This is a genomic window from Pseudomonas sp. H3_C08, assembly GCF_054669455.1.
In genome coordinates, this window is sequence record NZ_CP162803.1 from 4,202,501 (window position 1) to 4,259,423 (window position 56,923).

Here is a 56,923-nt window from a genome sequence, read left to right on the forward strand (position 1 = left end):
CCACAGCATATGCAGCAAACCCAGGCCAAGAATCACATAGACCAGACGATGCAGCTTCTTCCAGCGCGAACCCAAACGACGCTGACTGTAGCGATTTGACGTCACCGCCAGCGCCAACAATCCGAGAAAACCCAAAGCCCCCACTATTATGTAGGGCCGCTTACGCAACTCGACAGTCAGCTGCGACCAATCGAAACCCAGAATAAACGCCATATAACTACACAGATGCAAAACCACATAGGCAAAACACCAGAGCCCCAGCTGTCGGCGCACTGCAATCCACCCAGCCCAACCGGTGAGCTTCTGCATAGGTGTCATGCTCAGAGTGATCAACAACAACACCAACGTCCCCAAGCCCAGCCGATCCACCAGCACTTTGCCAGGATCGGGCCCGAGTAAATCCCCGAGAGCCTGATACAACCACAGCATCGGCCAGACTGCCGCCGCAATGAAAACGCCTATACGCCAGTACGGGAATCGCATCAGTAATTCTTCCGCAGATCGAGCCCTGCGTATAAAGAAGCGACTTCATCCGAGTAGCCGTTGAACATCTGCGTATCCCGCACATTTGGCTTGAACAGACTGTTTGGCAATCGCCGCTCCCGCGCCTGGGTCCAGCGTGGGTGATCAACCGTCGGGTTCACATTCGCATAGAAGCCGTATTCATCTGCCGCGATACTCTGCCAGGTCGTCTTCGGCTGCTCGCTGACCAGGCTGATACGGACGATGGATTTAACGCTCTTGAAGCCGTACTTCCATGGCACCACCAAGCGCAGAGGCGCACCGTTCTGATTCGGTAACTCGCGGCCATACATACCCACCGCCAGAATCGCCAGTGGATTCATCGCCTCATCCAACCGCAAGCCTTCTACATAAGGCCAATCGATCAGGGCAAACCCTGAACGCTGGCCAGGCATGCTCTTGGGATCCTGCAAGGTTTCAAAACGGATGTATTTGGCCTTGGACGTTGGTTCAACCTGCTTGAGCAGCGCCGAGATTGGAAAACCGATCCACGGAATGACCATCGACCACGCCTCGACACAGCGCAAACGATAGATACGCTCCTCCAACTGGTAAGGCTTCATGAAGTCTTCCAGCGCATAGCGCCCTGGCTTACCCACCTCCCCGTCGACCACCACACTCCATGGTTCGGTTTTCAGCGAGCCCGCATTCGCCGCCGGGTCGCCCTTGTCGGTACCAAACTCATAGAAGTTGTTGTAGTGAGTGGCGTCTTTATAAGGCGTGACCGACTCATCCTTGACGTTGACCGCCCCCCATTTAGTAGAAGGCAGCTTCTCGGTGAACCATGCAGGTGACTTGCCCGGCTCGACGTCGGCATACCGCGCCGCATCGTCGGCATTGGCCCAGCGCGGCAGGCTACTGACGGCGATACCGGCAGCAGTCGCCCCCAGCAATTGGCGGCGAGAGAGATAAATGGACTCAGGCGTGACATCCGACTCGTAGCAGTCGGACGCTTTGGGGACTTTGATCAACATGGCAACTCCGCAGCTTTGGAGGACAGATGCACCCATAGACTGCGGAGTATGCGGGAAATTACATCACTCGGCTTTTTTGTGCCGACGAAGATGCAACAGGTACTGAACCGGGCCGGAAGCCGCGTAAGCGAGGAACACCAGCAACAGAATGCGCGGCGGATCACTGAAGACCACGGCGAACACCAGCACCACCGCAAGGATCGCCACGAACGGTACGCGCCCTTTCAGATCCAGCTCTTTAAAGCTGTTGTACTTGATGTTGCTGACCATCAGCATGCCGGCAGCCGCCACCATCAACGCGACCAGGAACGACATCTTCGAACCCTGGATCCCGTAATCACTGAATGCCCAGACAATCCCCGCCACCACACCGGCCGCTGCCGGGCTGGCCAGACCAATGAAATAACGTTTATCCGCCGTGCCAACCTGCGTATTGAAACGCGCCAGACGCAACGCCGCGCCTGCTACATAGATGAAGGCAACCATCCAGCCGACCTTGCCCATGTCGCCCAATGCCCAACCGAATGCCAGCAACGCCGGTGCAACACCGAACGCGACCATATCCGACAGCGAGTCGTACTCGGCGCCAAAGGCACTTTGCGTATTGGTCATGCGCGCGACACGACCGTCGAGGCCGTCGAGCACCATGGCGACGAAAATCGCGATCGCGGCGAACGCAAAATACTTGCTCGCGTTCGCCGAATCACCGGCACTCAACGCAGCCTGGGCGCTCATCGAGTTGATGATGGAGTAAAACCCTGCGAACAGGTTCGCAGTGGTGAACAGGTTCGGCAGCAGATAGATACCACGATGCCGGACTTTACGACCTTCTGCGTCGTGCCCTTCTTCGATGTGCTCATCGATGGGCAACAGGCTTTCGGCGTCAGAAGCCTTGTTCGGCTCTTCGGGACGTTCGCTCATGGACATTACCTTGCAACGGTTTGAAGAAAATTCGACAGGTGCTTGAGGACGACAGTTCGGCCACAAACGCTGCAGCTTTATACCAGAACCACCGCCTCAAACGAAAAAACGCGGCCGAGGCCGCGTTTTTTCATACAAGGGACAACGACTTAGTTTTTGGCTTTGTCGACGATCTTGTTGGCACCGATCCACGGCATCATGGAGCGCAGTTGCTCGCCGATGACTTCGATACCGTGAGCGGCGTTGTTACGACGCTTGGCGGTCATCGAAGGGTAGCCGGTTGCGCCTTCGCTGATGAACATTTTGGCGTATTCGCCGTCCTGAATACGTTTCAGGGCGTTGCGCATGGCCTGACGGGATTCGGCGTTGATCACTTCAGGACCGGTCACGTACTCGCCGTACTCAGCGTTGTTGGAGATCGAGTAGTTCATGTTGGCGATACCGCCTTCGTACATGAGGTCAACGATCAGCTTCAGTTCGTGCAGGCACTCGAAGTAGGCCATTTCCGGCGCGTAGCCAGCTTCAACCAGGGTTTCGAAACCGGCTTTTACCAGTTCAACGGTACCGCCGCACAGAACGGCTTGTTCGCCGAACAGGTCGGTTTCGGTCTCGTCCTTGAAGGTGGTTTCGATGATGCCGGTACGACCGCCACCAACGCCAGCGGCGTAGGACAGCGCAACGTTTTTGGCGTTGCCCGAGGCGTCCTGGTAGATAGCGATCAGGTCAGGGATACCGCCGCCCTTGACGAACTCGGAACGTACGGTGTGACCCGGAGCTTTCGGCGCGATCATGATCACGTCGAGGTCGGCACGCGGAACAACCTGGTTGTAGTGGATCGCGAAGCCGTGGGAGAAGGCCAGGGTGGCGCCTTTCTTGATGTTCGGCTCGATTTCATTCTTGTACAGCGAGGACTGGAACTCGTCCGGGGTCAGGATCATGACCAGGTCGGCCGCAGCAACAGCGGAAGCAACGTCGGTCACTTTCAGGCCGTGAGCTTCAGCTTTGGCAACAGTGGCCGAACCTTTACGCAGACCAACGGTAACGTCGACACCGGAGTCTTTCAGGTTGCATGCTTGGGCGTGGCCCTGGGAACCGTAACCGATGATGGCAACTTTCTTGCCCTGGATGATCGACAGGTCGCAGTCTTTATCGTAGAAAACTTTCATGAATTTCCCCTTTATATCCAGGCCGTTCAGGCCATTCGCTAATTTGGTTTAGATGCTGAGTACTTTGTCGCCGCGGGCAATGCCGGTCACGCCGCTACGGACGGTTTCCAGAATCGATGCGGTGCCGATGGACTGAATGAAGCTGTCGAGCTTGTCGCTGGTACCGGTCAATTGAACGGTATACACGCTGGCGCTGACGTCGACGATCTGTCCACGGTAAATATCGGTGGTGCGTTTGATCTCGGCGCGCTGGGCGCCAGTGGCCTTGACCTTGACCAGCATCAGTTCGCGCTCGATGTGAGCGCTTTCCGAGAGGTCCACCAGCTTGACCACTTCGATCAGCTTGTTCAGGTTTTTGGTGATCTGCTCGATGACTTCATCGTGACCCACAGTGGTCAGCGTCAGACGCGACAGGGTCGGGTCTTCGGTCGGGGCCACAGTCAGGCTTTCGATGTTGTAGTTGCGCTGCGAGAACAGGCCGACTACGCGAGACAAAGCGCCGGGTTCGTTTTCCAGAAGCAAGGAAATAATGTGCCGCATGATTAAGTACGCTCCGTCTTGCTCAGCCACATATCGCGCATCGAGCCGTCTTTGATCTGCATCGGGTAGACGTGCTCGCTGGTGTCGACCGAAATATCGATCACGACCAGGCGATCCTTCATGGCGAACGCTTCTGCCATCTTCGACTTCAAATCTTTCGATTCAGTGATGCGTACGCCAACGTGGCCGTAGGCTTCAGCCAGCTTGACGAAGTCAGGCAGCGATTCCATGTAGGAGTGCGAGTGACGGCTGCCGTAGCTCATGTCCTGCCACTGACGAACCATCCCCAGAACACCGTTGTTCAGGATGACGATTTTGACTGGCAAGCCATATTGCAGGCAGGTCGACAGTTCCTGGATGTTCATCTGGATACTGCCTTCACCGGTGACGCAGGCAACGTCGTCATCCGGGAAGCTCAACTTGATGCCCATGGCCGCCGGAAAACCGAAGCCCATGGTGCCCAGACCACCGGAGTTGATCCAGCGATTTGGCTTGTTGAACGTGTAGTACTGCGCCGCGAACATCTGGTGCTGGCCCACGTCGGAAGTGATAAAGGCATCGCCCTTGGTCACTTCGCAGAGGGTTTCGATCACGGTCTGCGGCTTGATCAGGCTGCCGTCGCCCTTTTCGTAAGGGAACAGGCCGCGATCACCGCGCCATTCATCCACCTGCTTCCACCAACTGGCCACGGACTCCTTGTTCGGGGTCTCGCCGATTTCCTTGAGGATCGCGACCATTTCGGTCAGGACGCTCTCCACCGGACCCACGATTGGCACGTCGGCCTTGATGGTCTTGGAAATCGAAGCCGGGTCGATGTCGATGTGAATGATCTTGGCGTTCGGGCAGAACTTCGCCGCGCCATTGATCACGCGATCGTCGAAACGCGCGCCGACCGCCAGGATCACGTCAGCATGGTGCATCGCCAGGTTGGCGGTGTAACTGCCGTGCATGCCGAGCATGCCGATGAACTGACGATCAGTCCCCGGGAAACCACCCAGGCCCATCAACGTGTTGGTCACGGGCAGGTTGAGCATTTTCGCCAGTTCGGTCAGCGGTGCGGAACCGTTGCCGAGAATTACGCCGCCACCGGAGTACATGACCGGACGCTTGGCCGCCAGAAGCATTTCTGCTGCCTTGCGGATTTGCCCGGAGTGACCACGAACGGCCGGGCTGTAGGAACGCAGCTTGGCTTTCTTCGGGAAGATGTATTCGAACTTCTCGGCCGGGTTGGTCATGTCTTTCGGGATATCGACCACGACCGGGCCCGGACGACCGGATTGCGCCAGGTAGAACGCCTTCTTCATGACTTCCGGGATTTCCGAGGCGTGCTTGATCATGAAGCTGTGCTTCACGATCGGCCGGGAGATACCGATCATGTCGGTTTCCTGGAACGCGTCGGTGCCGACCATGGTGCTTGGCACCTGACCGGAAATGATCACCATTGGAATCGAGTCCATATAGGCGGTCGCGATACCGGTGATGGCGTTTGTGGCGCCAGGACCGGACGTCACCAATACCACGCCGGCTTTACCGGTGGCACGGGCATAACCGTCAGCCATATGGGTTGCCGCTTGTTCGTGACGAACCAGGATGTGAGTCACTTCCGGTTCTTTGAACAGGGCATCGTAAACATGCAGGAGAGCACCACCCGGGTACCCGTAGATATATTTGACGCCTTCGTCACGCAAAAAGCGGACGAGCATCTCACCGCCAGATAAAAGCTCCACGTTGTTCACCTCTAAAACGCCAGAATACCGTCCACAAAAAAGGGGCGGGTCTTAATAGGTTTACTTCTCGGCAGAGCATGAGCGACGGTGGTCGCCGACTACGTCAGCACTGACTGAGCAAGTATTGGGATCGTCCCAAGTGTTGCGGGCCTTTCCCACCCAGCGCGAGGTAACGCGTTGCGGGTGTAACAGGTCGGCGCGGATGTGCGCCTCATGATCTACCGAGTGGGTCTGCTTCTGGCAGTCCCTCTACAGCGGACTTTGGATTCTTCTGTTTCGCCCTCTCCAAGTCAAGTCGTCTGTGTGGTTAATTGTGGGTAAGCACATGAGAACGCAAGAAAAAACCTGAAAACCGCTACTCTGTTAGTGTCAATTGCGCAATTTTGCCAAGGAATCAGCATGCGAACGCTCCTCCTTACTCTGCTGATCGGCCTCAGCCCATGGTGCATGGCCGCTCAAATCTACAAATGGGTCGATGCCCAGGGGGTCACGCACTTCGATGCGCAGCCGCCACCGGGTCAGCCATCGACGACAATGCAGACGCCCTCCTCGCCTCCGACCACACCGGCGGCAATGCCGGGCAGCGGTGTACTCGGTGACCAGAAGACTATCGACAACAAAGTGAAGAAACAGGTGGCCGACCAACAGGCGCAGCTCAAGCAGTTTTGCGAGCAGGCACGCACGAACCTTGCGCAATTGCAGAACAATCCGCGTTTGAGGGAAGAGGTGGAGGGACAGATGCGACGGCTGGATGATGCGCAGCGTCAGGAACGCATTGTCGAGGCTCAGAAACAGATAGCCGAGAATTGCCAATAGCCATCTGCAGGACTGTAGGAGCTGTCGAGTGAAACGAGGCTGCGATCTTTTGACTTTAAAGATCAATAGATCGCAGCCTTCGGCAGTTCCTACACAGAATCGGTATTAGCGCGAGGCAGTGATCAAAAGGTCAAACTCTTTGAGCAACACCTGAAGCTGACGATCCTTGCCCTGCAAGTTGCGCTGGGCGAAGACCATTTCAGCCATTTCCTGGATGCCCGAGGCGTTCGGCAACGGCAGATCCTGCTCAAGGATATATTTCATCTTCGGCAGGAAGATCCATTGCAGCCATTGCTCGAAGTCGAGCGTATCGACCGAAAACGGCTCGACACTGCTCAACGCTTCCACCGACGGCTGAACCTCGTCCCACCAGCCTTGAGTGCGCAGTTCACGCTCGATCAGCAACAGCTGATCGGCGATTTTCGGGAAACGAGCATCCATTACAGCGAAACCTTGGCCTTCTGACGGGCCTGAGCGGCACCGGCGGAATCGCCTTGTTTCTCACGGGACTGAGCGATGATTTCCCACAGGTTGGCTTGCAGGTCCGGACGACCGTTGGCCATGGTCAGCGCGCGACGAGCGAATTGCTCCGCTTGTGGCGCATCACCTTGGGCCATGCGCACCTGCGCCAAGCGATAAAGCACTTGCGGCTCACGCGGGGCAACACGCTGAGCACGCTCCAGGCTGGAGGACGCACCGTTGAGGTCACCGCCGGCCTGTTGCTGTTGAGCTGTCGTCAGCAAGGCGAGTACCGGGCCGTCCAGTTGCTCATCCGCCGACAGGCCACCGCCGCTGCTAGCCGAGGGAATACCGCTCGGTGTCGACGGCATGCTGTAGCTGCCCGTGTTGACCGGCGCAGAATCAATCGCTGAAGGGTTGTACGGGCCTGCCGTGATACCACCGGACGCAGGGCCCGGCACAATCGGCGAAGAGCTGATCGGCGCGGACGTTGTCGCGCCGCCACCCGGCACCATCACCACCACGCCGGTATCGCCTTGCGGGATCGCTTGAGTCTGCGCTTGCGCAGGACGCTTTACGGTGGTTTGACGAAAGCCGCCATTGGCCGAAATACGTTCGCTGTTGGACACCGCAGTACCGGAGTCAACAACCGGAATCGAACCACGCTGTACGGTAGAGCAGCCGCTGAGCAAAGCCACGGCGGTCACCGCTGGAATCAACCACTTGTTCACTTGAAACCCTCTTTGCTTAATTCATCCAGCCCTTGACCCAATCCATCACCGACTCGCCGGAGGCAGGCGTTTCGCCCGCACACGCGGCGCCGGGTGGCGGTTCGCTGCCGCGAATATACGGCATCTGCACCGCCCCCGGACAGTTGGCATCGGAGCCCTGCCCGGTACGCGAATCGACCCAAGCCTGTACGACATTGTCCGGCTGCGGCATGTCCAGCGGTAGCGGATCGGCCTTGCGCATGAAACTGGTCCAGACCTGCAACGCACCGGTGGCCCCGGTGAACGGCGTCTTGCCGTTGTCATCGCGCCCCAGCCAGACCACTGCCAGCAGATCCTGACTGAAACCGGCGAACCAGCTATCACGGGAGTCGTTACTGGTACCGGTCTTGCCCGCCAGCGTCAGAGTCTTGGGCAGCACGTTATAAACCGAGCTGCCGGTACCTTCACGCATCACGCGCTGCATGGCGTTCTGGATCAGATAGATGGACGCCGGATCGAAACGCTGCTCGATCTGGAAAGGATAACGCTTGAGCGGTTCGCCCTCGGCGGTCAGCACACTGCGAATACCGCGCATCGGCGTATTGAAACCACCGTTGGCCAGCGTCTGGTACATGGTCGCGACTTCGATCGGGGTCATGCCACCGGCACCGAGCAACATCGACGGGAATGCCGGAAATTCGCGCGTCACACCCAGACGACCCAAGGTCTTGAGCACATTCGGCACACCAACTTCCAGACCTAGACGCGAAGTCGAAAGGTTGTAGGAATGCGCGAGCCCCTGATAAAGGAACACGGTGCCGTGGGAGCGACGGTCGTAGTTCTGCGGTTTCCACACCTGACCGTTCGCGCCTTTGACCGACAACGGGTCGTCCGACAGCCAACTGGTCAGGGTGTACTGGCTCGGCTTTTCCAGCGCAGTCAGATAAACCGCAGGCTTGATCAACGAGCCGATCGGTCGCACGGCATCCAGTGCGCGGTTGAACCCGGCATAACTGGCCTGACGGCTGCCGATCATCGCCTGGACTTCACCGGTTTCCGGATTGGTCACGACCATCGCCGCTTCCACGTCATCAGAGCCTTTGCGCCCGGACAGACGTTTAAAGGTGTCGTTGACCGACGCCTCGGCTTTCATCTGCAGGATCGGGTCGAAGCTGGTGAAGATGCGCAGGCCTTCTTCGGTCAAGTCTTCGTCGCGATAGTCTTCACGCAACTGACGTTTGACCAGATCGATGAAGCCCGGGAACGAACTGTCGGCCAGTTTGCCACGAGTGGTCACGCCCAACGGCATGCTCTTCGCTGCGGCCACTTGCTCGGCCGTCGCCACGCCTTGCTGCTCAAGCACGTCGAGCACCAGGTTGCGCCGCTCCAGCGCACGCTCCGGGTTGCGACGCGGGTTGTAGTAAGACGGGCCTTTGACCATGCCGACCAGCAACGCCACCTGATGCAGTTTCAGCTCGGACAACGGCTGACCGAAGAAGAACTGACTGGCCAGACCGAAACCGTGGACCGCACGTTGACCGTCCTGGCCGACAAAGACTTCGTTGAGGTAGGCCTCAAGGATTTCCTTTTTGTCGTAATGCAGCTCCAGCAGCATCGCCATCATCGCTTCGGTGAGTTTGCGGGTCAGGCTGCGTTCGTTGGTCAGGTAGAAGTTTTTCACCAACTGCTGGGTCAGCGTACTGCCGCCCTGCGTCATCTTGCCGCCCGAGGTGTTGACCCAGATAGCGCGGGCAATCGACTTCGGCGACACGCCCCAGTGGCTGTAGTAATCGCGGTCTTCGACAGCGACCAGAGTTTCAAGCAGGTACGGCGGCACCTGATCGAGTTTGATCAGAATGCGGTCTTCGAGATTTTTCGGATAAATACCACCGATCATCAGCGGTTCGAGGCGCACCACAGACAATTTCGATCCGTTGGTCGCTGACAGCTCAGCCACATAATCGCCAGAGAAACGCACGCGCACCGGCTGCGGCTTTTCCAGACCTTCATAGAACTGGAAGCCACGGGTATTCAGATCGACGGTGTTGCCGCTAACGGCTGCCGCGCCGGGACCATTGCTCACGGCTTCGCGGCGATAACCGAGGGCATCGAGTTCGGTAAGGAAGTCGTCCTTGCTGAGCTTTTGTCCGACGAACAGCTCGAGCGGCCGCGCGTAAACCTTGGCCGGGATGGTCCAGCGCTTGCCGGAGAACTTCTCCTGCACCACGGCATCGAGGTAAACGGCGAAGCCAGCCAGCACGACAAGGCCGACCAGACTGAGTTTAATGGCCCAGCTCAACCATGGGCTAAGGCCCTTGGAGGGTGGTTTTTTCTTGGTACGGGGGGATCGAGTTCGAGTCATGGCGGCGGATTATACGCACTTTATTCATCCTCAACAGGAGCGCTCCGAGGTTTGCGTCGGGCTGGCGAGCGGCCATAATGGCGGCCTCGAATTTCCCCCAGTCTCTGAAGGATCGCCCGTGAGCCAGTCTCTGATCGCTGCCCTGCAAAACCCGGCCCTCTACCCGCACCCTGTCGAAGGGTTTCAGGTCATCGAAACCCATATCTCGTGGGTGATCCTCACCGGTCCCTTCGCTTATAAAGTGAAGAAGCCGGTTAATTTCGGCTTCCTCGACTTCACTGGCCTCGAATCGCGCGCGCATTTCTGTGCGGAAGAGCTGCGTTTGAACCAGCGCCTGACCGATGATTTGTATCTGGAAGTGTTGCCAGTCACCGGCAGCCTTGAAGCACCGCAACTGGGCGGCGACGGTCCGGCCATCGAATACGTACTGAAAATGCGTCAATTCCCGCAGAGCGGTTTGCTCAGCACCTTGCAAGCCAACGGTGAGCTGACCACTCAGCACATCGACGAGATGGCCGAGCAGATCGCCCGCTTCCACCTCACCGCGCCAAAGGTCCCGGCCGAACACGACGCCGGCACCCCGGACAGCGTGATGGCGCCGGTCTCGCAAAACTTCGAACAGATCCTGCCGTTTCTCAGCGACAAAAACGATCTGCTGCAACTCGAGGCACTGAAAGCCTGGGCCGAAAGCAGCTTCGAACGTCTCAAGCCACTGTTCGCTCAGCGCAAGACCGAGGGTTTCACCCGTGAATGCCACGGCGATATCCACTTGGGCAACGCCACGGTCATCGACGGCAAAGTGGTGATCTTCGACTGCATCGAGTTCAACGAACCGTTCCGCTTCACTGACGTCTGGGCCGACACCGGTTTCCTCGCGATGGACCTGGAAGACCGTGGTCTGAAATCCCTGGCGCGCCGCTTCATCAGCCAGTATCTGGAGCTGACTGGCGACTATCAGGGCCTGGAAGTGCTGAACTTCTATAAAGCCTACCGTGCACTGGTGCGTGCCAAGGTTGCCCTGTTCAGCATGCCGGCTGACGCGACCCCGGTGCAGCGCGCCACCACCCTGCGCCAGTACCGCAACTACGCCAACCTGGCGGAAAGCTACAGCACCATTCCATCGCGCTTCATGGCAATCACCCACGGTGTTTCCGCTGTCGGCAAGAGCCACGTGGCCATGCGTCTGGTCGAAGCGCTGGGTGCCATCCGTCTGCGTTCGGACGTAGAACGCAAGCGTCTGTTCGGTGAGCAAACTGTTGCTAATGATGTGCAGGCTGGCATTTACAGTGCCGACGCCAGCGCCGCCACTTACGCGCGTCTGCATGAAATCGCTGAAGTGATCCTGCACGCCGGTTTCCCGGTGGTGATCGACGCGACTTACCTGAAGCGCGAACAACGCGACAACGCGGCAAAAATTGCCGAAGCCACCGGCACGCCATTCCTGATCCTCGATTGCAACGCGCCACAAGCGGTGATCGAGAGCTGGCTGGCGATCCGTCAGGCCGACCAAAAGGATCCGTCCGACGCCACCCTGGCGGTGATCGAAGCGCAGCAGGCCAATCGCGAAGCGCTGACGCCGGAAGAAATCCTGCGCAGCAAACGCGTACAGACCAATGAATCCGGCACGCTGGACACCGTGGTCGCGCAGATTCGTCAACGCCTGCCAGGCCTGTAAAAAACTATTTCGGCCGTGAAGCCCACGCTTGCTTCACGGCCGCCAAATAGTGGCACTATACTGGCGTCATAAAACCAACGGTGATATGACATGAGCCAGCCGAAACTTCTCGACACCCCGCTATATGCCTTGCTGCACAAAGACGACATCACAGGTTTCAACAAAGAGCGCCCACAAGATGGCCCGATCGACATGGTCGGCGGCGATTTCCGTGGTCTTGATTTGCGCGAACTGAATGCCGATGGCGTGGATTTCAGGGACGCGTATTTCCGTTCTGCCGATCTGCGAGGCATCGATTTCCGCAATGCGTCGCTGGAAGGCGCGAGCCTGGCTCACGCGCAGATTTCCGGGGCTTACTTCCCGCCGGAACTGAGCGCTGACGAGATTCTGATGTCGATGAATTTCGGTACGCGCCTGCGCTATCGCACCCGCTGAAAGTCGCCTTCCCTCTGACACGACGCCCACCCTGTAGGCGTGAGCCTGCTCGCGATAGCGGTCTAACATTCAACACATGTGTGCCTGCCAGTCCGCTATCGCGAGCAGGCTCACGCCTACATTGATATGTGTTTTTTCCCCTTCTTTCTGCGTTCGCAGGCCTTTCAAGCGCCCTTTCTTAGAAGCGTTTGCGTTGAATCCGACCAAACAATCACGCTTTTCCTACTGATGGCTACACTCCTGAGAAGCTCGCCCACGCACCATTCGGCCGTCGCAAGGAGGCTTGATGAATGATGAACTGCAACACCTGAAGAATCTTGGCAAGACGTCGGCGCAATGGCTGCATGCCGTGGGCATCCACAGCGCCTCGGACTTGCGTCGCCTGGGCGCGGTGGACGCCTACCGGGCCGTGCGTACCCGCGGGTTTCGCGCATCGAAGGTGTTGTTGTATGCGATCGAAGGCGCGCTGATGGATGTGCACTGGAACGACATCCCCGCCGAACGCAAGGACGCCCTCAACAAGCAACTCGAAGCCATTTCCTCGCGCCACAAGAACTGAACGGGCATTGACCGTCATGTATTTACTGGGGGAACAATCGGCCTGCGCCGATGCCTTGATCAATCGTTTACAGACCTTGCCCGCACTGTGGCTGCGCGATTTGGCGCCTTGCGGTCCAATGCTGGAACTGGAGGCGGCGGATGATTTGCTGACGCAGTTACCCGCCGATCAGCTATTCATGCTGAATGAAGGGATGATCAACGGCTGTATCGGCGCCCGTCCGCTGTTTTATTGGCAGGACGGCGATTTGATCGGCCTTCAGCAAGGTGAGGACTGGGCTGATTGCCGTTTGTGCAGTGACGGGGCGTTGCGCTTGACGCCCTATTGGCGCCGTGAGGTTTTCCAGCATGTGTATGCCGACGCTCATCGGACAGACCAGTTTCTAGAGTATCTGCTGGGGCAGATGGCGATCCTCGCCCATGCCGTCGCGGAACTGAAACCGCGCGAGTTTCGCAGCACCAATGGCTTCAAACGGGTCGAGGCGGGTGAAATCCTCATCAGCCAGGGGGACGCGGCTGATCACGTGTTCGTGATCATCGACGGGCATGCCGAAGCGTTTGTCGACGGGCATAAGGTGGGAGATGTGGCCAAAGACGAGATTTTCGGTGCCATGGCCGTGTTTACCGGCGAGCCACGCAATGCCACGGTGATCGCACGAGAACCGAGCACGGTGATGCTGATTCCCGGTGATCATTTTTTGAGCATGACCCGCACCAATCCAAAGATCGCCCACAGCCTGATCGAGAGCATGGCACGGCGGATCGGCCAGTTGAATCGGCAGATCACGCAAATGACACCGACTGAAGGTCAACGCTAAAAGTCTTTGTTTGCGGGGCGTACCGACCATTTTCCAGACGATTTCAAAGAAACGGAAAAACAGTTGTTGACTCGGTAATGAGAATCGCTATGATTATCACAACTGGTCGCGAGATCAGTCGATATTCTGAAAAGCCCTTGGTTCGGACTCTCAGATTATCTCCTCATCAGGCTAATCACGGTTATTTGACCCGGTTTTTACCGGGTCTTTTTTTGCCTGTGGAAAAGTCATTTGCCGAACTGTTTACGCATCTGCTCGCAGTAATCCTGTTTTGGCGTGGCCGGCGTGTACCAAACGTAGTCGGCCATCGCGGCGGTCACTTCGGCGCCCTGCTCTGCCAGCATCAACACGGTGGGTGCCTGGGCGGCGCCCAGATCCACAACATGCAACGGCACGCCGACGTCCTTGCGCGCATGCCACGCACCGGCCAGCAGGACTGAAGGTGAAGGAGCCGCCAGCAGACGCTCGGCCATACGCCGATCACGTTGTTGCTGAACGGCGAGCATCGCCGGCATCTGTGATTCGGGCAGCAGGCCACAGTGGGAATCGCTGATCTGCTCCAGCAAAACGGCTTTCACGGATTCCGTATTGCTGCGCGTCCCCTTTAACACCGGCGGATCACGATAGAAGGCGCGGATTTCAGCGCTATCCAGATTCGCCGCCAGCAGTGGATACGGCTGAGTCAGCGCGAAGCGGACAATCGGCCCATAGAAACTCCAGTCCCAGCCGTCCTCCCAGGCCAATGCACCCGGCAGTTCAGCGGGCGGCGTTTTCGCCTGACGCACTTGATCAACGCGAGGCTGCTGATCCGGCGTGAGCATTTCCAATAGCAGACTGCCCTGCGACCGCTGTTCACCGAGCGAGCGCAACAGCCACAATTGCGCGGCGTGATGATCGGCGTTGTCATGCTGCTCACCAATGATCAGCCGCTCAGGCTCGGCAAGACCCGTCAGCAACTGCTGTGCCGTCAGCACCTGACCGTTGCGCAGGTCGCGAATCTCGCCATTGATCGGCGGTGGCGCCGCAACATGCTGACACCCCGCAAGTAACATCACCGCCAACAACCACAACCCACGCATGCCATCACCTCAAGGATCCTGTCAGCGGGCGATGATCAGCGGATGCCCGCGCTCCGGGTGCGGCTGCACCAACACTTCGAGACCGAATACAGCCTGGAGCGTGTCCGGTCGCAAAACCTGCTGCGGTGTATCCAGCGCCACCGGACACCCACCTTCCAGCAGCAGAATGCGATCACAATAACGCGCCGCCAGATTCAGATCATGCAGGATCACCAACACCGCCGCGCCACGATCGGCAAACTCGCGTACGGCCTGCAGTGTCGTGTGTTGATGCAGCGGATCGAGCATTGACGTTGGTTCATCCAGCAGCAGCGTCTGTCCGGCCTGCCCCGGCCAAAGCTGCGCGAGCACCCGCGCCAGATGCACACGCTGACGCTCGCCCCCGGACAACGCCAGATAACTGCGACCGCTCAAGTGCCCGGCATCCGCTGCCGTCAATGCCTGTGCGATGATTTCGGCATCCCGCACCCGCCCGCTTTGCCAAGGCAAGCGGCCCATGCCGACCACTTCCTCAACGCGAAAAGCAAAATCCAGGGTCGACACCTGAGGCAACACCGCCAGTCGTTGCGCGCGTTGCGGGCCAGCCCAGTGACTCAACGCTTGCCCGTCGAGTGAAACCCCGCCCGCGCTCGCTGCCAGCTCACCGCACAAGGCACCGAGTAACGTACTTTTGCCAGCACCGTTCGGCCCAAGCACACCGAGCACTTGACCCGGTTCGAGCTGCAACGAGACATCGCTGAGCACAGCCTTGCGACCCCGAAGGATGTGCAGATTCTGCGCACGCAACATCAGGCACGCCCTCGCAGCAGCAAATAGAGGAAGAACGGCGCACCGATAAACGCGGTGACGATGCCGATCGGCAACTCTGTCGGTGCCAGCGCCAGCCGCGCGACCAGATCAGCCAACAGCAACAGGCTCGCCCCCGCCAGCACGGAGGCCGGCAGCAACACTTTGTGATCTGGCCCCGCCAGCAAGCGCACCAGATGCGGCACCACCAGCCCGACAAAACCGATCATCCCGGCGGCCGCCACTGCTGCGCCAACCCCGAGCGCCGTGCAAAACACCAATTCACGCTTGAGCCGCTCGACATCAATGCCCAAATGACCAGCCTCGGATTCCCCGAGCAGCAAGGCATTCAGCGCTTTGGCGCGACGCGGCAACCACAACGCCACGCCGGCGCTGATGATCAGCAATGGCCACAACCGCGCGTAACTGGCGCCGTTGAGACTGCCCAGGTTCCAGAACGTCAGCGTACGCAAGGTCGCGTCATCCGCCAGATAAGTGAACAGCCCCACCGCCGAACCGGCCAGCGCCGTCAGTGCGATGCCCGCCAGCAACATGGTAGCGACGTTGGTCTGGCCATTACGGCGACCCAGTCGATACACCAGCGCCGTCACGCCGAGGCCGCCGAGAAACGCGCAGACCGACAGCAGATACGGCCCGATCCATTCCGGCAGGCCGCCAAAAAAAGCACCGCCGACAATCGCGATCGCTGCGCCCAATGCCGCTCCGCTGGAAACACCGACCAGTCCCGGATCGGCCAGCGGGTTACGAAACAAGCCCTGCATCGCCACGCCAGACAACGCCAGCACACCGCCCACTGCAAGTCCCAGCAGCGTTCGCGGCAGACGAATCTGCCCAAGGATCAGTTCAGCCTGCTCCAGTCCGTCCGGTGCCAACGGCACACCAAGCATGCGTAACGCGGCACGCAACGTGTCGAACAGCGGCAGACTGACGGGCCCGAGTGCCAACGATAGCCAGATCGCCAATAAACACAGGAGCGTCAGGCCAATGAACAAGCCACGGGGTTTTACCAGTGTGGTCATTGGCCGCTCTTGGCCGGGTAGAAACCGTCAGTCAGGGTTTTCAGCGCCGCTGGCAAACGCGGCCCGAGCCCACCGACCAGCAGGGTCGGATCCAGCTCCAGCACACGCCCGGTCTTCGCGGCGCGACTTGAATTGAGAATAGGGTTTTCCTTGAACAGCGCCGCTTTCGCCGCCTCACCGGTCAATGCACGGTCGGCGAACACCAGCACTTCAGGATCGAGACTGGCGAGGGATTCCACGGAAAACGGCTTGTAACCCGTGTGCGTCGCCAGGTTATGTCCGCCCGCCTGTTGCAGCAACCAGTCGGCGGCGGTGTCCTTGCCAGCAATCAATGGCTTGCCACCGGCATGTCCAAGCAACAGCAACACACCCGGTGCTTTTTGTTTGGTCTGCACTTCAGTAACCCGAGCCTTCTGCGCATCGAGTTGCTGTTGATAACTTTGCAGCAGTTGCGCGGCCTGAGCCTGTGCACCGAGCAATTGGCCCAAATGAGTAACGTTTTTCTCCAGCGTTGGCAGATCTGGCTGAGCCGAAAACAACGCCACCTGAACCTTGGCCGCTTTTACCTGCGACAGTACCGGTGGCGGGCCCATTTCTTCAGTGCCGATGAGAATGTCCGGACGCAGGCTGAGAATGCCTTCAGCGGAAAGGCTGCGCTGATAACCAATGCTTGGCAGCGCCTTCAACGACTCCGGATGCTGGCTGGTGGTATCGACGCCAACCAGTTTCGACTCGCCGCCCAATGCCGTTACCCACTCCGACAGCGCACCGCCGGCGCTGACCCAACGTTGCGGCAAATCGGCCGCTGCAGCCTGGTGGCTGACCAAAAGTCCGACACACAGCACGGCAACGCGGGTACTCAGGCGCATACACAGCTTCCTTGAATAAGGTTTTTTCCCGGGCATCCGGATGGCAGGCCAAGTATCCTCGACATCTGCCAGACGCCTGCGGGTGAAGGCCGCCATTTGATAATTGTTTGCATTTAAACGTCAAGCTCGGACATATCCAGACACGAGCGGACACTAGAGGATAGTCATGAAGCTTCTCTGCGCAGGCGCCGATCTGGCCGAAGCGAAAAGTCGTGGATTCGAGATCGACGGAAAAAAGCTGTTTGCCGTGCGTCGCAATGGTCAGGCCTATGTCTACCTCAATCGCTGCCCGCACCGGGGCGTGGGCCTGGAATGGCAACCCGACCGGTTTCTCGACCCGAGCAACAGCCTGATCCAGTGCGCCACCCACGGCGCACTGTTTCTGATCGAGGACGGTGAATGCGTCGCCGGGCCTTGCGCCGGGCAAGCACTCACCGCCATTTCTTGCCGGGAAGATGCGCAAGGGCTGTGGATCGATGTTTAACCGTTAAGCAGCACGTCGAGACGCCGGTCGATGACCATCTCTTCATGGTCCAGCCGCACGCCATACGCCAGCACCTCAACGCCACAAGCCACCGCTTCGAGAAGCGCATCGGCGTAGGCCGAATCGATTTCCTTCGCCGGCCGCACCGCGTCAATCCCGGTCAGATTGACGCAATACAACTGCACCGCCCGAATGCCGTCCCGCGCCAGATGCGCCAATTCACGCAAATGCTTGGCGCCGCGCTGGGTCACCGCATCGGGAAACGCCGCCACGGCGGTGCCGTCGAAACCGAGGGTGACGCTTTTCACTTCAACATAAGCCGGGCCGCTCGGGTATTCGAGGCGGAAGTCGATTCGGCTCTTTTCCTGCCCGTATGCGACTTCACGTTTCAATGCGGTAAAGCCGTTCAACTCGCTGATGACGCCGGCCTGCAGCGCCTCCTCGACCAAACCGTTGGCCCGTGCGGTATTCACGCAAAACAACCGACCCTGCGGGGTTTCACCAATTTCCCAAGTGCCCGGTAATTTACGTTTCGGGTCATTTGAGCGGCTGAACCAGACCTGCCCGCCTTCGACCTGACAGTTGAGCATCGAACCAGTGTTCGGGCAGTGAATGGTCAGCAACTCGCCGTCAACGGTTTCGATATCGGCGAGAAAACGCTTGTAACGACGGATCAGTCGCGCCTCTTCCAGAGCAGGATAAAAGCGCATCAGCCTTGCCAGCTCTTCAAACCACGGGCAATACGCTCCACCGCTTCCTGTAAGCGAGGGAGGTTTTGCGTGTAGGCAAAACGCACATGGTGGCTGGCCTGATAGCGACCGAAATCCAGACCCGGGGTGAACGCTACATGTTCGGTTTCGAGAAAATGTCGGCAGAACGCGAAGGCATCGCCGCCGAACTGGCTGATATCGGCATAAAGATAGAAAGCGCCTTCCGGCTCCACGGCGATGTTGAAACCCAACTCGCGCAACGCTGGCAGGAGGAAATCACGGCGGCGACCAAATTCGGTTCGGCGCTCTTCCAGAATGGCGATGGTGTCCGGTTCGAAACAGGCCAACGCCGCATATTGGGCCATGCTCGGCGCGCTGATGTAGAGGTTCTGCGCCAGTTTTTCCAGCTCGCTGACGGCAGCATCCGGCGCCACCAGCCAGCCGAGACGCCAGCCGGTCATGCCGAAATATTTGGAGAAACTGTTCAACACAAAAGCGCTGTCATCGACTTCCAGTACGCTCGCCGCATCGGTGCCGTAAGTCAGACCGTGATAGATCTCGTCCACCACCAGATGCCCGTGTTTCGCCTTGATGGCTGTGGATAACCCGGCCAGCTCATCGCGGGTCAGGATCGTCCCGGTCGGGTTGGCCGGCGAAGCGACCAATGCACCGACGCTGTCCTGATCCCAATGCCGCGCCACCAGATCCGGGGTCAGTTGATAGCGCACGTCCGGGCCAACTGGCACCAGCTGCGCTGCGCCTTCGACCAGTCGCAGGAAGTGCCGGTTGCACGGGTAGCCCGGGTCCGCCAGCAGCCAGTGTTTACCTGGATCGACCAGCAAAGCGCTGGCCAGCAACAGCGCACCGGAACCGCCCGGCGTGATCAGAATCCGCCGCGGATCGATGTTCAGGCCATAGCGCAATTGGTAAAAACCGGAAATCGCCTCGCGCAATTCAGGAATGCCGCGCGCAGCGGTGTAACGGGTCTTGCCCGCCGTTAAAGCGGCCTGCCCGGCACGGATGATCGGCTCGGCAGTAGTAAAGTCCGGCTCGCCGATTTCCAGGTGGATCACGTCGTGGCCTTCAGCCTGTAATTCATTGGCCCGCGCCAGCAGCGCCATCACATGGAACGGTTCGATCGCACGACTGCGCGCACTGTAGGGCTGAGCCATTGGTTTTCCTTCGGCAGGGAAAAAGAGACGATTCTACCCATCTGCCGGAACGAGCGAGAACCCGCAGCGGTCACAGCCTCAAGAACGCTGGACTGTAACGATATGAGCGTACGCTCCAGGATTGACTAAAATCAGTGATTGAACAGGTCTTCAGCACCACCAGACACGGCTTGCCAAACATTTGCAAGCGCCACCCGCCGGGGCCTCGACATCCGGGAGTAGCGCAGGCCGAATTGATCTGGTAAGTTCGCCCGCTTGCAGCCGCAGGGCCGGCAGGTGTCGGTGATGGAGCAATCCTGCGCAATGGATTACAAGAGTAGAGGCGGTCCATTTCATGCCCACCCAAGCAAAGCAACAGCAGCAAACGGCGATCAGTGGCTTCGAACCTTACGTTCAGGCCAAAGACGAAGAGTACATGGGCAAACCCATGCGCGCGCACTTCACCAAGATCCTGACCAAGTGGAAACTGGACTTGATGCAGGAAGTCGACCGAACTGTTGATCACATGAAGGACGAAGCGGCCAACTTTCCCGACCCGGCCGACCGTGCCAGTCAGGAAGAAGAGTTCGCCCTTGAACTGCGTGCCCGTGATCGCGAGCGCAAGCTGATCAAGAAGATCGACAAGACACTGCAACTGATCGAAGACGGCGAATACGGCTGGTGCGATTCGTGCGGTATCGAGATCGGCGTCAAGCGCCTTGAAGCCCGTCCTACCGCCGACATGTGCGTCGACTGCAAGAACCTGGCTGAGATCAAGGAAAAGCAGGTCGGCAAGTAATCTCGACCTGAACGAAAAACGGAGCGTGCGAACGCTCCGTTTTTGTTTCTGCCTTTTGCCTTTTGTAGGAGTGAGCCTGCTCGCGATAGCGGTGGGTCGGTCGATATCGGTGTTGAATGTCACACCGCTATCGCGAGCAGGCTCACTCCCACAGGTTGACCTGCGTATAGCCTGAAAAGTAGCTTCGTCTCCATGACTGCCAAAACATCCCCCGCCTACATCGGCCGCTTCGCCCCAACCCCCAGTGGCCACTTGCACTTCGGTTCGCTGGTTGCCGCCCTCGCCTCTTACCTCGACGCTCGCTCGGTCAGCGGTCGCTGGCTGGTGCGCATGGAAGATCTCGACCCGCCCCGCGAAGAACCCGGCGCACAAGCGGCGATTCTCAAGGCGCTGGAAAGCTACGGCTTCGAATGGGACGGCGACATGGTGCGCCAGAGCGATCGCCACGACGCCTACGCGGACGTACTCAACAGCCTGTTCAATCACGGCCTCGCTTACGCCTGCACGTGCTCGCGCAAACAGCTCGAAGCGTATAACGGGATTTATCCGGGCCTGTGCCGCAATGCTGGCCACGATCAGCAAGACGCCGCTATCCGCCTGCGCGTACCCGAACTGGAATACCACTTTATCGACCGCGTGCAAGGCGAATACCGCCAGCATCTGGGTCGCGACGTCGGCGATTTCGTGATCCGCCGCCGTGACGGTCTCTACGCCTATCAACTGGCGGTGGTGCTGGATGATGCCTGGCAAGGTATCACCGACATCGTGCGTGGTGCCGACCTGCTCGACTCGACGCCGCGCCAACTCTATCTGCAAGAGTTGCTGGGGTTGCGCCAGCCACGCTATCTGCACCTGCCGCTGATTACCCAACCGGACGGCAACAAACTCGGCAAGTCCTATCGCTCGCCGCCGCTGCAAGCCGATCAAGCCACACCATTGTTGCTGCGCGCCCTGCGTGCTCTGGGGCAAAACCCTGGCGCCGAACTGGCCCACGCCTCACCGCAAGAATTACTCAAGTGGGGCAGCGCACACTGGGATGCCACGAAGATCCCGCGCACACTGACCCTGCCCGAAGCGCAACTGCTATGACGACACTTGCAGTCGTGCGCCCATCCGTTACCATCGCCGCACGTTTTCGGGCACGCGCATAAAAAAGAGAGGCCGGGATGTACATCTATCGCTTGGTCCTGCTTTTAGTCGTGGGGATCTACCTGTTTTCCCCCGCCATCATGGATTGGTGGATCGACGCTACGGGCGCCTGGTATCGCCCCTATCTGCTCTGGCTGATCCTGATTGTCGTGACCTTCATCCTGCAGAGCCAAAAAGATGCCGATGAGCTTTAGCCTGACCCAGATGATCCTGATCAGCGCCGCGTACCTGGCGGTGCTGTTCGGCGTCGCCTGGATCAGCGAACGGGGCATGATCCCGCGGGCGATCATTCGCCACCCGCTGACCTACACCTTGTCGCTGGGGGTTTACGCCAGTGCGTGGGCGTTCTACGGCACGGTCGGCCTCGCCTATCAGTACGGCTACGGCTTTCTGTCCAGTTACCTCGGCGTGTCCGGCGCATTTCTGCTAGCGCCGGTGTTGCTCTATCCGATCCTGAAAATCACCCGCACCTATCAACTGTCGTCGCTGGCGGATCTGTTCGCGTTTCGCTTTCGCAGCACCTGGGCCGGCGCGCTGACCACGATTTTCATGTTGATCGGTGTGCTGCCGCTGCTGGCGTTGCAGATTCAGGCGGTGGCCGACTCCATCGGCATTCTGACCGGCGAGCCGATCCAGAGTCGCGTCGCGCTGGCGTTCTGTGCGCTGATCATCCTGTTCACGATTTTCTTCGGTTCCCGGCATATCGCCACCCGTGAGAAGCACGAAGGACTGGTGTTTGCGATTGCCTTCGAGTCGGTGATCAAACTGATCGCTCTCGGCGGCGTCGGCCTGTATGCGCTGTACGGCGTGTTCGATGGCCCGCAACAGCTTGAGATTTGGCTGCTGCAAAACCAGACTGCCCTCGCCGCGCTGCACACGCCGTTGCAGGAAGGCCCGTGGCGCACGTTGTTGCTGGTGTTCTTTGCCTCGGCGATCGTGATGCCGCACATGTATCACATGACTTTTACCGAAAACCTCAACCCGCGCTCGCTGGTCAGTGCAAGCTGGGGCCTGCCGCTGTTCCTGCTGCTGATGAGCCTGGCGGTGCCGCTGATTCTCTGGGCCGGCCTCAAACTCGGTGCCACAACCAACCCGGAATACTTCACCCTCGGCATCGGCATCGCCGCCAACAGCAAACCGCTGGCGTTGCTCGCCTATGTCGGCGGTTTATCGGCGGCCAGCGGGCTGATCATCGTCACCACGCTGGCGCTGTCGGGCATGGCGCTGAACCACTTGGTTTTGCCGCTCTACCAGCCGCCGGCCGAAGGCAACATCTACCGCTGGCTGAAGTGGACCCGCCGCGCGCTGATCGTCGCGATCATCATGGCCGGTTTCGGTTTCTACCTGATGCTTGGCGCCGAGCAGGATCTGGCCAACCTCGGCATCGTCGCGTTTGTCGCGACCCTGCAATTCCTGCCCGGGGTGTTGTCGGTGTTGTACTGGCCGACCGCCAACCGTCGCGGCTTTATCGCCGGTCTGCTGGCGGGCATTCTGGTCTGGGTAGTGACCATGCTGCTGCCGCTGGTCGGCAATCTGCAGGGTTTCTACATCCCGCTGCTGAACATGATTTACGTGCTCGACGACACCAGTTGGCACATGGCTGCAATCGCCTCGCTGGCTGCAAACGTCTTGATGTTCACGCTGATCTCGCTGTTCACCAACGCCAGCCCGGAAGAAGCCAGCGCCGCCGAAGCCTGTGCGGTAGACAACGTCCGTCGTCCGCAGCGCCGTGAACTGCATGCGGCCTCGCCACAGGAATTCGCCACACAACTGGCCAAACCGCTGGGCGCCAAGGCTGCGCAGAAAGAAGTCGAGCAAGCGTTGCGTGACCTCTATCTACCATTTGACGAACGCCGTCCTTATGCACTGCGCCGTTTGCGTGACCGTATCGAGGCCAACCTTTCCGGTCTGATGGGCCCGAGCGTGGCGCAGGACATGGTGGAAACCTTCCTGCCCTACAAGGCGGGTGGCGAAAACTATGTGACCGAAGACATCCACTTCATCGAAAGCCGCCTCGAGGATTACCACTCGCGCCTCACAGGTCTGGCCGCCGAACTCGACGCCCTGCGCCGTTACCACCGCCAAACCTTGCAGGAACTGCCGATGGGCGTCTGCTCGCTGGCCAAGGATCAAGAGATCCTGATGTGGAACAAGGCCATGGAAGAGCTCACCGGAATCGCCGCCCAACGCGTGGTCGGTTCGCGCCTGAGTACCATCGGCGAGCCATGGAAAGGCCTGCTGCAAGGTTTCATCGATCTGCCGGACGAGCATTTGCACAAACAGCACCTGGCCCTCGATGGCCAAACACGCTGGTTGAACCTGCACAAAGCGGCAATCGACGAACCGTTGGCACCGGGTAACAGCGGCCTGGTGCTACTGGTCGAAGATTTGACCGAAACGCAGATGCTCGAAGACAAACTGGTGCACTCCGAGCGTCTGGCCAGCATTGGTCGTCTCGCGGCGGGTGTGGCTCACGAAATCGGCAACCCGATCACCGGCATTGCTTGTCTTGCGCAAAACCTGCGCGAAGAGCGTGAAGACGACGGCGAACTGACGGAAATCAGCGGGCAGATTCTCGAACAGACCAAACGTGTGTCGCGCATCGTCCAGTCGTTGATGAGTTTCGCCCACGCTGGCAGCCATCAGCACAGTGACGAGCCCGTTTGTCTGGCAGAGGTCGCTCAAGATGCAATCGGCCTGCTGGCCCTGAACCGACGCAATTTCGAGGTGCAGTTCTACAACCTCTGCGATCCTGATCATTGGGTCGAGGGCGATCCGCAGCGACTTGCCCAAGTACTGATCAATCTGCTCTCCAACGCCCGCGACGCCTCACCGCCGCACAGTGCGGTACGGGTCAAGAGCGAAGCCGGCGAACACACGGTCGATCTGATCGTCGAAGACGAAGGCAGCGGTATTCCGAAGAACATCATGGATAGATTGTTCGAACCCTTCTTCACCACCAAGGATCCTGGCGAAGGCACCGGTCTGGGCCTTGCACTGGTCTATTCCATCGTTGAAGAGCATTATGGACAAATCACCATCGACAGCCCGGCTGATGTACAGAGCCAACGCGGCACCCGTATCCGGGTGACCTTACCGCGTCATGTCGAAGCGACGTCCGCTGTGAACTGAGACCGTCGAGAGTATCGAATCAATGCCGCACATTTTGATCGTCGAAGACGAAACAATTATCCGCTCCGCCTTGCGCCGCCTGCTGGAACGCAACCAGTACCAGGTCAGCGAAGCCGGTTCAGTGCAGGAAGCACAAGAACGCTTCACCATTCCTACGTTCGATCTGATCGTCAGCGATCTGCGTTTGCCGGGCGCGCCGGGCACTGAGCTGATCAAGCTCGGCCAGGGCACCCCGGTGCTGATCATGACCAGTTACGCCAGTCTGCGCTCGGCGGTCGACTCGATGAAGATGGGCGCGGTGGACTACATCGCCAAGCCTTTCGACCACGATGAAATGCTTCAGGCTGTCGCGCGGATCCTGCGTGATCGCCAATCGGCACCGGCTGCTGGCGAAGCAGTTGCCAGTAAACCGGCCAATGGCAGCGGCAAATCTGCCGTCGACAACAGCAATGGCGAGATTGGCATCATCGGCTCCTGCCCACCGATGCAGGACTTGTACAGCAAGATCCGTAAAGTCGCGCCGACCGATTCCAATGTATTGATCCAGGGCGAGTCCGGCACCGGTAAAGAACTGGTGGCCCGCGCACTGCACAACCTGTCGAAACGCGCCAAGGCGCCGATGATCTCGGTGAACTGCGCAGCCATTCCGGAAAGCCTGATCGAGTCCGAACTGTTCGGCCACGAGAAAGGCGCATTCACCGGCGCCAGCGCCGGGCGTGCCGGTCTGGTCGAAGCGGCGGACGGCGGCACCTTGTTCCTCGACGAAATCGGCGAACTGCCGCTGGAAGCTCAGGCTCGCCTGCTGCGTGTGTTGCAGGAAGGCGAAATTCGCCGTGTTGGCTCGGTGCAGTCGCAGAAGGTCGATGTACGCCTGATCGCGGCCACTCACCGGGACCTGAAGAGCCTGGCGAAAATCGGCCAGTTCCGTGAAGACCTTTATTACCGTCTGCACGTGATCGCGTTAAAACTGCCGGCCCTGCGCGAGCGCGGCGCCGACGTCAACGAGATCGCCACGGCTTTCCTCGCTCGCCAAAGTGCGCGCATCAACCGTACCGACCTGAAATTTGCCGCGGATGCCGAACAGGCGATTCGTCATTATTCCTGGCCGGGTAACGTGCGTGAACTGGAAAACGCAGTCGAGCGCGCGGTGATTCTGAGCGAAAGCGCGGAAATCTCCGCCGACCTGCTGGGCATCGACATCGAGCTGAGCGATCTGGAAGACGACGAGTTCATCGGTCTGCCGCCACAAACGCCGGGTAACGCCAGCAACAGCAGCCACGAGCCGACCGAAGACCTGTCGCTGGAAGACTACTTCCAGCACTTCGTTCTCGAGCATCAGGACCACATGACCGAGACCGAACTGGCGCGCAAACTGGGCGTCAGCCGTAAATGTCTGTGGGAGCGCCGTCAGCGTCTAGGCATCCCACGGCGCAAGACCGGGGTCGCCAGCGAGAGCTGAACGTTACCTGTCGAGTGTGCGGGTAACGCTTGAAGATGTGAAAAAACTGTTACCTCAGTCGATTCACGTAACAGAAGCCGGGGTTATCGGTAACGAAACCCCGGCTTTTTTTCGCCCCGACAAAACGGTTATATCGACCTAACCCCTTGTTTTATTGGGTTTCGCAAAAGTTGGCACGGCCCCTGCTATATGTTTGGTACAAGAACAATAACAAGCAATGCACAAGACAATAAAAATAAGACGAATCGACTCACGCACAATAAAAACAAGACGGCGAGAGGCGCAGCTAACTGATTCTTTTGGAGAGGCGTTGTATTTGGGGCTTGCCCCACGACCAGGCCGAGAACAACAAAAACTGTCCTAAGACAGAGCCTGTACTGGTTGGATCGAGAGATCACTGCAATTCAGCGACCAAAGCAATCCGTTTGCTCTTGGCTCCCGATTGGGAGGGTCACGAAGGAAACACTTCGTGGCGAGGGCACTCAACAAAAACAAGAAGCCCGAATCAATAATAAAAAGAGCACGCAACTACTTCTTGGGGAGCTTCGGCTCCCCTTGTAGTTTCTCCCTTCCGGCAAAATCCTTCGAATTTCCCTTGCTCGCCCCTTGCAGCTTGGGGCTTACAGCTCAAATCTGCCGTGTCCTACACCATCCCCCGACTAAATGCTAGAATCTGCGCCCATCATGCGGTCATTCTTTGGTATGGCCGAACATTCCTTCAAACAGTGCATCCCATGCTGAAGAAGCTGTTCCAGTCATTCCGAACTCCCGTGCGTCGTACGCAACACATCCGCAGCACCCCTGAAGTGCTCAACAGCGGCCAACATTCGCTGCAGAAAACGCAATTCAGCCGCTACGCGGTGAATATCGTCGAACGCCTGCAAGGTGCCGGTTACCAGGCTTATCTGGTCGGTGGTTGCGTGCGTGACATGCTGCTGGGCATCACACCCAAGGATTTCGACGTCGCCACCAGCGCCACCCCCGAGCAAGTCCGTGCCGAATTCCGCAATGCGCGGATCATAGGCCGTCGCTTCAAACTGGTGCACATCCATTTCGGTCGCGAAATCATCGAAGTCGCGACCTTCCGCGCCAATCACCCGGTCAACGAAGACGACGAAGACAGCAATCAGTCTTCGCGTAACGAGAGCGGACGCATTCTGCGCGACAACGTTTACGGCACCCTGGAAGAAGACGCGCAACGCCGCGACTTCACCATCAACGCCCTGTATTACGATCCGGTCAGCGAGCGCATCCTCGACTACGCCAACGGCGTACACGACATCCGCAATCACTTGATCCGTCTGATCGGTGATCCGAAGCAGCGCTACCAGGAAGACCCGGTGCGCATGCTGCGCGCCGTGCGTTTTGCCGCCAAGCTCAATTTCGGCATCGAGAAGCACACGGTTCAGCCGATCCGCGAACTGGCGCCGATGCTGCGCGAGATTCCGTCGGCACGCCTGTTCGAAGAAGTACTCAAGCTGTTCCTTTCGGGACACGGCGCAATCACCTTCGAAATGCTGGTCGATCTGCAACTGTTCGCCCCGCTGTTCCCGGCCAGTGCCGATGCGCTGGAACACAACCCGGAATACACCCACACGCTGATCAGCGAAGCGCTGACCAACACTGACCTGCGCATCAAGCAGAACAAACCGGTGACCCCGGCGTTCCTGTTTGCCGCACTGTTGTGGCCTGCTTTGCCGGCTCGCGTGTTGCGCTTGCAGGAACGTGGCATGCCGCCGATTCCAGCGATGCAGGAAGGCGCGCACGAGCTGATCGCCGAACAATGCCAGCGCATTGCGATTCCGAAACGCTTCACTATGCCGATCCGCGAGATCTGGGACATGCAGGAGCGCCTGCCACGCCGCAGCGGCAAACGTGCCGACCTGTTGCTGGACAATCCGCGTTTCCGCGCCGGTTACGACTTCCTGTTGCTGCGTGAAAGCGCCGGCGAGGAGACTGATGGCCTCGGTGAATGGTGGACTGACTATCAGGACGCCAACGACAGCGAACGTCGCGATATGATCCGCGACCTCAGCGGCAAGGGCGATGACGCCAGCGGTGCTCCGCGCAAACGTCGCCGCAGCAGCGGTTCCAAGCGCAAACGCGCCGGCGCCCCGAGCGCTACAGGCGAATAAAGGCATGGAACGCATCTACATCGGCATGGGCAGTAACCTCGCTGACCCGGCCGAACAGTTGCGCAGCGCCGTCGAGGCGCTGGGGCAACTGCCGCAGACCACACTCGCGGGCGTTTCCGCCTTCTATCAAAGCGACTCGTTGCTGCCAGGCCAACCGCGGTACACCAACGCGGTCGCTGCGCTTGACAGCGATCTTGCGCCGCTGGATCTGCTCGATGCCTTACAGGCGATCGAGAATGATCAGGGCCGCGAGCGTCTGGAGCGCTGGGGCCCGCGCACGTTGGACCTGGATATTCTGCTGTTCGGTGATCGCTTGATCGACGAACCGCGCCTGAAAGTCCCGCATTATCAGATTCAGGAACGTGCGTTCGTGCTCTATCCCCTCGCCGAACTGGCGCCGCAAGATATGCGTCTGGCCGATGGCCGCACCTTGTCCGAGCTGCTGGCAGCCTGCCCGTTCGTCGGCCTGGAACGCCTCCCCCACGCCTGACACAAATCCGCCCTTTGTAGGAGTGAGCCTGCTCGCGATAGCGGTGGATCAACCAATAAATCTTTGGCTGACAGAACGCTATCGCGAGCAGGCTCACTCCTACAGGGATTGCGCCACATCCAGATTTATTGTCCGACAAAAACCCCGCGAATCAGGCCCGCCGCAGCGCTGAATCGCATCAGTAACGCCGGTAACACTCCCCTCGTAACAATGCGGTAACACACGCAATTGACTTCCTGTTGGCTCATCACGACTATAGGCGTCCCGCTGCCGCCAACCCGGCACATACGGGCGCAATCCAGGCCTTATAAGCACGACAAAAGAGCGTGCGCCTGAGTAGATGAAGAATCACGCGCGTTACTCGCAGTAGTTTCCAGAGCGCCTGAACGAGGATTTTTTACATGCCAGCCATCACCCTGACCACGCTCCAGAGCCTCAAGCAGAAAGGTGAAAAGATCACCATGCTGACCTGCTATGACGCGACCTTCGCCCACGCCTGCAACGAGTCTGGTGTCGAAGTGCTGCTGGTGGGCGACTCCCTCGGCATGGTCCTGCAAGGTCACGACAGCACTTTGCCGGTGACCACCGCAGAAATGGCCTACCACACCGCTTGCGTCAAACGTGGCAATACCGATGCCCTGATCCTGGCTGACTTGCCGTTCATGGCCAACGCCACCCTTGAACAAACCATGACTAACAGCGCCATGCTGATGCAGGCCGGTGCGCACATGGTCAAGGTCGAAGGTCAGCTGTGGCTGGCCGAGTCGATCCGTCTGCTCGCCGAGCGCGGTGTACCGGTATGCGCGCACATGGGCCTGACTCCGCAAGCAGTGAACATTCTCGGCGGCTATAAAGTGCAGGGCCGTAACGAAAATCAGGCGCGGCAGATGCGTGCCGATGCGATCTCGCTGGAACAGGCCGGCGCCGCCATGCTGCTGCTCGAATGCGTACCGAGCGAACTGGCTGCCGAAATCAGCCAGGCGGTGAAGATTCCAGTCATCGGCATCGGCGCCGGTAACGCCACCGACGGCCAGGTCCTGGTACTGCACGACATGCTCGGTCTGTCGATCACCGGCCGCGTGCCGAAATTTGTCAAAAACTTCATGCACGGCCAGGACAGCATCCAATCCGCGCTGAAGGCTTACGTCAACGAAGTCAAAGCCACCACGTTCCCTGGCATCGAACACGGATTCTCTGCATGAACACCGTTAAAACCGTACGCGAACTGCGCGCCGCAGTAGCCCGCGCCCGCAGCGAAGGCAAGCGCATCGGCTTTGTGCCGACCATGGGCAACCTGCACAGCGGTCACGTTGCACTGATCACCAAAGCCACACAACGGGTGGACTTCGTGGTCGCGAGTATTTTCGTCAACCCGCTGCAGTTCGGTGCCGGCGAAGACCTCGATAAATACCCGCGCACGTTGGCAGCGGATCAGGAGAAGCTGCTCGAAGCCGGTTGCTCCCTGCTCTTCGCGCCGACTGTCGAAGAAATGTACCCCGACGGCATGGCCGGACAGACTCGGGTCAGCGTGCCGCAGTTGTCCGAAGGCCTGTGCGGCGCCAGCCGTCCGGGGCATTTCGAGGGTGTGGCGACCGTCGTCAGCAAACTGTTCAACATGGTCCAGCCGGACCTGGCGATTTTCGGCCAGAAGGATTACCAGCAACTGGCGGTGATTCGCGCGCTGGTGCACGACTTGAACATGCCGATCCAGATCATCGGCGAACCGACCGTGCGTGCAGCCGATGGCCTGGCGCTGTCGTCGCGCAATGGCTTCCTCAGCGAAGAACAACGTGCCGTGGCGCCGGTGGTCTATCGCTCGCTGAGCAACATTGCCGAGTTGATCAAGCAAGGCGAACGGGATTTCCCCGCGTTGATCAGTGCCCAGTTGCAACAACTGGAAGCGGCGGGCCTGCGCCCGGATTACCTGGAGATCCGCCATGCGCTGACCCTGCGTCCAGCGACAGCGCAAGATCGTGATCTGGTGATTCTGGTGGCTGCGTTCCTCGGCACCACACGGTTGATCGACAACCTGCACCTGAATCTCGATACCCCCGCTTGAAAACATCGCAATACCCCCTGTAGGAGTGAGCCTGCTCGCGATAGCGGTGTGTCAGTCAGCATTAGTGTTGAATGACACACCGCTATCGCGAGCAGGCTCACTCCTACAGTGGTTTTCGGTGTTATGAAAATTGCGTTTCAAGCCTTATTGCCGCCCCTAAAGCCTTCGGGCACACTGCCCGCCGTTCGATTCCAACCCGGGAAAATCCCTCATGCACGCGATCATGCTCAAGGCCAAACTGCACCGCGCCGAAGTCACTCATGCGGTGCTCGATTACGAAGGTTCATGCGCTATCGATGGCGAGTGGCTGGACTTGTCCGGCATTCGTGAATACGAGCAGATCCAGATTTATAACGTCGACAACGGCGAGCGTTTCACCACCTACGCGATTCGTGGCGAAGAAGGCTCGCGGATGATCTCCGTCAACGGCGCCGCAGCGCACAAGGCCAAGGTTGGCGAACGTGTGATCATTTGTGCCTACGCCCATTACAGCGAAGCGGAACTGGTCAATTTCAAGCCGCGCATGCTCTACATGGCGCCAGGCAACGAGCTGAGCCACACCAGCAACGCCATCCCGGTTCAGCTCGCCTGATCCCGATTTTGCCCCGCCCCCTCCGTTTGTCGGCCAAATCCCGGTCTCGATGTTAAAAAAGTACAGGGATCTGGTCAGACAAAGTCAAGACAGAACGCAGCGCGAGGTTTACTGTATTCGCCCTGTGTCCAGAAATCGTGTCGACGCAGTTGATCCCATGCCCAAACATGGCGTGCCGGGTCTGTTCAGTGTTCAAAAGGCCGTTCAAGTAAAAAGGAAAACCGCAGCGATGGCGTATTACCTCACTCCTCAAGACGTTACCGCTCTGCCCGCCTGGCAAGCGTTGAAAGATCACCGCCAAGCCATGCAGGATTTCAGCATGCGCGAAGCCTTCAACGCCGATCCGCAGCGCTTCAACCAGTTCACCCTCAGCAGCTGCGGACTGTTTCTCGATTATTCGAAGAATTTGATCAACGCCCAGACCCGCAACCTGCTGGTCGGTCTGGCCAATGAAGTCGATCTCAAAGGCGCCATCAAAGCGCTGTTTGAAGGCGAAATCGTCAACACGTCCGAAGGCCGCCCGGCGCTGCACACCGCCCTGCGCCGCCCGGTAGGCGACAAGCTGTCGGTCAACGGCGTCAACGTGATGCCGGAAGTCCACAAGGTCCTGAACCAGATTACCGATCTGGTCGGCCGCATCCACGACGGTCTGTGGCGCGGTTACACCGAGAAGCCGATCACCGACGTGGTGAACATCGGTATCGGTGGCTCGTTCCTCGGCCCTGAGCTGGTTTCCGAAGCGCTGCTGTCGTACGCACAGAAAGGCGTGCGTTGCCACTATCTGGCGAACATCGACGGCAGTGAGTTCCACGAGCTGACGCAGAAACTGCGCGCCGAGACCACGCTGTTCATCGTTTCGTCGAAATCCTTCAACACCCTCGAAACCCTGAAGAACGCGCAGGCTGCGCGCGCCTGGTACCTGGCACAGGGCGGTTCGGAGGCCGAGCTGTATCGTCACTTCATCGCCGTATCGAGCAACAACGCAGCGGCCGTTGCGTTCGGTATCCGCGAAGAAAACATCTTCCCGATGTGGGACTGGGTCGGTGGTCGTTATTCGCTGTGGTCGGCCATCGGTTTGCCGATCGCCCTGGCCATCGGCATGTCCAACTTCAAGGAACTGCTGTCCGGCGCCTACACCATGGACCAGCATTTCCAGACCGCGCCGTTCGAACAGAACATGCCGGTGCTGCTGGCCCTGCTCGGTGTGTGGTACGGCAACTTCTGGGGCGCACAAAGCCACGCGATCCTGCCGTACGACCACTATTTGCGTAACATCACCAAGCACTTGCAACAGCTGGACATGGAATCCAACGGCAAGAGCGTGCGTCAGGACGGCACGCCGGTGTCGACCGATACCGGTCCGGTGATCTGGGGCGGCGTCGGCTGCAACGGTCAGCACGCCTACCACCAGTTGCTGCATCAAGGTTCGCAGTTGATTCCGGCCGATTTCATCGTGCCGATCGTCAGCTTCAACCCGGTCTCCGACCACCATCAGTGGCTGTACGCCAACTGCCTGTCGCAGAGCCAGGCGCTGATGCTCGGCAAGACCTTGCCGGAAGCCGAGCAGGAACTGCGCGACAAGGGCATGAGCGAAGATGAAGTGCACAAGCTCGCGCCGCACAAGGTGATCCCGGGCAACCGTCCGAGCAACACCCTCGTGGTCGAGCGCATCAGCCCGCGTCGTCTCGGCGCACTGGTGGCGATGTATGAACACAAAGTGTTCGTGCAAAGCGTGGTCTGGGGCATTAACGCCTTTGACCAGTGGGGCGTGGAACTGGGCAAGGAACTGGGCAAAGGCGTTTACAACCGTCTGGTCGGCAGCGATGAAAGCACTGCTGATGACCCTTCCACTCAGGGCTTGATCAACTACTTCCGCGGTCGTCACCGCGGTTGATGTGATGGTTCGGCCCACAAGGTTTGGCTCAACCCAAATCCTGTGGGCACAGAAATCCCTTGTAGGAGTGAGCCTGCTCGCGATAGCGGTGAATCAGTCAGCATTGATGTTGAATGACACACCGCTATCGCGAGCAGGCTCACTCCTACAGTTGTTTTGGGGGCATTCAGAATCAGCTTCAGCCATCAGATTCCTGATCCGGCTTGAACCCTTCGCCCGCTCGGCGCATCTTTATTCCTGTCGCACCACAAGAATAAGGAACCGTCATGTTCGATATCAGCACGTTCCCCAAAGCCGATGCCGTCCGCCGGGCTGCGCAATTGAGTCAGGAAGACTATCGGCGCCTGTACCGCGAATCCATTGAACACCCCAGCACCTTCTGGGCCGAACAGGCCACGCGGTTCCTCGACTGGAGCACGCCGTGGCAGACCGTTCAGCGCTACGACCTGAAAACCGGTGAAGCCGCCTGGTTTGCCGGTGCGAAGCTGAACGTCAGTTACAACTGCATCGACCGCCATCTGGACAAGCGCGGCGATCAGACCGCCCTGCTCTGGGAGGGCGACGACCCTGCCGAATCGGCGCATATCACCTACAAAAAACTCCATCACCACGTCTGCCGTCTGGCCAACGTGCTGAAAAGCCGTGGTGTGAACAAAGGCGACCGGGTGTGCATCTACATGCCAATGATCCCCGAGGCCGCATACGCCATGCTCGCCTGTTCGCGGATCGGCGCAATCCATTCGGTGGTGTTTGGCGGTTTCTCCCCTGACTCCCTGCGTGACCGCATCCTCGATGCCGATTGCCGCACGGTGATCACCGCCGATGAAGGCGTGCGCGGTGGCAAGTTCGTCCCGCTCAAGCAGAACGTCGACAAAGCCCTGCAAAGTTGCCCCGACGTCAGCACCGTCGTGGTGGTCGAGCGCAGCCAAGGCAGTGTCGACTGGGTCGAGGGTCGTGACCTCTGGTATCACCAGGCCGTGCGCGAGGTCAGCGACGATTGCCCACCGGAGCCGATGGACGCCGAAGACCCGCTGTTCATCCTCTACACCTCCGGCAGCACCGGCAAACCCAAAGGCGTGCAGCACACCACCGGCGGCTACCTGCTGCAAGCGGCGATGACCTTCAAGTACGTGCTCGATTACCGCGACGGCGAAGTGTTCTGGTGCACTGCTGACGTCGGCTGGGTCACAGGTCACAGCTACATTGTCTACGGCCCGCTAGCCAATGGTGCGACCACGCTGATGTTCGAAGGCGTGCCGAGCTATCCGAGCAGTTCGCGTTTCTGGCAGGTGATCGACAAACACAAAGTCAATATCTTCTACACCGCGCCGACCGCCCTGCGCGCGTTGATGCGTGAAGGTGCCGAACCGTTGAAGGAAACCTCGCGCGCCAGCCTCAGATTACTCGGCAGCGTCGGTGAGCCGATCAATCCGGAAGCGTGGGAATGGTATTTCAATGTCGTCGGAGAACAGCGCTGCCCCATCGTCGACACTTGGTGGCAGACCGAAACCGGCGGCATCATGCTCAGTCCCCTGGTCAGCGCCCAGCGAATCAAGCCTCGGCTGCGCCACCCAACCGATGTTCGGCGTGCAACCGGTGCTGCTCGATGAGCACGGCAAGGAAATCAAAGGCGCCGGCAGTGGCGTGCTGGCGATCAAGTCGAGTTGGCCGGCGCAGATCCGCAGCGTCTATGGCGACCCGCAGCGCATGGTCGACACCTATTTCAAACCCTACCCCGGCTACTACTTCACCGGCGACGGCGCACGCCGCGATGAGGACGGCGATTACTGGATCACCGGGCGCATCGATGACGTGATCAACGTCTCCGGTCACCGCATCGGCACCGCCGAAGTGGAAAGCGCACTGGTATTGCACGACAGCATCGCCGAGGCCGCCGTGGTTGGTTACCCCCACGACGTCAAAGGTCAGGGCATCTACGCCTTCGTCACTCCCATGAACGGCACCGAACCCAATGACGAGTTGAAGAAAGAATTGCTGGCCCACGTCAGCAAGGAAATCGGCAGCTTCGCCAAACCGGATCTGATCCAGTGGGCGCCGGCCTTGCCGAAAACCCGTTCAGGCAAGATCATGCGGCGCATCTTGCGCAAGATCGCCTGCAACGAACTCGACAGCCTCGGTGATACCTCGACCCTGGCCGATCCGAGCGTGGTGCAAGGCCTGATCGACACGCGCCTCAATCAGTAACACCCCGGGCGCGGTCAACCGGTCGCGCCTGGCCTTTCTCACTGAGTGGTCATGGAATTCATCCGCAGCCGTATCGAACAGCAACTCATGAGCCTGACCGGGCTGTCGCTCGGTCAGCTCGACCTGGAAAATCCCAAGGGCGATCCCGGCCTGTTTGGTCCGGACTCGATCAGTTGGCAGGTGCACGGCGATTTCAGCAGCATGTTGATCGGTGGCATCAGCGCGCTGTTGCTGCAAGCTTTGCATCCGTTGGCATTGGCCGGGGTCTGGGATCATTCGAACTTTCGTGAGGACATGCTCGGGCGTTTGCGGCGCACCAGCCAGTTTGTATCCGGTACCACGTTTGGCTCGCGCCGGGACGCCGACTGGCTGATCGAGAAAGTGCGCACCATTCACTTGCAGGTGGTCGGCACGGCGCCTGATGGCCGGCCCTACGCAGCCAGCGATGCGGATTTGTTGACCTGGGTGCATGTGGCGGAAGTGAGTAACTTTCTGGCGGCGCATTTGCGTTATCGCAATCCGCAGTTGTCGGGGGCAGATCAGGATCGTTATTACGCGGAAATCGCCGTGATAGCCGAACGCCTGGGCGCGCGCGATGTACCGAAATCGCGGCAAGCCGTGGCCGAGTATCTGCAACGCATGCGCCCGCAGTTGCTGTGCGACGAGCGCAGCCGCGAAGTCTTGCGCCTGCTGCTCGACGCGCCGGCGCCGAGTGTTCTAGCGCGACCGTTTGGCGATCTGATGATGAAGGCCGGGATCGACCTGTTGCCGGACTGGGCCAGCGACATGCTCGACGTCCGCCAGAGTTCGCTGCAACGGCAACTGATTCGCGCCAGCGTCAGACGCAGCGCACCGATGCTGCGCTGGGCAATGCGCAATGGCTCAGTGCAACGGGCCAAACGCCGGATGGGCTTGAGCTGAAAACTTCGTCGGACGCCTTCGCGAGCAAGCTCGCTCCCACAGGAGATCTAATTTGCACCATGGATCCCATGAAGGAGCGAGCCTGCTCGCGAAGGGCGCAACTCGATTGCCCGCCAAGCTGCTAAACTCCCGCGCCCCCCATTCTCACCAGCAAGGCGCCCGCATGTCTTCCTTGAATCAGGCGCTGCGCGCCGCCCTCGATCAACGCCAGGATCTGCTGGCCGAGTTGCACCGCCAGGGCACCGATTGCTATCGGCTGTTTCACGGCAGCCAGGAAGGCGCCGGCGGCCTGACCATCGACCGCTACGGCCCGCAACTGCTGGTGCAAAGCTTCCACCAGACGCTGGAGCGCGACGACCTGCTGCAACTGCACGGCATGGTTAATCAGAGCCTGGGGATGGAAACCTTGCTGGTTTACAACGACCGATCCCGAGGCAACTCGCGCATTGACCGTGAAGACAGCGTCTACAAAGCTGAAGACGCGGCACTGGCCGATCTGGTCGGCCACGAATGGGGCCTCAACTACCGGGTGCGCGGACGCCACGCCGGGCAGGATCCCTTGCTGTTCCTCGATCTGCGCAACACCCGTGGCTGGGTCAAGGATCACGCCCAAGGCAAATCCGTGCTCAACCTGTTCGCCTACACCTGCGGCGTCGGCCTCAGTGCGGCCGCCGGTGGCGCGCGTGAAGTGTGCAATCTGGATTTCGCCGAAGGCAATCTGGCGGTCGGTCGCGAAAACGGCCTGCTCAACCCGCAGTTGCCGGAGATGGAATTCATCCAGTCGGACTACTTCCCGGCCATCCGCCAACTCGCCGGGCTGCCGATCAGTCAGCGCCGTGGACAAAAACTGCCGAGCTACCAGCGCCTCGATCAGCGCCAATACGATCTGGTCCTGCTTGATCCGCCAGCGTGGGCCAAGAGCGCATTCGGCACTGTCGATTTGCTGCGTGACTATCAGAGCCTGCTCAAACCGGCCCTGCTGACCACCGCCGACAATGGCGTGCTGATCTGCTGCAACAATCTGGCGAAAGTCAGCATGGACGACTGGCGCGAGCAGGTGCTGCGCTGTGCCGAGAAGGCCGGGCGACCGGTGCGTGAGTGGAGCGTGATGACCCCAGGCGCCGACTTCCCGTCGATGGATCAGCAACCGCCGCTGAAAACCCTGATTCTGCAGCTCTGACACTCCCGCACAGCCGACAACTATCCAATGTGGGAGCGAGCCTGCTCGCGAAAGCGGTGTGTCAGTCAACAGATAAAGCGACTGATACGACGCCTTCGCGAGCAGGCTCGCTCCCACATGGAAAGCGTTCCTACAGAAGAATCTGAACAATCCTGCTCCATGCGATGTACTTCGGAACCAGAATCGCGTGCCATACTCCAAGGCACTCCGATTCAGACAGATGAAGCCGCACATGCCCAAAGGATTGATTCGCGCGATTGGCGCCTTGTTGACTGCTCTGGCCCTCTACAGCCTGCTGGGGTTTCTGATTTTGCCGGGCATCGCCCTGCGCGTGGCCAATCAGCAACTGGCCAACTACGCAACAGTGCCTGCGCATATCCAGCGTATCGAGCTCAACCCGTTCAGCCTTGAAGTTACCTTGTGGGGGCTGGTCATCGGCGAGCCGGGCAAGGAACAGATCGGTTTCGATCGCCTGTACGCCGACCTGCAAATCGACAGCCTGTGGACCAAAGCCCTGCATCTGGCGAACATCGAACTGGACAAGCCGAAGAGCGAAATCCTCTTCGCCAAAGACGGCAAGCTCAACCTGCTCGGCCTGTTCAATGTGCCGGCCAGCGAGCCGACCCCGGCCGACCCTGACGCCAAGCCCTTCCCGCTGCGCATCGACAACATCAAACTGGCCGGCGGCGTCGTGCACTTTGAGGACGTGCGCCCCAGCGAGCCCATCGAGTTTCTCTACGATGATCTCAGCTTCGAACTGAAAAACCTCAGCACCCTGCCCGAAGACAGCGCCGACATGACCCTGGTCGCCATCGGCCCCGCCGGTGGCCGGATCGACTGGAGCGGCAACTTCAGCCTGATCCCATTCACCTCGGAAGGCACCCTGAAAGTCACCGACGGCAAGATGAAAGCCTTCTGGCCCTACGTGCGTGACTCGGTGCCTTTGGTACTCGAAGACGGCGTGATCAGCCTCAGCAGCGAATACAAACTCAATCTGTCGAAAGAAACCGAACTGCAGTTGAACAATGTCGCAGTGAGCATCGCGCCATTCGCCATCAAGGCTCCGGACGGGCGGCCATTGGCGAAACTCGAACGCCTCGATGTCACCGAGACCTCGGTGGATCTGGCCAAACAACAAGTGGTGGTCGGCAAGATCCGCAGCAACAAACTGGAAACCTGGGCGGCGCTCGAAGCCGACGGCCAACTCGACTGGCAGAAACTGTTTGCCAGCCAGCCATCGAAACCGGCTGCCAAAGCGGCTGCCGAACCGGCGAACACACCGGCAGCTGCCGACTCGCCGAAAACCCCACCGGCGCCGAGCAAACCGTGGCAAGTGCTGCTCAAAGACGTGCAATTGCGCAATTACACCGTGCATCTGGCCGACCGTTCGGCCACACCAGCCGTCGCCCTGGATATCACCCCGCTGAATGTCGATCTGCAAGACTTCGACAGCCTCAACGGCTCGCCCTTCAAGCTCAAGCTCGATAGCGGCGTGGGCAAACAAGGCAAGATCAGCGCAGACGGCACGGTCAATCTCGCCCCGGTCAACGCCCAGCTCAATGTAAAAACCCAGGACATCGACCTGCGCGTCGCGCAGTCTTACATCAACCCGTTCATTCGCCTGGAACTGCGCAGCGGCATGCTCGGCAGTGATCTCAAGGTCAATCTCAAGAGCACCGAGCCGCTGGCCCTAAGCGTCACCGGGCGCGCGCAGATCGATCAACTGCACACCCTCGACACCCTGAAAACCCGCGATTTCCTCAAGTGGCAGCAGGTCGTGGTCGAAGGCTTGAACTATCAGCACGGCGACAGCCTGTCGATTGACAAGGTCAACCTGTTCCAGCCGTATGTGCGGTTCATGATCAACGATGATCGCACCACCAACATCGATGACCTGCTGATCCCGCAGCCCGCCGACAGCGGCACCAAAAGCGCAGCAGCGAAACCGGCCAGCAACGAGAAACCGCTGGGCATTCACATTGGCGGCATCGCCATCAACGACGGTTCGGCCAACTTCGCCGACTTCAGCCTGACGCCGAATTTCGCTACCGCCGTGCAGCAACTCAATGGCCAGATCGGCACCATCGACAGCCGTCAGGCGAAACCGGCCAGTGTCGACATCAAAGGCAAGGTCGACCGCTATGCACCGGTGACCATCAAGGGCGCGGTCAATCCGTTCGACCCGATGGCCAGCCTCGACATCGCCACCAGTTTCAAACGTGTCGAGCTGACCACGTTGACGCCCTACTCCGGCAAATTCGCCGGTTACCGCATCCGCAAGGGCCGGCTCAACCTCGACCTGCATTACCTGATCACCAAGGGCCAGCTCAAAGCCGAAAACAAAGTGGTGGTCGAGCAATTGCAGCTCGGTGAGAAAGTCGACAGCCCGGATGCTGTGAGCCTGCCACTGAAACTGGCGATTGCCTTGCTCAAGGACGTCGACGGCAAGATCTCCATCGAATTGCCGGTGACCGGCGACTTGAACAACCCGCAGTTCAGCGTGATGCCGATTGTCTGGCAGACCCTGCGCAATCTCATCGTCAAAGCCGCTGCCGCACCCTTCAAAATGATTGGCGGGCTGATCAGTGGTGGCAGTTCGCAAGACCTTGGCACCGTGTCGTTTGCTCCGGGTTCCAGCGAGTTGAGCAAGGATGCCGAAGCGGCGCTGATCAAACTGTCTCAAGCGCTGAAGGAGCGTCCGGCACTGCGTCTAGAGATCGAAGGCACTGCCGCCAAAAGCAGTGACGGCCCGTTACTCGCCGAGCAACGCCTGGAACGTGAATACCAGTACAACTACTACAAGATGCTCCAACGTCGCGGCGATAAAGTCCCGGCCCAAGCTTCGTTGCTGCAAGTGCCAGACAGCGAAAAAGGTCCACTGCTCGAAGGCATTTACCGCACCCGTCTGAAAACCCAGCCGCCAGCCGAATGGAAGGATCTGGGCAAGGAAGAACGCACGGCGAAGATGCGCGAAGGCGTGATCAAGTTCTGGAGTGGCAGCGAGGTGTTGTTGCGTCAGTTGGGTCAGGACCGTGCCAGCAGCATCAAGGATTATCTGGTCGATAAAGGCCAGCTGGCAGACGACCGCGTGTACTTCATCGACGCCAGTCTCGGTGAAGCCGAGAGCGATGGCCGCGTGGTGACGCAAATGCACCTGGATGCCGAATGATGAAACTGCAGTGGCTGGCCTTGATCGCAATGACCTTAGCGGCCAGCCACGCCTCGGCGTCCGATACCCTGCGCTGCGGCAGTCAACTGATCAGCCTGGGCGACCGTTCCAGCGAAGTCCTGCAAAAGTGTGGTGAGCCGGTCAGCCGTGATGTCTTGGGTTACAAGCGCAGCGCCAACCGCCGCGAGGAGTTTCAGGTCGAGGAATGGACCTATGGTCCGAGCAACGGCATGTACCAATACCTGCGCTTCGAAGGCAATCGCCTGCGGCAGATCAACAGCAAACGCGGTAACTGATCCAAATCACTTACCCATGTGGGAGCGAGCTTGCTCGCGAAGGCGTCTGGTCAGTCAAATCCATTGTGACTGGCATACCGCTTTCGCGAGCAAGCTCGCTCCCACAGTTGTTTTGCGGTGCCCTTCGACTCTTTCGTCCCTGAAATAGAACAGGCCCCGACACAAGTGCCGGGGCCCGTAATGGTCACATCCGTGTGACCGTTCGCATGAACTCTAAAGTTGCGGCAGACGTATGGCTCGGCCCGTCTGTCGCGCCTTCTCCCGGTCCAGGCGAGAAGTCATGCCTTACTCGGCTTTCAGGCCGTCAGCGGAGACCGCTTTAACGCCTTTGATTTTCTTGGTGATGTTCACTGCGGTGGTTTTCTGAGCCTCGGTCACTGCAACAGTGGAGGACAGGGAAACCACGCCTTTGTTGGTTTCTACTTTGATGTCGGTGCCCGGAATGCCTTTTTCGGTGACCAGATCGCTTTTGACTTTGGTGGTGATCCAGGTGTCGGAAGTAGCTTCTTTCGCCTTGGTGACTTCACCGGCGGCCAGAGTCATTGGAGCCTGAGTAGCCTGGGTGGATTGTGCGAATGCACCGGAAGCCATGGTCAGGGTCAGCGCGGTAGCAGCAGCGGCAGTGATAGCGAACTTCTTCATACGAGTAACTCCTGTTTTTCTGGAAAGTCTGCTGGTTGTCTTGTCAGCAGGGTTACCAAGGTAGTTGCGAACGCTGTGCCAACTTTTTGAAAGACACAAAACACATATAAATCAATAGGTTACAGATATCTGAAAATTCCGGATTCATGCAAAATGCATGACTCGTGGAATATTCACATGCAAGTTGCGGTTTTTTGGAAAGTTCCTAAGGCGCTGAAATTATTGAAGCTTTTGTGAACGGCTGCGCAATGAAAAATGCCCCGCATTGCGGGGCATTCTGTTCAGCACACATTCAACTTATGTACCGCTGGCGGTGCAGCCTTTTGGCGAATAATCCGGTGCCACCGTTGTAGCACAGCTCCAGACACCGGCGCCGGTACCCGAAGAGCGCGTCAGCGTGATGGTTTTACCCAACACCGGTGCCGGAGCGTTGGCGATCGTACACACGATCGATCCCGCGCCGTCAGCGGCGGTACCTGTAGCCGACAATGCACAGTTGGATGTAGTAGTCACCGCATCACCCTTCACGATTGCGAGGGTAGGATTTGTACCCTGGTTGATGGTGTCTTCAAACGGCACCTTCAGCGCGCTGATTTCCGCCAGCCCCGCCGTCACCTTCGACCGTGCCTGATATTTGGAATATTGCGGCAACGCGATGGTCGCCAGAATCCCGATGATCGCCACCACGATCAGCAGCTCGATCAGGGTAAAACCTTGTTGTTTTTTCATAGACACGCTCCATGCATGAGTCGAATTCTCATGATCTGCAAGGGACGGAGCATAGGCCATGCCAATGCCTGCAAAGCCCCGTTCATTAGGCGCGAAGCGCTTGCAACGCCAATTCCTACAACCTGTAACCGCACTATCTGACACTTTTTGTCACCTGCACCCGCCGTGTTTGGCGCTGTCACTTGACTAGGCTATAAGTCATGAACGGCAAGCGTGCGGAATCCCCATGAATGACATCGCTCTGAGCGGTCTGGCCAAGCAATTGGTCCAGGCCGAACTGCTCACGGAAAAAGGCGCCCAGCAAGCCTGGCAACAGGCCCAGCGCAATCGCCTGTCGCTGGTCAGCTATCTGGTGCAGAACAAACTGGTCAAGAGCTGGCAGGTGGCCGAGATTGCCAGTGAGCATTTCGGCATGGCCTTGCTTGATCTCAATTGCCTGGACAAGGAAACCCAGCCCAAAGGCCTGGTCAGCGAAAAACTCGTGCGTCAGCATCACGCCCTGCCCTTGTGGCGGCGTGGCAACAAGCTGTTCGTGGGCATTTCCGACCCGAGCAATCATCAAGCAATCAACGACATTCAATTCAGCACCGGGCTGAGCACCGAAGCCATTCTGGTCGAGGACGACAAACTTACCGATGCCATCGAAAAATTCTTCGACACCCACACCAGCGGTCTCGAGGACATGGCCGATGTCGATCTCGACGGGGTCGATGTCGAATCCGTCGACGACAGCAAGCAGGACGCCATCGGCGGCCTCGACGCCGACGATGCGCCGGTGGTGCGCTTCGTGCACAAGATGCTGCTCGACGCGATCAAAAGCGGTTCTTCCGACTTGCACTTCGAGCCTTACGAAAAAAACTACCGGGTGCGGGTGCGCACCGACGGCATCCTGCGCGAGGTTGCCAAACCGCCGATTCAACTGGCCGGGCGCATCGCCGCACGCCTGAAAGTCATGGCCAGCCTGGATATTTCGGAACGGCGCAAACCTCAGGACGGGCGGATCAAGATGCGCCTGTCGAAAAGCAAGTCGATCGATTTCCGGGTCAACACCCTGCCGACCCTGTGGGGCGAAAAAGTGGTGATCCGGATTCTCGACCCGTCCAGCGCGCAGATCGGTATCGACGCCCTCGGCTATGAGCCCGAGCAAAAGGATCTGTACATGGCCGCACTCAAGCAGCCACAGGGCATGATCCTGGTCACCGGGCCCACCGGTTCGGGGAAAACCGTTTCGCTGTACACCGGCCTGAATATTCTCAACACCGTCGACATCAATATCTCCACCGCCGAAGACCCGGTGGAAATCAACATGGAAGGCATCAACCAGGTCAACGTCAATCCCAAGCAAGGGCTCGACTTTGCCCAGGCATTGCGCTCGTTTCTGCGTCAGGACCCAGACGTGATCATGGTCGGTGAAATCCGCGACCTGGAAACCGCCGAGATCGCCATCAAAGCCGCGCAGACCGGTCACCTGGTGCTCTCGACCCTGCACACCAACAGCGCTGCGGAAACCCTGACGCGCCTGCACAACATGGGCATTCCCGGTTTCAACATCGCCACCTCGGTCAGCCTGATCATCGCCCAGCGCCTGGCGCGCAAACTGTGCAACCACTGCAAGAAAGCCATCGAGATCCCGCGCGAAACCTTGCTCAAGGAAGGCTTCCCCGAGGAACGCATCGGCCATTTCACGATCTACGAGCCGGTCGGTTGCGATCACTGCAACGGCGGTTACAAAGGACGCGTGGGGATTTATGAAGTGGTGAAAAACACACCGGAGCTGCAACGCTTGATCATGGCCGAAGGCAACTCGCTGGAAATCGACCTGCAGATGCGCCGCGACGGCTTCGACGACCTGCGCACCTCCGGGCTGCACAAGGCCATGCAAGGCATCACCAGCCTTGAAGAAATCAACCGGGTCACCAAGGACTGAACATGGCGGTCAAGGCAGCAAAAATCAGTATTTATGCCTGGGAAGGCACGGACAGAAAAGGCAGCAAAGTCACCGGTGAACTGAGCGGCCAGAACCCGGCGCTGATCAAGGCACAATTGCGTAAACAGGGGATCAACCCCGGCAAGGTGCGCAAGAAATCCGCGTCATTGCTGAGTTTTGGCAAACGCATCAAGGCCCGGGACATTGCCCTGTTCACCCGGCAGATGGCGACCATGATGAAAGCCGGCGTACCGCTGTTGCAGTCGTTCGACATTATTGGCGAAGGCTTTGATAACCCGGCCATGCGCAAACTGGTGGACGACGTGAAACAGGAGGTCGCGGCCGGTAACAGCTTCGCCGCAGCCCTGCGCAAGAAACCGCAGTATTTCGACGAGTTGTATTGCAACCTGGTCGATGCCGGCGAACAGTCCGGCGCCCTCGACACCTTGCTCGAACGCGTCGCGACCTATAAGGAAAAAAGCGAAAGCCTCAAAGCCAAGATCAAGAAAGCCATGACCTATCCCACCGCCGTGGTGCTGGTCGCGGCTGTTGTCACCGGGATTCTGCTGGTCAAAGTAGTGCCACAATTTCAGTCAGTGTTTTCCGGTTTCGGTGCCGAACTGCCGGCGTTCACCCTGATGGTGATCAGCCTGTCGGAATTCATGCAGCAATGGTGGTGGGCGATTCTCGCTGCACTGGTCGCAGCGATTTTTGGCACCCGCCACGCGCTAAAAACATCCCAGGCCTTGCGCGATCGCAAAGACACCTGGCTGCTGAAACTGCCACTGGTGGGCACACTGATGTACAAGTCCGCCGTGGCGCGATTCGCTCGAACCTTGTCGACCACGTTTGCCGCCGGTGTGCCGTTGGTCGAAGCGCTTGACTCGGTGGCCGGCGCCACCGGCAACGTGGTCTTCAAGCGAGCCGTGCTGCGCATTCGCCAGGACGTGTCCACCGGTATGCAACTGAATTTCTCGATGCGCAGCACCGGGGTCTTTCCCAGCATGGCCGTGCAAATGACCGCAATTGGCGAAGAGTCCGGCGCCCTGGATGACATGCTCGACAAGGTTGCGGGCTTTTACGAGGAAGAAGTGGATAACATGGTCGACAACCTCACCAGCCTCATGGAGCCGTTCATCATGGTCGTGCTGGGGGTAATCGTCGGCGGGCTGGTGGTGGCCATGTACCTGCCGATCTTCCAACTCGGCTCAGCGATCTGACATGCCTATCGACGAACTGTTTGCCATGTATCCGCTAGCGTTTGTCGGCACCGCCCTGCTGCTGGGCCTGGTGGTCGGCAGCTTCCTCAATGTGCTGATCTGGCGCCTGCCGAAAATGCTCGAACGCGACTGGCGCCAGCAGGCACACGATGTGCTCGGTTTGCCCGGCGAAGCCTCGCAACCCATCTACAACCTGATGCTGCCGCACTCCGAATGCCCGCATTGCGCCCACCGGATTCGCCCGTGGGAGAACGTTCCCCTGCTCAGTTATCTATGGCTGCGCGGGCGCTGTTCAGCGTGCTCAGCTCCGATCAGCAAACGTTATCCGTTGACCGAGCTGGCCTGTGGGCTGCTTTCGGCCTTCATCGCCTGGCACTTGGGTTTCGGTTGGCCGGCGTGCCTGCTGATCGTCCTCACCTGGGGTCTGCTGGCGATGAGTCTGATCGACACCGAGCATCAACTATTGCCCGATGTGCTGGTGTTGCCGTTGCTGTGGCTGGGGTTGATCGTCAACAGTTTCGGCCTGTTCGTAACCTTGCACGATGCGTTGTGGGGCGCGGTGGCCGGTTATCTGGCGCTGTGGTCAGTGTTCTGGCTGTTCAAGCTGCTGACCGGCAAGGACGGCATCGGTCATGGTGATTTCAAACTGTTGGCGCTGCTGGGGGCATGGGGCGGCTGGCAGATTCTGCCGCTGACGATTCTGTTGTCATCACTGGTCGGCGCCATTATCGGGGTGATTTTGTTGCGCCTGCGCGAGCAAAAAACCTCGACGCCAATCCCCTTCGGCCCTTATCTGGCAATTGCCGGCTGGATTGCCTTGCTCTGGGGTGGTCAAATAACCGCCTTCTATTGGCAGTTTGTCGGTTTGAAATGAATACCCCTGTGGAAAAACCCTGGATTCTCGGCCTCACCGGCGGCATCGGCAGCGGCAAAAGCGCAGCGGCTCAGCACTTCATTGATCTGGGTGTCCACGTGGTGGATGCCGATCACGCGGCACGCTGGGTGGTTGAGCCGGGGCGTCCGGCGCTGGCGCAGATTGCCGAACACTTCGGTCCCGGTGTGCTGCAGGCCGATGGCACGCTGGACCGCGCCGCCCTGCGTAAACTGATCTTTGAAGTGCCGGAGCAACGCCGTTGGCTCGAAGCCCTGCTGCATCCGTTGATCGCCGAGGAAATCGCTCATCACCTGGCGCAGGCAAAATCGTCTTACGCGATTCTGGTTTCGCCGCTATTGATCGAATCCGGGCAATACACGATGACCCAACGCATCCTGGTGATCGACGCTCCGCAACAATTGCAGATCGAACGCACCTTGCAACGTGACCAGACCAGCGAGCAGCAGGTTCAGGCGATCCTCAAGGCCCAGTCGAGCCGCGAAGAGCGTGTGAGCCGCGCCGACGACGTGGTCGTCAACGACCGCAACCTCGCCTGGCTGCACAGCGAAGTCGAGCGTCTGCATCACTTTTACCTGACTTTATCCGGAGGCCAAGCATGAGCCAGATCCCCACCGTTGAATGCCCGACCTGCGGCGCCCCCGTGGAATTCATCCCCGAAAACAAGTTTCGGCCGTTCTGCTCTGATCGCTGCAAGCTGATCGACCTCGGCGCCTGGGCGTCGGAAGAACACAAGATTCCGGTCGCACCGGATGCCGAGGACGAACTGTTTTCCGGCGACTTCGATCCGCGTCACTGATCTCGATCAGGGCCGCATAAAGCCGTAGTCCTGATCGTCGTCGAGGTTTTCCGCCAGAAAGCGCAACTCGTCGGCCAGGTCTTCGGCGTTGCGCACGGCCTTGCTCTGCTGCACCACCGCACTGAGCAAGGCGCGCAAACTCAACCCCGGGTCAAAACCCACTTCCTGCGCCATCTCCAGACTCTGCCGGGTTTCCTGCCTGGCCCACTCGTAAACACTCATGCCGCTGCTCCTGAAGGGATTTGCGCGAGCATGAAATTTCCCGCGCGCAGCGGGTTTGATGTGGATCAAGACTTCGGATCGTCGTCCTTCCACGGCGCCGAAAGGTAGCGTGTGCGGTTGAAGGTCTCCAGCCATTCCGGCATGGCGAAGAGGCCGTCGTACCACAGCAGCGTCAGGCTCAGGATCAGGCACAACAGGGCTGACAGCGCGGCGGCAAAGAAGCCGGAACAGAAGATGTACACGAACGGATTGCGTGGCTGAGCACGCTCGACGAGGATCGCCACACACTCGGTGACCAGCACCGGCAGCAAAATGAACAAGGCGCCATTGACCCCCATCGCTGCGAGATCCTGACGCCCGAGCAGCACCAGGCCGATTTGCGCCACCAGCCCGCCAACGATCGCCAGCGGCCAGTCCAGCAACAGGGTTACCGCCGTCATACCGAGGAAGTGATACGACACGCCCGTGTCGAAATCCCTGCGCATCAACCACAATAGAAACAACGCAAACACGGTGCCGAACAGCAGATGCTGACGCCGGCTGTCGCTGAACAACTCGACCCACGGCGCACGCGCGATCGCCCAGAGCAGCACCGGCAGATAAATCAGCCAGCCCAGCAACAGACTTTCGGTCGCCAGCACCTCGACGCCGATCATGGGCGCGCCTTCTCCAGTGCCTCGCGCAGGTCACCCGCGTTGGCGTACTCACGTTGCGAGAGCAATCGACCGTCCTTGAGTTGCAACCACAACACCTGGCCTTCCGCGCCGGGATAGCGCGACGCAACCCGTCCTTCTCGATCCAGCATGACCCGATAGTGGTAGTCGCGCATGGCCGGTACGGCAAACATTTTGGCAATCAGCGCCGGCATGTGCTGGATGTCGGCAACGAACACCGCGTGACGGGCCTCCAGATAGCCCTTGGGTTGGTCCTTCAACGCTTCCTTGATCAGCTTGGCGCCATCCATATCCCGTGCCACCAGCAGCGTGGTGGTGCTGTTGTCGAGGGTGAAGGGTTGCTCGTACTGATCGAGCAACGTCCAGGGAGCCAGACGCTCACCGGTTTCGAGCGCATGGGCACACAGCGGAAAAACAGCAAACAGCAGCAGCCAGCGAAATTTCACGATGAGTCCTCACGGTTTGGCGCAAATAATCGATTTCCATGAGTCTACACCGCCCTTCTCCACTGCCCACTGATGCACTTTGCCGCGGAACGCTTTCAGCTTGTCGCATTTGAACGCTAAGCTTGGGCTTATGGATGACTCAGATTATTTACGCCTGCTGACCATCGCGGCCGAGCAGGCCAACGCCTTTCTGTCCAATGCCCGCAAATGGGAGCGTGAGCGTTGGGTCTGCCAGCGCCTGCTGCAAGGCCTGAACATTCCCTACCGCGCCGACGAATTCGCGCCGGCCGGCGAGCCGCCGGACGTATTGTTTCGCGATGCCAATTTCGAGGTGTTCTTCGTGCTCGACGAGGGCCGTCGGCTCAACGACGAATGGCGCGATGAATTGCAGCGACGACGTAGCGCCTTTTCCCTCAGCCAACTGGTGCGCCGCGAAGCCAAGCCGAAACGAATCCCGGCCAATGAATTCCTGCTGCGACTGGCACCGACCTTGCGCAAAAAAGCACATAACTACAAGGAACGCGGCATGGATCTGGGCGAACTGGATATCATCGCCTTCGCCAGTCTTAAACGTGAGGTGCTGGATCTGAACAGCCATTTCCCCCCGCCTACTGAATACCTGCGCCAAGGCTGGCGCTCGCTGTCCCTCGTCGGCCCGACCTTCGCCCGCGTGCTGTTCGCCCACCCGGATGCGCCGGACTTTCTGCGCAGCAACCTCGGCCGCAGCATCGTCTTCGACGTCGGGATCAGCCTGTGACGCCACTTCAGCAATTGATTGCCGATGTGCCACAGACCGGGTGTGTGCGCTGGATTGGCGTGCGCCCTGATTCCCGTGGGCCGATGATCGAACTGGATGCCGTGGAGGCGCGACTTGAGGCCGGGCTGACCGGCGATCATGCGCGCCCCGGTGTGCGTAATGCGCGCCAGGTAACGCTGATCCAGTGGGAGCATCTGGCGGTGATCAGCGCATTGATGGGGCGTGCGCACGATCAGCCGGTCAAGCCTGAAGATCTGCGCCGTAATCTGGTTATCAGCGGTATCAATTTGTTTAGTCTCAAGGGTCGGCGCTTTCGTATCGGTCAGGCAATATTCGAAACCACGGGCTGGTGTCAGCCCTGTGCACGCCTGCAGAACAACCTCGGCCCGGGCACCTTTCAAGCGGTGCGCGGGCATGGCGGAATTACCGCACGGGTGTTACAAAGCGGCATCATCCGCCTCGAAGATAGCGTGAGCGTCGAACCGGTTCCGGACAGCGGCTATGCTGCGTTCAACCCCGGATAAAAACCGCTGTAGCTTCTGCCCATTCAGCAACGTCTACCTGACGAGGCAAATATGACCAGCCGCCTGAACCCCGAAGACCAGAAACATGTCGAAGAGTATCTGCAACTGTCCCAACATCGAGTCGAGCGCCGGCCTTTCCGGCCGTGGATGCTCCTCGTGCTGGTGCTGGCAGTGACCATTGGTCTTGGCCTGTTGAGCCGATTTATCAGTTACCTGACGCTATGAGCAGCTTGGCGCTCGCTTGGGTAACCGCACCGATTTCCTTTAAAAACCTTGCGAGTTATCCCCATGTCCCATCGTATTGTTATTGTCGGCGGCGGCGCCGGCGGTCTGGAGTTGGCTACCCGTCTGGGTAAGACTCTGGGCAAGCGCGGCACGGCCAGTGTGATGCTGGTCGACGCCAACCTGACGCACATCTGGAAACCGCTGTTGCACGAAGTGGCCGCCGGATCGCTGAACTCCTCCGAAGACGAACTCAACTATGTTGCCCAGGCAAAATGGAACCACTTCGAGTTCCAGCTAGGGCGCATGAGCGGGCTTGATCGCGCACAGAAGAAAATCCAGCTGGCCGCCACCTACGACGAAAACGGCGTAGAACTGGTGCCGGCGCGTGAAGTGCAATACGACTCGCTGGTGATCAGCGTCGGCAGCACTACCAACGATTTCGGCACTCAGGGCGCGGCGCAGCACTGCCTGTTCCTCGACACCCGCAAGCAAGCCGAGCGCTTCCATCAGCAACTGCTTAATCACTATCTGCGTGCACACGCCGGGCAAACCGATGTGGTCGAGCAAATCAGCGTTGCGATCGTCGGCGCTGGCGCCACTGGCGTCGAGCTGGCGGCCGAACTGCACAACGCCGCGCACGAACTGGCGGCTTATGGCCTGGACCGGATCAAACCGGAAAACATGCACATCACCCTGATCGAAGCCGGTCCACGGGTGTTGCCCGCCCTGCCGGAGCGCATCAGCGGGCCGGTGCACAAGACCCTGGAAAAACTCGGGGTCAACGTGATGACCAACGCTTCGGTCAGCGAAGTGACCGCCGACAGCCTGATCACCGCCGATGGCAACGAGATCAAGGCCAGCCTGAAAGTCTGGGCAGCGGGCATTCGCGCGCCAGGTTTCCTCAAGGACATCGACGGCCTGGAAACCAACCGCATCAATCAACTGCAAGTGCTGCCGACGCTGCAAACCACCCGCGACGAGAACATCTTTGCTTTCGGTGACTGCGCCGCGTGCCCGCAACCGGGTACCGATCGCAATGTGCCGCCGCGTGCCCAAGCCGCACACCAACAGGCGTCGCTGCTGGCTAAATCGCTGAAACTGCGCATCGAAGGCAAGACCTTGCCGGAGTACAAGTACACCGACTACGGCTCGCTGATCTCGTTGTCGCGCTTTTCGGCGGTGGGTAACTTGATGGGCAATCTGACCGGCAGCGTGATGCTCGAAGGCTGGCTGGCGCGGATGTTTTACGTGTCGCTGTATCGCATGCACCAGATGGCGCTGTACGGGCCGTTCCGCACGGCGATGTTGATGCTGGGCAGCAAGATTGGCCGTGGCACCGAGCCACGCCTGAAACTGCATTGATGTAAACCTGTGGGAGCGAGCCTGCTCGCGATAGCGGTTTGTAAGTCAACATCATTGTTGAATGACAAACCGCTATCGCGAGCAGGCTCACTCCTACATTTGCTTTTTGATTCTGTCTCGTAGTGTATCTGCGCCCTCTTTATCGCCCTTCGCTTACAAACTCCCCCGCTCCGCGACACAGACGCGATACACCGCCACCGCTTAATGGCCACACCCGAGCAACACCTGCTCAGGCAATCGTCCTTAACGTGTGGTTGCGCAGTGCAGCCCAGGAGAATGTAAATGTCCCGTACTTCGACCCTCGGTAAAAAATCCATTGGCCTGATCGGCGCCGCGCTGGCGGGCGGCCTGATGTTGTCTGGTTCGGTGTTTGCCGCTCAACCACTGGCGCAGGGCTACATGGTTGCGTCGGCGGAAACCTCGGTGAAAGCGCCGGAAGGCAAATGCGGTGAAGGCAAATGTGGCGATGCTTCGATGGCCAAGACGGACAGCGACGGTGACGGCAAGGTCTCGCGCGCCGAATTTCTGAAAGTCGCGCCGAAGTCCGATTTCGACAAGATCGACACCAACCATGACGGTTTCATCGACGAACAAGAGGCCTACAACAACGTGAAGGCCAACTTTGAAGCCAACGGCAAGAAGATGCCAAAAGGCTTGTTCGAGCACCTGAAAGATCAAGACGGCGCTTGATCGACAGTAAAAAACAAGCCGCGCTTCTCCTGAGAGAAACGCGGCTTTTTCACGCCTGCCCGTTTACAACTGGAAGCGCCGTACCATGCCCTGCAAGGCATTGGCCAGTTGCGACAACTCATGGCTGGACGCGCTGGTCTGGTCAGCGCCTGCGGCAGAACGTAACGATAAATCACGAATATTCACCAGGTTGCGATCCACTTCCCGGGCTACTTGCGCTTGTTCTTCAGCGGCGCTGGCGATCACCAGATTGCGCTCATGGATCTCATGCACCGACGCGGTAATGGTTTGCAGCGCCTCACCGGCACGCTCAGCCAAGGCCAGTGTGGTCGTCGCCCGCGCGGTACTGGCCTGCATCGAATCCAGCGCCAGGCTCGAACCGCTGCGCATGCCCTGGACCATCTGCTCGATCTCCTGCGTCGATTGCTGCGTGCGATAGGCCAGCGCGCGTACTTCATCGGCGACTACGGCAAAGCCTCGCCCGCTCTCACCGGCCCGCGCCGCTTCAATCGCCGCGTTGAGCGCCAGCAAATTGGTCTGCTCGGCAATCGCCCGAATCACGTCGAGCACTTTGCCGATGTCCTGCGATTGATTGGCCAGTGATTGCACCAACTCACCGGTCTGTTGCACGTCGCTGGCCAATGCATTGATGGCCGTGGCGGTCTCACTGACGCGCACCTGACCCAGATGCGCCGACTCGCTGGATTGACGGGTCGCGTCAGAAGTCGACACCGCATTGCGTGCGACCTCTTCCACTGCGGCCGTCATCTGGTTGACGGCCGTCGCGGCTTGTTCGATTTCGTTGTTCTGCTGTTGCAGTCCCTGGGTGCTGTCGAGCGTCACCGCATTGAGTTCATCGGCAGCGGTCGCCAGTTGCGTCGCCGAACCGCTGATGCCTTGCAGCGTCTCGCGCAGGTTCTGCTGCATGGTCGCCAACGCTTTGAGCAAGCGACTGACTTCATCGTTGCCATGGGTTTCGATCGGCCGGGTCAGATCCCCCTGCGCGACACTTTCTGCTGCGTTCACGGCGCTGCTGAGCGGACGAACGATACTGCGGGTGAGCATCATCGCCAGTGCCACCGTGGCCAGCGCGGCCAACGCAATAAACAAACTGACAATCGTGCGCGAGTTTTCATAGTGCGCAGCGGACTTCTGGCTTTCGGCGGCGACCTGTTTGGCGAACAGATCCGCCAGGTCGTTGAGTTGTTTGCCGGAGCCATCGACAACGGTTTTCATGTCGACCAGCAACAACCTGGTCAACTCATCACGCTTGCCTTGCTCGGCGAGGGCGAAGGATTGAGCGATACCGTTGCGGTACGCGGCGAAGGTCTTTTTGAATTGGTCGTATAGCTGCTGGCCCTCCGGGGTGTCGACCAGTTTGTCGTAGGCGGCGATTTTCTCGCTCAGCTCTTTGTCGCGGGTGTCCATCTGGCTGCGGTAGGTGGCGATATTGTTCGCGTCCTGATCCAGCGCCATACGCAACGAGATGGTGCGGATGCGCAGCATGATCTCGCGGATCTCGTCGCCGCCACGAATGCTCGGCAGCCACTGGTTTTCTACTGCGACTTCACTATCGCGAATGCTCGACATCTGCCCCAGCGCAAACACGCCGAGCAAGGCTACCAACACCGCGATCAGGGCGAACCCCAGGGCTGCCCGGGGAGCAATATTCAACTGACGAAGCAACATGACGAACGCCCTTATTCTTGTATTGGCCAGATTCAAGGGGCGAAAGCCATGGCAGTCCCCTCGTGTTAGCGGGCTATCGGCAGGTTGTATGATGACTTGAAGGGGAAATGAGTTTTTGTCGGACAAAAAAATCCCCGTATCTTTCGATACGAGGATTTTTAATATGGTCGGGGTAAGGGGATTCGAACTCCTGACATCCTGCTCCCAAAGCAGGCGCGCTACCGGACTGCGCTATACCCCGGTAAAAAAAAGGCGACCTTTCAAAGATCGCCTTCTTCGATCAGCGCTTTTGGCCTCTGATCTTAAGATTCGATCCCAGCGCAAACTGGTTTCAAAAATGGTGGGTCGTGTGGGATTCGAACCTACGACCAATTGGTTAAAAGCCAACTGCTCTACCAACTGAGCTAACGACCCAAAAATGGTCGGGGTAAGGGGATTCGAACTCCTGACATCCTGCTCCCAAAGCAGGCGCGCTACCGGACTGCGCTATACCCCGGTTTGAAATTGGCTCCGTGACCAGGACTCGAACCTGGGACCCAATGATTAACAGTCATTTGCTCTACCGACTGAGCTATCACGGAACTACATATTTCAATTTACAACGGTGAAACTTACTGCATCTAGCCACTCGTTCGCATCGCTGCGTTCGTGTGTCTGAGGCGCGCTATTCTACAACCTAGAACACCTCTGTCAACCCCCTAAATTGCTTTCAAGTTAATGATTTGCAACTTATTTCAGATTTCAACTCAGTGAGCTGAGACCGTCTTGGCGACTGACTGCGGGGCGCACTTTACAAGCCTTTTCCTTTGAGTTCAACAGCCTAACGAAAAAAAAGGCCCCACAATGTGGGGCCCTCGTTTTTTCATTGGCGCTCAGGCTCAGTTGAAAACGATTTCGTCGTTCTCGACAGCCCCGGTCGCCGTGTCGCCTGGCATGAAGTGACCCGAAAGAATCAACTGCGCCAGCGGGTTTTCGATCCAGCGCTGAATTGCCCGTTTCAAAGGACGTGCGCCATACACCGGGTCGTAGCCAACGGCGATCAACTTGTCCATCGCCTCTGGACTGAGTTCCAGCTTCAGCTCGCGCTCGGCCAGACGGCTGCGCAGACGGCCCAACTGGATCTCGGTAATGCCCGCGATCTGATCCCGCGCCAAAGGCTCGAAGATCACCACTTCGTCGACCCGGTTGATGAACTCCGGACGGAAGTGCGACGTCAGCGCATCCATGACTGCAGCACGTTGAGCCTCACGATCACCGACCAGTTCCTGGATCTGTACCGACCCCAGGTTCGAAGTCATGACGATCACGGTGTTGCGGAAATCCACCGTACGGCCATGGCTGTCGGTCAGGCGACCATCCTCGAGCACTTGCAGCAAGATGTTGAACACATCCGGGTGCGCCTTCTCGACTTCGTCCAGCAGGATCACCGAATAAGGCTTGCGACGCACCGCCTCGGTCAGGTAACCACCCTCTTCGTAGCCGACGTATCCCGGTGGTGCACCGATCAGGCGAGCCACGGAATGTTTCTCCATGAACTCGGACATGTCGATCCGCACCATCGCCTCTTCCGTATCAAAGAGGAATTCGGCCAGCGCCTTGCACAGCTCGGTTTTACCGACACCGGTGGGGCCGAGGAACATGAACGAGCCGCTCGGACGATTCGGGTCGGACAACCCGGCGCGCGAACGGCGTACCGCGTTGGCGACGGCGACCACGGCCTCTTCCTGACCGATGACCCGTTTGTGCAACAGGCTTTCCATCTTCATCAGCTTGTCGCGCTCGCCTTCGAGCATTTTCGACACCGGGATGCCGGTCCACTTCGACACAACTTCAGCGATTTCTTCTTCAGTCACCTTGCTGCGCAGCAACTGGTTTTCGCTCTTGCCGTGCTGGTCGACCATTTGCAGGCTGCGTTCCAGATCCGGGATCACCCCGTACTGCAATTCAGCCATACGGTTGAGGTCACCTTTACGGCGCGCGGCTTCCAGTTCCTGCCGCGACTGCTCGATCTTCTGCTGAATCTGCGCAGAACCCTGCACCTCGGCTTTTTCCGAGTTCCAGATTTCTTCCAGATCGGAATACTCGCGTTCGAGGCGGACGATTTCTTCCTGGAGTTTCTCCAGACGTTTCATCGCCGCTTCGTCGCTTTCTTTCTTCAGCGCCTGGGATTCCACCTTCAACTGAATCAGGCGACGTTCCAGACGATCGAGCACTTCCGGTTTGGAGTCGATTTCCATGCGGATGCGGCTGGCGGCCTCGTCGATCAGATCGATGGCCTTGTCCGGCAACTGCCGGTCAGTGATGTAGCGATGGCTGAGCTTGGCCGCGGCGATGATCGCGCCGTCGGTGATTGCTACCTTGTGGTGAACCTCGTAACGCTCTTTAAGGCCACGCAGGATGGCAATGGTGTCTTCTTCGCTCGGCTCATCCACCAGGACCTTCTGGAAGCGTCGCTCAAGCGCCGCGTCCTTCTCTATATATTGGCGGTACTCGTTGAGCGTGGTCGCGCCAACGCAGTGCAACTCACCGCGCGCCAGCGCAGGCTTGAGCATGTTGCCGGCATCCATCGAGCCTTCGCCTTTACCGGCGCCGACCATGGTATGCAGTTCGTCGATAAACAGAATGATCTGCCCTTCCTGCTTCGACAGTTCGTTGAGCAACGATTTCAGGCGCTCTTCGAACTCACCGCGATACTTGGCACCGGCAATCAGCGCGCCCATGTCCAGCGAGAGCAGACGCTTGCCTTTGAGGCCGTCCGGCACTTCGCCGTTGATGATGCGCTGGGCCAAGCCTTCAGCGATCGCGGTTTTACCCACGCCAGGTTCGCCGATCAGCACCGGGTT

Annotated in this window: 52 protein-coding genes, 4 tRNA genes and 3 pseudogenes (2 of these 59 cut by a window edge); 32 read left to right on the plus strand and 27 right to left on the minus strand. The window is 59.0% G+C overall.

All coding sequences use genetic code 11. The features are described 5' to 3' along the window. The 6 genes from msrQ to AB4N74_RS19180 form a co-directional block, all read right to left on the minus strand. Window positions 1-483 carry the 5' portion of a protein-methionine-sulfoxide reductase heme-binding subunit MsrQ gene (gene msrQ / locus AB4N74_RS19155; RefSeq protein WP_093434948.1) on the minus strand. 141 nt of this gene lie to the left of the window's left edge, so 483 of the gene's 624 nt are visible here — the first part of the coding sequence; it begins with the start codon at window positions 481-483; its stop codon lies beyond the left edge, outside the window. After that, complete coding sequence (gene msrP, locus AB4N74_RS19160) at window positions 483-1,496, minus strand: protein-methionine-sulfoxide reductase catalytic subunit MsrP (protein ID WP_460096932.1); 1,014 nt, start codon at window positions 1,494-1,496, stop codon at window positions 483-485. The genes msrQ and msrP overlap by 1 nt, the downstream gene beginning before the upstream one ends. A gap of 63 nt (window positions 1,497-1,559) precedes the next feature. Continuing rightward, a complete protein-coding gene (pssA, locus tag AB4N74_RS19165; RefSeq protein ID WP_016983477.1) occupies window positions 1,560-2,417 on the minus strand; it encodes a CDP-diacylglycerol--serine O-phosphatidyltransferase in 858 nt (285 codons plus the stop codon). Between the two features lie 149 nt (window positions 2,418-2,566). Then, window positions 2,567-3,583 (minus strand): ketol-acid reductoisomerase, encoded by a 1,017-nt coding sequence (gene ilvC / locus AB4N74_RS19170; RefSeq protein ID WP_007909969.1) that lies wholly within the window; start codon window positions 3,581-3,583, stop codon window positions 2,567-2,569. Window positions 3,584-3,631: 48 nt separating this feature from the next. Beyond that, on the minus strand, window positions 3,632-4,123 hold the full coding sequence (gene ilvN / locus AB4N74_RS19175) for an acetolactate synthase small subunit (RefSeq protein ID WP_003176102.1): 492 nt from the start codon (window positions 4,121-4,123) through the stop codon (window positions 3,632-3,634). 2 nt (window positions 4,124-4,125) lie between these two features. Further along, window positions 4,126-5,850 (minus strand): acetolactate synthase 3 large subunit, encoded by a 1,725-nt coding sequence (locus AB4N74_RS19180; RefSeq protein WP_093434972.1) that lies wholly within the window; start codon window positions 5,848-5,850, stop codon window positions 4,126-4,128. 399 nt (window positions 5,851-6,249) lie between these two features. On the opposite strand from AB4N74_RS19180, the gene AB4N74_RS19185 reads away from it, so the two are divergent. Next, on the plus strand, window positions 6,250-6,666 hold the full coding sequence (locus AB4N74_RS19185) for a DUF4124 domain-containing protein (RefSeq protein ID WP_093434944.1): 417 nt from the start codon (window positions 6,250-6,252) through the stop codon (window positions 6,664-6,666). A gap of 105 nt (window positions 6,667-6,771) precedes the next feature. Here the strand turns inward: AB4N74_RS19185 and AB4N74_RS19190 are convergent, their stop codons facing one another. The 3 genes from AB4N74_RS19190 to mrcB are packed head-to-tail and all read right to left on the minus strand — an operon-like array spanning window position 6,772 to window position 10,197. Then, window positions 6,772-7,107 (minus strand): YqcC family protein, encoded by a 336-nt coding sequence (locus AB4N74_RS19190; RefSeq protein WP_093434942.1) that lies wholly within the window; start codon window positions 7,105-7,107, stop codon window positions 6,772-6,774. Next, window positions 7,107-7,856 (minus strand): hypothetical protein, encoded by a 750-nt coding sequence (locus tag AB4N74_RS19195; RefSeq protein WP_099757196.1) that lies wholly within the window; start codon window positions 7,854-7,856, stop codon window positions 7,107-7,109. Before AB4N74_RS19195 ends, AB4N74_RS19190 begins: the two co-directional genes overlap by 1 nt. Before the next feature lie 16 nt (window positions 7,857-7,872). Further along, on the minus strand, window positions 7,873-10,197 hold the full coding sequence (mrcB, locus tag AB4N74_RS19200; RefSeq protein ID WP_093434938.1) for a penicillin-binding protein 1B: 2,325 nt from the start codon (window positions 10,195-10,197) through the stop codon (window positions 7,873-7,875). A gap of 118 nt (window positions 10,198-10,315) precedes the next feature. Here mrcB and AB4N74_RS19205 point away from each other — a divergent pair, with 118 nt between their 5' ends. From AB4N74_RS19205 to AB4N74_RS19220, 4 genes are all read left to right on the plus strand, one after another. After that, window positions 10,316-11,872: a bifunctional aminoglycoside phosphotransferase/ATP-binding protein gene (locus AB4N74_RS19205; protein ID WP_116255845.1), complete on the plus strand. Its 1,557-nt coding sequence runs from the start codon at window positions 10,316-10,318 to the stop codon at window positions 11,870-11,872. Between the two features lie 90 nt (window positions 11,873-11,962). Continuing rightward, window positions 11,963-12,307: a pentapeptide repeat-containing protein gene (locus tag AB4N74_RS19210; RefSeq protein WP_007909940.1), complete on the plus strand. Its 345-nt coding sequence runs from the start codon at window positions 11,963-11,965 to the stop codon at window positions 12,305-12,307. 286 nt (window positions 12,308-12,593) lie between these two features. After that, a complete protein-coding gene (locus AB4N74_RS19215; RefSeq protein ID WP_003228231.1) occupies window positions 12,594-12,866 on the plus strand; it encodes a TfoX/Sxy family protein in 273 nt (90 codons plus the stop codon). Between the two features lie 16 nt (window positions 12,867-12,882). Beyond that, the gene (locus AB4N74_RS19220) at window positions 12,883-13,683 is read left to right on the plus strand and encodes a Crp/Fnr family transcriptional regulator (protein WP_093434934.1); all 801 of its coding nucleotides are present in this window, start codon (window positions 12,883-12,885) and stop codon (window positions 13,681-13,683) included. Window positions 13,684-13,910: 227 nt separating this feature from the next. Here the strand turns inward: AB4N74_RS19220 and AB4N74_RS19225 are convergent, their stop codons facing one another. The 4 genes and pseudogenes from AB4N74_RS19225 to AB4N74_RS19240 all read right to left on the minus strand — a co-directional run bounded on the left by AB4N74_RS19225 (window position 13,911) and on the right by AB4N74_RS19240 (window position 17,457). Continuing rightward, entirely contained in the window at window positions 13,911-14,762 is an 852-nt protein-coding gene (locus tag AB4N74_RS19225; RefSeq protein WP_257356127.1) for a ChaN family lipoprotein, read from the minus strand. A gap of 21 nt (window positions 14,763-14,783) precedes the next feature. Next, a pseudogene (locus AB4N74_RS19230) lies at window positions 14,784-15,491 on the minus strand (heme ABC transporter ATP-binding protein); the annotation flags it as partial. Window positions 15,492-15,550: 59 nt separating this feature from the next. Next, the gene (locus AB4N74_RS19235) at window positions 15,551-16,588 is read right to left on the minus strand and encodes a FecCD family ABC transporter permease (protein WP_460096938.1); all 1,038 of its coding nucleotides are present in this window, start codon (window positions 16,586-16,588) and stop codon (window positions 15,551-15,553) included. Continuing rightward, window positions 16,585-17,457 carry a heme/hemin ABC transporter substrate-binding protein gene (locus AB4N74_RS19240; RefSeq protein ID WP_116255849.1) on the minus strand — a complete coding sequence of 291 codons (873 nt, stop codon included), beginning with the start codon at window positions 17,455-17,457 and terminating at the stop codon, window positions 16,585-16,587. The genes AB4N74_RS19235 and AB4N74_RS19240 overlap by 4 nt, the downstream gene beginning before the upstream one ends. A 166-nt stretch (window positions 17,458-17,623) precedes the next feature. Between AB4N74_RS19240 and AB4N74_RS19245 the strand changes: the two genes are divergently transcribed. After that, window positions 17,624-17,941, plus strand: coding sequence for a Rieske (2Fe-2S) protein (locus AB4N74_RS19245; RefSeq protein WP_093434921.1), 318 nt, complete (start codon window positions 17,624-17,626; stop codon window positions 17,939-17,941). Here AB4N74_RS19245 and sfsA read toward each other — a convergent pair. Next, entirely contained in the window at window positions 17,938-18,651 is a 714-nt protein-coding gene (gene sfsA / locus AB4N74_RS19250; protein WP_093434919.1) for a DNA/RNA nuclease SfsA, read from the minus strand. The two genes, AB4N74_RS19245 and sfsA, sit on opposite strands and share 4 nt — an antisense overlap. Further along, window positions 18,651-19,823 carry a pyridoxal phosphate-dependent aminotransferase gene (locus AB4N74_RS19255; protein WP_460096940.1) on the minus strand — a complete coding sequence of 391 codons (1,173 nt, stop codon included), beginning with the start codon at window positions 19,821-19,823 and terminating at the stop codon, window positions 18,651-18,653. The genes sfsA and AB4N74_RS19255 overlap by 1 nt, the downstream gene beginning before the upstream one ends. A gap of 334 nt (window positions 19,824-20,157) precedes the next feature. On the opposite strand from AB4N74_RS19255, the gene dksA reads away from it, so the two are divergent. The 16 genes and pseudogenes from dksA to AB4N74_RS19335 all read left to right on the plus strand — a co-directional run bounded on the left by dksA (window position 20,158) and on the right by AB4N74_RS19335 (window position 41,282). Beyond that, complete coding sequence (gene dksA, locus AB4N74_RS19260; protein WP_007909922.1) at window positions 20,158-20,601, plus strand: RNA polymerase-binding protein DksA; 444 nt, start codon at window positions 20,158-20,160, stop codon at window positions 20,599-20,601. Between the two features lie 192 nt (window positions 20,602-20,793). Then, window positions 20,794-21,690 carry a tRNA glutamyl-Q(34) synthetase GluQRS gene (gluQRS, locus tag AB4N74_RS19265; RefSeq protein WP_460096942.1) on the plus strand — a complete coding sequence of 299 codons (897 nt, stop codon included), beginning with the start codon at window positions 20,794-20,796 and terminating at the stop codon, window positions 21,688-21,690. 77 nt (window positions 21,691-21,767) lie between these two features. After that, window positions 21,768-21,944: a hypothetical protein gene (locus AB4N74_RS19270; RefSeq protein WP_003176118.1), complete on the plus strand. Its 177-nt coding sequence runs from the start codon at window positions 21,768-21,770 to the stop codon at window positions 21,942-21,944. Further along, window positions 21,928-24,882: a sensor histidine kinase gene (locus AB4N74_RS19275; protein ID WP_177413113.1), complete on the plus strand. Its 2,955-nt coding sequence runs from the start codon at window positions 21,928-21,930 to the stop codon at window positions 24,880-24,882. The genes AB4N74_RS19270 and AB4N74_RS19275 overlap by 17 nt, the downstream gene beginning before the upstream one ends. A 22-nt stretch (window positions 24,883-24,904) precedes the next feature. Further along, window positions 24,905-26,341 (plus strand): sigma-54-dependent transcriptional regulator, encoded by a 1,437-nt coding sequence (locus AB4N74_RS19280; RefSeq protein WP_093434911.1) that lies wholly within the window; start codon window positions 24,905-24,907, stop codon window positions 26,339-26,341. A gap of 734 nt (window positions 26,342-27,075) precedes the next feature. After that, a complete protein-coding gene (locus AB4N74_RS19285) occupies window positions 27,076-28,476 on the plus strand; it encodes a polynucleotide adenylyltransferase PcnB (RefSeq protein ID WP_064118692.1) in 1,401 nt (466 codons plus the stop codon). A 4-nt stretch (window positions 28,477-28,480) separates the two neighbouring features. Beyond that, entirely contained in the window at window positions 28,481-28,966 is a 486-nt protein-coding gene (folK, locus tag AB4N74_RS19290) for a 2-amino-4-hydroxy-6-hydroxymethyldihydropteridine diphosphokinase (protein ID WP_093434907.1), read from the plus strand. Window positions 28,967-29,367: 401 nt separating this feature from the next. Next, complete coding sequence (gene panB, locus AB4N74_RS19295; protein WP_460096944.1) at window positions 29,368-30,168, plus strand: 3-methyl-2-oxobutanoate hydroxymethyltransferase; 801 nt, start codon at window positions 29,368-29,370, stop codon at window positions 30,166-30,168. Next, complete coding sequence (panC, locus tag AB4N74_RS19300; protein WP_460096945.1) at window positions 30,165-31,025, plus strand: pantoate--beta-alanine ligase; 861 nt, start codon at window positions 30,165-30,167, stop codon at window positions 31,023-31,025. The genes panB and panC overlap by 4 nt, the downstream gene beginning before the upstream one ends. A 211-nt stretch (window positions 31,026-31,236) precedes the next feature. Continuing rightward, complete coding sequence (gene panD, locus AB4N74_RS19305; RefSeq protein ID WP_460096947.1) at window positions 31,237-31,617, plus strand: aspartate 1-decarboxylase; 381 nt, start codon at window positions 31,237-31,239, stop codon at window positions 31,615-31,617. A 229-nt stretch (window positions 31,618-31,846) separates the two neighbouring features. Next, entirely contained in the window at window positions 31,847-33,511 is a 1,665-nt protein-coding gene (pgi, locus tag AB4N74_RS19310; protein WP_093434901.1) for a glucose-6-phosphate isomerase, read from the plus strand. 266 nt (window positions 33,512-33,777) lie between these two features. Further along, a pseudogene (gene acs / locus AB4N74_RS19315) lies at window positions 33,778-35,716 on the plus strand (acetate--CoA ligase). Window positions 35,717-35,767: 51 nt separating this feature from the next. Beyond that, window positions 35,768-36,637: an oxygenase MpaB family protein gene (locus AB4N74_RS19320; protein ID WP_257356137.1), complete on the plus strand. Its 870-nt coding sequence runs from the start codon at window positions 35,768-35,770 to the stop codon at window positions 36,635-36,637. Between the two features lie 163 nt (window positions 36,638-36,800). Further along, a complete protein-coding gene (locus AB4N74_RS19325) occupies window positions 36,801-37,817 on the plus strand; it encodes a class I SAM-dependent rRNA methyltransferase (protein ID WP_460096949.1) in 1,017 nt (338 codons plus the stop codon). A 220-nt stretch (window positions 37,818-38,037) separates the two neighbouring features. Continuing rightward, window positions 38,038-40,986: a DUF748 domain-containing protein gene (locus AB4N74_RS19330; RefSeq protein ID WP_460096951.1), complete on the plus strand. Its 2,949-nt coding sequence runs from the start codon at window positions 38,038-38,040 to the stop codon at window positions 40,984-40,986. Further along, complete coding sequence (locus AB4N74_RS19335) at window positions 40,986-41,282, plus strand: DUF2845 domain-containing protein (protein WP_331692358.1); 297 nt, start codon at window positions 40,986-40,988, stop codon at window positions 41,280-41,282. Before AB4N74_RS19330 ends, AB4N74_RS19335 begins: the two co-directional genes overlap by 1 nt. 285 nt (window positions 41,283-41,567) lie before the next feature. Here the strand turns inward: AB4N74_RS19335 and AB4N74_RS19340 are convergent, their stop codons facing one another. Together AB4N74_RS19340 and AB4N74_RS19345 are read right to left on the minus strand one after the other, a co-directional pair. Further along, entirely contained in the window at window positions 41,568-41,924 is a 357-nt protein-coding gene (locus AB4N74_RS19340) for a BON domain-containing protein (RefSeq protein WP_077574577.1), read from the minus strand. 297 nt (window positions 41,925-42,221) lie between these two features. Further along, entirely contained in the window at window positions 42,222-42,653 is a 432-nt protein-coding gene (locus AB4N74_RS19345) for a pilin (RefSeq protein ID WP_038369043.1), read from the minus strand. A gap of 226 nt (window positions 42,654-42,879) precedes the next feature. Here AB4N74_RS19345 and pilB point away from each other — a divergent pair, with 226 nt between their 5' ends. From pilB to yacG, 5 genes are read left to right on the plus strand one after another with little or no spacing between them, the layout of a single operon-like run. After that, complete coding sequence (gene pilB / locus AB4N74_RS19350; protein WP_460096953.1) at window positions 42,880-44,580, plus strand: type IV-A pilus assembly ATPase PilB; 1,701 nt, start codon at window positions 42,880-42,882, stop codon at window positions 44,578-44,580. 2 nt (window positions 44,581-44,582) lie between these two features. Beyond that, window positions 44,583-45,800 (plus strand): type II secretion system F family protein, encoded by a 1,218-nt coding sequence (locus tag AB4N74_RS19355; RefSeq protein ID WP_093434875.1) that lies wholly within the window; start codon window positions 44,583-44,585, stop codon window positions 45,798-45,800. A gap of 1 nt (window position 45,801) precedes the next feature. Continuing rightward, the gene (locus AB4N74_RS19360; protein WP_093434872.1) at window positions 45,802-46,674 is read left to right on the plus strand and encodes a prepilin peptidase; all 873 of its coding nucleotides are present in this window, start codon (window positions 45,802-45,804) and stop codon (window positions 46,672-46,674) included. After that, entirely contained in the window at window positions 46,671-47,294 is a 624-nt protein-coding gene (gene coaE / locus AB4N74_RS19365) for a dephospho-CoA kinase (protein WP_257356140.1), read from the plus strand. The genes AB4N74_RS19360 and coaE overlap by 4 nt, the downstream gene beginning before the upstream one ends. Continuing rightward, window positions 47,291-47,491, plus strand: a complete 201-nt coding sequence (yacG, locus tag AB4N74_RS19370) for a DNA gyrase inhibitor YacG (RefSeq protein WP_095048684.1) — start codon at window positions 47,291-47,293, stop codon at window positions 47,489-47,491. The genes coaE and yacG overlap by 4 nt, the downstream gene beginning before the upstream one ends. Window positions 47,492-47,497: 6 nt before the next feature. Here yacG and AB4N74_RS19375 read toward each other — a convergent pair whose 3' ends face one another. From AB4N74_RS19375 to AB4N74_RS19385, 3 genes are all read right to left on the minus strand, one after another. Next, a complete protein-coding gene (locus AB4N74_RS19375) occupies window positions 47,498-47,713 on the minus strand; it encodes a hypothetical protein (RefSeq protein ID WP_007959584.1) in 216 nt (71 codons plus the stop codon). A gap of 65 nt (window positions 47,714-47,778) precedes the next feature. Next, window positions 47,779-48,369, minus strand: a complete 591-nt coding sequence (locus tag AB4N74_RS19380) for an energy-coupling factor ABC transporter permease (RefSeq protein WP_460096954.1) — start codon at window positions 48,367-48,369, stop codon at window positions 47,779-47,781. Beyond that, window positions 48,366-48,833 (minus strand): FAD/FMN-containing dehydrogenase, encoded by a 468-nt coding sequence (locus tag AB4N74_RS19385; protein ID WP_460096955.1) that lies wholly within the window; start codon window positions 48,831-48,833, stop codon window positions 48,366-48,368. The genes AB4N74_RS19380 and AB4N74_RS19385 overlap by 4 nt, the downstream gene beginning before the upstream one ends. Window positions 48,834-48,963: 130 nt before the next feature. On the opposite strand from AB4N74_RS19385, the gene AB4N74_RS19390 reads away from it, so the two are divergent. The 5 genes from AB4N74_RS19390 to AB4N74_RS19410 all read left to right on the plus strand — a co-directional run bounded on the left by AB4N74_RS19390 (window position 48,964) and on the right by AB4N74_RS19410 (window position 52,391). Continuing rightward, window positions 48,964-49,590, plus strand: a complete 627-nt coding sequence (locus AB4N74_RS19390) for a DUF1780 domain-containing protein (protein ID WP_007909887.1) — start codon at window positions 48,964-48,966, stop codon at window positions 49,588-49,590. After that, window positions 49,587-50,114, plus strand: coding sequence for an MOSC domain-containing protein (locus AB4N74_RS19395; protein ID WP_099757212.1), 528 nt, complete (start codon window positions 49,587-49,589; stop codon window positions 50,112-50,114). The genes AB4N74_RS19390 and AB4N74_RS19395 overlap by 4 nt, the downstream gene beginning before the upstream one ends. A 51-nt stretch (window positions 50,115-50,165) precedes the next feature. Further along, the gene (locus AB4N74_RS19400) at window positions 50,166-50,339 is read left to right on the plus strand and encodes a DUF3094 domain-containing protein (protein ID WP_007909875.1); all 174 of its coding nucleotides are present in this window, start codon (window positions 50,166-50,168) and stop codon (window positions 50,337-50,339) included. A 63-nt stretch (window positions 50,340-50,402) separates the two neighbouring features. Continuing rightward, window positions 50,403-51,701 carry an NAD(P)/FAD-dependent oxidoreductase gene (locus AB4N74_RS19405; protein ID WP_016986237.1) on the plus strand — a complete coding sequence of 433 codons (1,299 nt, stop codon included), beginning with the start codon at window positions 50,403-50,405 and terminating at the stop codon, window positions 51,699-51,701. A gap of 282 nt (window positions 51,702-51,983) precedes the next feature. Next, window positions 51,984-52,391, plus strand: coding sequence for an HvfA family oxazolone/thioamide-modified RiPP metallophore (locus tag AB4N74_RS19410; RefSeq protein ID WP_016986236.1), 408 nt, complete (start codon window positions 51,984-51,986; stop codon window positions 52,389-52,391). Window positions 52,392-52,454: 63 nt separating this feature from the next. Here the strand turns inward: AB4N74_RS19410 and AB4N74_RS19415 are convergent, their stop codons facing one another. The 7 genes and pseudogenes from AB4N74_RS19415 to clpB form a co-directional block, all read right to left on the minus strand. Continuing rightward, a complete protein-coding gene (locus tag AB4N74_RS19415) occupies window positions 52,455-53,318 on the minus strand; it encodes a methyl-accepting chemotaxis protein (RefSeq protein WP_371748319.1) in 864 nt (287 codons plus the stop codon). A 39-nt stretch (window positions 53,319-53,357) separates the two neighbouring features. Continuing rightward, window positions 53,358-54,080, minus strand: a pseudogene (locus AB4N74_RS19420) (MCP four helix bundle domain-containing protein); the annotation flags it as partial. A gap of 164 nt (window positions 54,081-54,244) precedes the next feature. Further along, window positions 54,245-54,321, minus strand: a tRNA-Pro gene (locus AB4N74_RS19425). A gap of 97 nt (window positions 54,322-54,418) precedes the next feature. Next, a tRNA-Lys gene (locus AB4N74_RS19430) sits at window positions 54,419-54,494 on the minus strand. A gap of 5 nt (window positions 54,495-54,499) precedes the next feature. Beyond that, window positions 54,500-54,576 (minus strand) — tRNA-Pro (locus tag AB4N74_RS19435). A gap of 9 nt (window positions 54,577-54,585) precedes the next feature. Continuing rightward, window positions 54,586-54,661, minus strand: a tRNA-Asn gene (locus AB4N74_RS19440). Between the two features lie 297 nt (window positions 54,662-54,958). After that, window positions 54,959-56,923: the 3' portion of an ATP-dependent chaperone ClpB gene (gene clpB, locus AB4N74_RS19445; RefSeq protein WP_016986222.1), read on the minus strand. The gene runs 600 nt beyond the window's last position; only the last 1,965 of its 2,565 coding nucleotides appear in the window; its start codon lies off the right edge, out of view — the gene reads right to left on this strand; it ends in the stop codon at window positions 54,959-54,961.

Excerpts from the sequence above, each read along its gene's own strand:
- msrP (WP_460096932.1), bottom strand. The coding sequence starts at position 1,496 with ATGTTGATCAAAGTCCCCAAAGCGTCCGACTGCTACGAGTCGGATGTC.
- pssA (WP_016983477.1), bottom strand. The coding sequence starts at position 2,417 with ATGAGCGAACGTCCCGAAGAGCCGAACAAGGCTTCTGACGCCGAAAGC.
- ilvC (WP_007909969.1), bottom strand. The coding sequence starts at position 3,583 with ATGAAAGTTTTCTACGATAAAGACTGCGACCTGTCGATCATCCAGGGC.
- ilvN (WP_003176102.1), bottom strand. The coding sequence starts at position 4,123 with ATGCGGCACATTATTTCCTTGCTTCTGGAAAACGAACCCGGCGCTTTG.
- AB4N74_RS19185 (WP_093434944.1), top strand. The coding sequence starts at position 6,250 with ATGCGAACGCTCCTCCTTACTCTGCTGATCGGCCTCAGCCCATGGTGC.
- AB4N74_RS19190 (WP_093434942.1), bottom strand. The coding sequence starts at position 7,107 with ATGGATGCTCGTTTCCCGAAAATCGCCGATCAGCTGTTGCTGATCGAG.
- mrcB (WP_093434938.1), bottom strand. The coding sequence starts at position 10,197 with ATGACTCGAACTCGATCCCCCCGTACCAAGAAAAAACCACCCTCCAAG.
- AB4N74_RS19210 (WP_007909940.1), top strand. The coding sequence starts at position 11,963 with ATGAGCCAGCCGAAACTTCTCGACACCCCGCTATATGCCTTGCTGCAC.
- AB4N74_RS19215 (WP_003228231.1), top strand. The coding sequence starts at position 12,594 with ATGAATGATGAACTGCAACACCTGAAGAATCTTGGCAAGACGTCGGCG.
- AB4N74_RS19220 (WP_093434934.1), top strand. The coding sequence starts at position 12,883 with ATGTATTTACTGGGGGAACAATCGGCCTGCGCCGATGCCTTGATCAAT.
- AB4N74_RS19225 (WP_257356127.1), bottom strand. The coding sequence starts at position 14,762 with ATGCGTGGGTTGTGGTTGTTGGCGGTGATGTTACTTGCGGGGTGTCAG.
- AB4N74_RS19235 (WP_460096938.1), bottom strand. The coding sequence starts at position 16,588 with ATGACCACACTGGTAAAACCCCGTGGCTTGTTCATTGGCCTGACGCTC.
- AB4N74_RS19240 (WP_116255849.1), bottom strand. The coding sequence starts at position 17,457 with ATGCGCCTGAGTACCCGCGTTGCCGTGCTGTGTGTCGGACTTTTGGTC.
- AB4N74_RS19245 (WP_093434921.1), top strand. The coding sequence starts at position 17,624 with ATGAAGCTTCTCTGCGCAGGCGCCGATCTGGCCGAAGCGAAAAGTCGT.
- sfsA (WP_093434919.1), bottom strand. The coding sequence starts at position 18,651 with ATGCGCTTTTATCCTGCTCTGGAAGAGGCGCGACTGATCCGTCGTTAC.
- AB4N74_RS19255 (WP_460096940.1), bottom strand. The coding sequence starts at position 19,823 with ATGGCTCAGCCCTACAGTGCGCGCAGTCGTGCGATCGAACCGTTCCAT.
- dksA (WP_007909922.1), top strand. The coding sequence starts at position 20,158 with ATGCCCACCCAAGCAAAGCAACAGCAGCAAACGGCGATCAGTGGCTTC.
- gluQRS (WP_460096942.1), top strand. The coding sequence starts at position 20,794 with ATGACTGCCAAAACATCCCCCGCCTACATCGGCCGCTTCGCCCCAACC.
- AB4N74_RS19270 (WP_003176118.1), top strand. The coding sequence starts at position 21,768 with ATGTACATCTATCGCTTGGTCCTGCTTTTAGTCGTGGGGATCTACCTG.
- AB4N74_RS19275 (WP_177413113.1), top strand. The coding sequence starts at position 21,928 with ATGCCGATGAGCTTTAGCCTGACCCAGATGATCCTGATCAGCGCCGCG.
- AB4N74_RS19280 (WP_093434911.1), top strand. The coding sequence starts at position 24,905 with ATGCCGCACATTTTGATCGTCGAAGACGAAACAATTATCCGCTCCGCC.
- AB4N74_RS19285 (WP_064118692.1), top strand. The coding sequence starts at position 27,076 with ATGCTGAAGAAGCTGTTCCAGTCATTCCGAACTCCCGTGCGTCGTACG.
- folK (WP_093434907.1), top strand. The coding sequence starts at position 28,481 with ATGGAACGCATCTACATCGGCATGGGCAGTAACCTCGCTGACCCGGCC.
- panB (WP_460096944.1), top strand. The coding sequence starts at position 29,368 with ATGCCAGCCATCACCCTGACCACGCTCCAGAGCCTCAAGCAGAAAGGT.
- panC (WP_460096945.1), top strand. The coding sequence starts at position 30,165 with ATGAACACCGTTAAAACCGTACGCGAACTGCGCGCCGCAGTAGCCCGC.
- panD (WP_460096947.1), top strand. The coding sequence starts at position 31,237 with ATGCACGCGATCATGCTCAAGGCCAAACTGCACCGCGCCGAAGTCACT.
- pgi (WP_093434901.1), top strand. The coding sequence starts at position 31,847 with ATGGCGTATTACCTCACTCCTCAAGACGTTACCGCTCTGCCCGCCTGG.
- AB4N74_RS19320 (WP_257356137.1), top strand. The coding sequence starts at position 35,768 with ATGGAATTCATCCGCAGCCGTATCGAACAGCAACTCATGAGCCTGACC.
- AB4N74_RS19325 (WP_460096949.1), top strand. The coding sequence starts at position 36,801 with ATGTCTTCCTTGAATCAGGCGCTGCGCGCCGCCCTCGATCAACGCCAG.
- AB4N74_RS19330 (WP_460096951.1), top strand. The coding sequence starts at position 38,038 with ATGAAGCCGCACATGCCCAAAGGATTGATTCGCGCGATTGGCGCCTTG.
- AB4N74_RS19335 (WP_331692358.1), top strand. The coding sequence starts at position 40,986 with ATGAAACTGCAGTGGCTGGCCTTGATCGCAATGACCTTAGCGGCCAGC.
- AB4N74_RS19340 (WP_077574577.1), bottom strand. The coding sequence starts at position 41,924 with ATGAAGAAGTTCGCTATCACTGCCGCTGCTGCTACCGCGCTGACCCTG.
- AB4N74_RS19345 (WP_038369043.1), bottom strand. The coding sequence starts at position 42,653 with ATGAAAAAACAACAAGGTTTTACCCTGATCGAGCTGCTGATCGTGGTG.
- pilB (WP_460096953.1), top strand. The coding sequence starts at position 42,880 with ATGAATGACATCGCTCTGAGCGGTCTGGCCAAGCAATTGGTCCAGGCC.
- AB4N74_RS19355 (WP_093434875.1), top strand. The coding sequence starts at position 44,583 with ATGGCGGTCAAGGCAGCAAAAATCAGTATTTATGCCTGGGAAGGCACG.
- AB4N74_RS19360 (WP_093434872.1), top strand. The coding sequence starts at position 45,802 with ATGCCTATCGACGAACTGTTTGCCATGTATCCGCTAGCGTTTGTCGGC.
- coaE (WP_257356140.1), top strand. The coding sequence starts at position 46,671 with ATGAATACCCCTGTGGAAAAACCCTGGATTCTCGGCCTCACCGGCGGC.
- yacG (WP_095048684.1), top strand. The coding sequence starts at position 47,291 with ATGAGCCAGATCCCCACCGTTGAATGCCCGACCTGCGGCGCCCCCGTG.
- AB4N74_RS19375 (WP_007959584.1), bottom strand. The coding sequence starts at position 47,713 with ATGAGTGTTTACGAGTGGGCCAGGCAGGAAACCCGGCAGAGTCTGGAG.
- AB4N74_RS19380 (WP_460096954.1), bottom strand. The coding sequence starts at position 48,369 with ATGATCGGCGTCGAGGTGCTGGCGACCGAAAGTCTGTTGCTGGGCTGG.
- AB4N74_RS19390 (WP_007909887.1), top strand. The coding sequence starts at position 48,964 with ATGGATGACTCAGATTATTTACGCCTGCTGACCATCGCGGCCGAGCAG.
- AB4N74_RS19400 (WP_007909875.1), top strand. The coding sequence starts at position 50,166 with ATGACCAGCCGCCTGAACCCCGAAGACCAGAAACATGTCGAAGAGTAT.
- AB4N74_RS19405 (WP_016986237.1), top strand. The coding sequence starts at position 50,403 with ATGTCCCATCGTATTGTTATTGTCGGCGGCGGCGCCGGCGGTCTGGAG.
- AB4N74_RS19410 (WP_016986236.1), top strand. The coding sequence starts at position 51,984 with ATGTCCCGTACTTCGACCCTCGGTAAAAAATCCATTGGCCTGATCGGC.
- AB4N74_RS19415 (WP_371748319.1), bottom strand. The coding sequence starts at position 53,318 with ATGCAGCAGAACCTGCGCGAGACGCTGCAAGGCATCAGCGGTTCGGCG.